The organism is Azotosporobacter soli, assembly GCF_030542965.1.
Lineage (GTDB): Bacteria > Bacillota > Negativicutes > SG130 > SG130 > Azotosporobacter > Azotosporobacter soli.
In genome coordinates this window covers 1-57,671 of sequence record NZ_JAUAOA010000016.1, presented here as the reverse complement: position 1 = coordinate 57,671, position 57,671 = coordinate 1, and the positions used below count along the sequence as shown (strand labels likewise).

Annotated in this window: 56 protein-coding genes and 2 riboswitches (1 of these 58 running past the window's edge); of the genes, 3 read left to right on the top strand and 53 right to left on the bottom strand. The window is 45.5% G+C overall.

Annotation, left to right across the window (positions count from 1 at the left end; translation table 11 throughout):
- The 42 genes from QTL79_RS13125 to QTL79_RS12920 all read right to left on the bottom strand — a co-directional run.
- On the bottom strand, positions 1-233 hold the start of the coding sequence (locus tag QTL79_RS13125; RefSeq protein WP_346355426.1) for a hypothetical protein. The gene continues 718 nt to the left of window position 1, outside the view; only the first 233 of its 951 coding nucleotides appear in the window; its start codon is at positions 231-233; its stop codon lies beyond the left edge, outside the window.
- A gap of 74 nt (positions 234-307) precedes the next feature.
- Positions 308-1,459, bottom strand: a complete 1,152-nt coding sequence (locus QTL79_RS13120) for a nucleotidyltransferase domain-containing protein (RefSeq protein WP_346355425.1) — start codon at positions 1,457-1,459, stop codon at positions 308-310.
- Positions 1,460-1,483: 24 nt separating this feature from the next.
- A complete protein-coding gene (locus QTL79_RS13115) occupies positions 1,484-2,635 on the bottom strand; it encodes a glycosyl hydrolase family 28-related protein (RefSeq protein WP_346355424.1) in 1,152 nt (383 codons plus the stop codon).
- A complete protein-coding gene (locus tag QTL79_RS13110; protein WP_346355423.1) occupies positions 2,632-3,231 on the bottom strand; it encodes a serine O-acetyltransferase in 600 nt (199 codons plus the stop codon). Before QTL79_RS13110 ends, QTL79_RS13115 begins: the two co-directional genes overlap by 4 nt.
- Positions 3,232-3,233: 2 nt before the next feature.
- Positions 3,234-3,854, bottom strand: coding sequence for a sugar transferase (locus tag QTL79_RS13105; protein ID WP_346355422.1), 621 nt, complete (start codon positions 3,852-3,854; stop codon positions 3,234-3,236).
- A gap of 14 nt (positions 3,855-3,868) precedes the next feature.
- Positions 3,869-4,651, bottom strand: a complete 783-nt coding sequence (locus QTL79_RS13100) for a glycosyltransferase family 2 protein (protein ID WP_346355421.1) — start codon at positions 4,649-4,651, stop codon at positions 3,869-3,871.
- A gap of 12 nt (positions 4,652-4,663) precedes the next feature.
- On the bottom strand, positions 4,664-5,461 hold the full coding sequence (locus tag QTL79_RS13095; protein ID WP_346355420.1) for a glycosyltransferase: 798 nt from the start codon (positions 5,459-5,461) through the stop codon (positions 4,664-4,666).
- Between the two features lie 24 nt (positions 5,462-5,485).
- Positions 5,486-6,772 carry a glycosyltransferase gene (locus QTL79_RS13090; protein ID WP_346355419.1) on the bottom strand — a complete coding sequence of 429 codons (1,287 nt, stop codon included), beginning with the start codon at positions 6,770-6,772 and terminating at the stop codon, positions 5,486-5,488.
- On the bottom strand, positions 6,769-8,031 hold the full coding sequence (locus QTL79_RS13085; protein WP_346355418.1) for a hypothetical protein: 1,263 nt from the start codon (positions 8,029-8,031) through the stop codon (positions 6,769-6,771). Before QTL79_RS13085 ends, QTL79_RS13090 begins: the two co-directional genes overlap by 4 nt.
- Positions 8,031-9,437, bottom strand: coding sequence for a polysaccharide deacetylase family protein (locus tag QTL79_RS13080; RefSeq protein ID WP_346355417.1), 1,407 nt, complete (start codon positions 9,435-9,437; stop codon positions 8,031-8,033). Before QTL79_RS13080 ends, QTL79_RS13085 begins: the two co-directional genes overlap by 1 nt.
- Before the next feature lie 38 nt (positions 9,438-9,475).
- A complete protein-coding gene (locus QTL79_RS13075; protein WP_346355416.1) occupies positions 9,476-10,489 on the bottom strand; it encodes a glycosyltransferase family 2 protein in 1,014 nt (337 codons plus the stop codon).
- Entirely contained in the window at positions 10,473-12,023 is a 1,551-nt protein-coding gene (locus QTL79_RS13070) for a lipopolysaccharide biosynthesis protein (RefSeq protein ID WP_346355415.1), read from the bottom strand. The genes QTL79_RS13075 and QTL79_RS13070 overlap by 17 nt, the downstream gene beginning before the upstream one ends.
- A gap of 37 nt (positions 12,024-12,060) precedes the next feature.
- On the bottom strand, positions 12,061-13,020 hold the full coding sequence (locus tag QTL79_RS13065; protein WP_346355414.1) for a GNAT family N-acetyltransferase: 960 nt from the start codon (positions 13,018-13,020) through the stop codon (positions 12,061-12,063).
- A 16-nt stretch (positions 13,021-13,036) separates the two neighbouring features.
- Positions 13,037-14,146, bottom strand: coding sequence for a polysaccharide pyruvyl transferase family protein (locus QTL79_RS13060; RefSeq protein ID WP_346355413.1), 1,110 nt, complete (start codon positions 14,144-14,146; stop codon positions 13,037-13,039).
- Between the two features lie 14 nt (positions 14,147-14,160).
- Positions 14,161-14,643, bottom strand: a complete 483-nt coding sequence (locus tag QTL79_RS13055; RefSeq protein WP_346355412.1) for an acyltransferase — start codon at positions 14,641-14,643, stop codon at positions 14,161-14,163.
- A 76-nt stretch (positions 14,644-14,719) separates the two neighbouring features.
- Positions 14,720-16,264 carry an oligosaccharide flippase family protein gene (locus QTL79_RS13050; protein WP_346355411.1) on the bottom strand — a complete coding sequence of 515 codons (1,545 nt, stop codon included), beginning with the start codon at positions 16,262-16,264 and terminating at the stop codon, positions 14,720-14,722.
- Positions 16,261-17,370: a DegT/DnrJ/EryC1/StrS family aminotransferase gene (locus tag QTL79_RS13045; RefSeq protein WP_346355410.1), complete on the bottom strand. Its 1,110-nt coding sequence runs from the start codon at positions 17,368-17,370 to the stop codon at positions 16,261-16,263. The genes QTL79_RS13050 and QTL79_RS13045 overlap by 4 nt, the downstream gene beginning before the upstream one ends.
- Positions 17,371-17,391: 21 nt before the next feature.
- Entirely contained in the window at positions 17,392-17,964 is a 573-nt protein-coding gene (locus QTL79_RS13040) for an acyltransferase (RefSeq protein WP_346355409.1), read from the bottom strand.
- Between the two features lie 16 nt (positions 17,965-17,980).
- A complete protein-coding gene (locus tag QTL79_RS13035) occupies positions 17,981-19,033 on the bottom strand; it encodes a Gfo/Idh/MocA family protein (protein WP_346355408.1) in 1,053 nt (350 codons plus the stop codon).
- A gap of 9 nt (positions 19,034-19,042) precedes the next feature.
- Positions 19,043-20,389: a nucleotide sugar dehydrogenase gene (locus QTL79_RS13030; RefSeq protein WP_346355441.1), complete on the bottom strand. Its 1,347-nt coding sequence runs from the start codon at positions 20,387-20,389 to the stop codon at positions 19,043-19,045.
- The gene (locus QTL79_RS13025) at positions 20,355-22,265 is read right to left on the bottom strand and encodes a polysaccharide biosynthesis protein (protein WP_346355407.1); all 1,911 of its coding nucleotides are present in this window, start codon (positions 22,263-22,265) and stop codon (positions 20,355-20,357) included. Before QTL79_RS13025 ends, QTL79_RS13030 begins: the two co-directional genes overlap by 35 nt.
- Before the next feature lie 38 nt (positions 22,266-22,303).
- Positions 22,304-23,014: a tyrosine-protein kinase family protein gene (locus QTL79_RS13020; RefSeq protein ID WP_346355406.1), complete on the bottom strand. Its 711-nt coding sequence runs from the start codon at positions 23,012-23,014 to the stop codon at positions 22,304-22,306.
- Complete coding sequence (locus QTL79_RS13015; RefSeq protein ID WP_346355405.1) at positions 23,011-24,456, bottom strand: GumC family protein; 1,446 nt, start codon at positions 24,454-24,456, stop codon at positions 23,011-23,013. The genes QTL79_RS13020 and QTL79_RS13015 overlap by 4 nt, the downstream gene beginning before the upstream one ends.
- A gap of 20 nt (positions 24,457-24,476) precedes the next feature.
- Positions 24,477-25,166 (bottom strand): polysaccharide biosynthesis/export family protein, encoded by a 690-nt coding sequence (locus QTL79_RS13010; RefSeq protein WP_346355404.1) that lies wholly within the window; start codon positions 25,164-25,166, stop codon positions 24,477-24,479.
- Between the two features lie 62 nt (positions 25,167-25,228).
- Positions 25,229-25,312, bottom strand: a riboswitch (cyclic di-GMP riboswitch).
- Between the two features lie 436 nt (positions 25,313-25,748).
- Complete coding sequence (locus QTL79_RS13005; protein ID WP_346355403.1) at positions 25,749-26,222, bottom strand: hypothetical protein; 474 nt, start codon at positions 26,220-26,222, stop codon at positions 25,749-25,751.
- Between the two features lie 74 nt (positions 26,223-26,296).
- On the bottom strand, positions 26,297-28,099 hold the full coding sequence (locus tag QTL79_RS13000; protein ID WP_346355402.1) for a PAS domain-containing sensor histidine kinase: 1,803 nt from the start codon (positions 28,097-28,099) through the stop codon (positions 26,297-26,299).
- A gap of 58 nt (positions 28,100-28,157) precedes the next feature.
- Positions 28,158-29,342 carry an HDOD domain-containing protein gene (locus tag QTL79_RS12995; RefSeq protein ID WP_346355401.1) on the bottom strand — a complete coding sequence of 395 codons (1,185 nt, stop codon included), beginning with the start codon at positions 29,340-29,342 and terminating at the stop codon, positions 28,158-28,160.
- A 436-nt stretch (positions 29,343-29,778) separates the two neighbouring features.
- Positions 29,779-30,474: a hypothetical protein gene (locus tag QTL79_RS12990; protein WP_346355400.1), complete on the bottom strand. Its 696-nt coding sequence runs from the start codon at positions 30,472-30,474 to the stop codon at positions 29,779-29,781.
- Between the two features lie 30 nt (positions 30,475-30,504).
- Complete coding sequence (locus QTL79_RS12985; RefSeq protein ID WP_346355399.1) at positions 30,505-31,569, bottom strand: hypothetical protein; 1,065 nt, start codon at positions 31,567-31,569, stop codon at positions 30,505-30,507.
- Positions 31,559-32,710, bottom strand: a complete 1,152-nt coding sequence (locus QTL79_RS12980; RefSeq protein ID WP_346355398.1) for a hypothetical protein — start codon at positions 32,708-32,710, stop codon at positions 31,559-31,561. The genes QTL79_RS12985 and QTL79_RS12980 overlap by 11 nt, the downstream gene beginning before the upstream one ends.
- A 265-nt stretch (positions 32,711-32,975) precedes the next feature.
- Entirely contained in the window at positions 32,976-33,749 is a 774-nt protein-coding gene (locus QTL79_RS12975; RefSeq protein WP_346355397.1) for a hypothetical protein, read from the bottom strand.
- 4 nt (positions 33,750-33,753) lie between these two features.
- Positions 33,754-34,974: a hypothetical protein gene (locus QTL79_RS12970; RefSeq protein ID WP_346355396.1), complete on the bottom strand. Its 1,221-nt coding sequence runs from the start codon at positions 34,972-34,974 to the stop codon at positions 33,754-33,756.
- Between the two features lie 472 nt (positions 34,975-35,446).
- On the bottom strand, positions 35,447-35,737 hold the full coding sequence (locus QTL79_RS12965; protein ID WP_346355395.1) for a DUF2325 domain-containing protein: 291 nt from the start codon (positions 35,735-35,737) through the stop codon (positions 35,447-35,449).
- A 181-nt stretch (positions 35,738-35,918) separates the two neighbouring features.
- Entirely contained in the window at positions 35,919-36,950 is a 1,032-nt protein-coding gene (gene hydE / locus QTL79_RS12960) for a [FeFe] hydrogenase H-cluster radical SAM maturase HydE (RefSeq protein WP_346355394.1), read from the bottom strand.
- 34 nt (positions 36,951-36,984) lie between these two features.
- Positions 36,985-37,323 (bottom strand): DUF2292 domain-containing protein, encoded by a 339-nt coding sequence (locus tag QTL79_RS12955; protein WP_346355393.1) that lies wholly within the window; start codon positions 37,321-37,323, stop codon positions 36,985-36,987.
- Positions 37,320-38,489, bottom strand: coding sequence for a trans-sulfuration enzyme family protein (locus QTL79_RS12950; RefSeq protein WP_346355392.1), 1,170 nt, complete (start codon positions 38,487-38,489; stop codon positions 37,320-37,322). Before QTL79_RS12950 ends, QTL79_RS12955 begins: the two co-directional genes overlap by 4 nt.
- 81 nt (positions 38,490-38,570) lie before the next feature.
- Positions 38,571-38,675, bottom strand: a riboswitch (SAM riboswitch).
- Between the two features lie 170 nt (positions 38,676-38,845).
- Positions 38,846-40,072, bottom strand: coding sequence for a MalY/PatB family protein (locus QTL79_RS12945; protein ID WP_346355391.1), 1,227 nt, complete (start codon positions 40,070-40,072; stop codon positions 38,846-38,848).
- A complete protein-coding gene (locus QTL79_RS12940) occupies positions 40,072-40,824 on the bottom strand; it encodes an amino acid ABC transporter ATP-binding protein (protein WP_346355390.1) in 753 nt (250 codons plus the stop codon). The genes QTL79_RS12945 and QTL79_RS12940 overlap by 1 nt, the downstream gene beginning before the upstream one ends.
- A gap of 2 nt (positions 40,825-40,826) precedes the next feature.
- Positions 40,827-41,537, bottom strand: coding sequence for an ABC transporter permease subunit (locus QTL79_RS12935; protein WP_346355389.1), 711 nt, complete (start codon positions 41,535-41,537; stop codon positions 40,827-40,829).
- Between the two features lie 27 nt (positions 41,538-41,564).
- Positions 41,565-42,263, bottom strand: coding sequence for an amino acid ABC transporter permease (locus tag QTL79_RS12930; protein ID WP_346355388.1), 699 nt, complete (start codon positions 42,261-42,263; stop codon positions 41,565-41,567).
- Between the two features lie 13 nt (positions 42,264-42,276).
- Positions 42,277-43,119, bottom strand: coding sequence for a transporter substrate-binding domain-containing protein (locus QTL79_RS12925; RefSeq protein WP_346355387.1), 843 nt, complete (start codon positions 43,117-43,119; stop codon positions 42,277-42,279).
- A 19-nt stretch (positions 43,120-43,138) separates the two neighbouring features.
- Positions 43,139-43,810, bottom strand: a complete 672-nt coding sequence (locus QTL79_RS12920) for a DUF1847 domain-containing protein (RefSeq protein WP_346355386.1) — start codon at positions 43,808-43,810, stop codon at positions 43,139-43,141.
- A 276-nt stretch (positions 43,811-44,086) separates the two neighbouring features.
- Here QTL79_RS12920 and QTL79_RS12915 point away from each other — a divergent pair, with 276 nt between their 5' ends.
- The gene (locus QTL79_RS12915) at positions 44,087-45,343 is read left to right on the top strand and encodes an anaerobic sulfatase maturase (RefSeq protein ID WP_346355385.1); all 1,257 of its coding nucleotides are present in this window, start codon (positions 44,087-44,089) and stop codon (positions 45,341-45,343) included.
- 50 nt (positions 45,344-45,393) lie between these two features.
- Here QTL79_RS12915 and QTL79_RS12910 read toward each other — a convergent pair whose 3' ends face one another.
- The 11 genes from QTL79_RS12910 to QTL79_RS12860 all read right to left on the bottom strand — a co-directional run bounded on the left by QTL79_RS12910 (position 45,394) and on the right by QTL79_RS12860 (position 55,556).
- Entirely contained in the window at positions 45,394-46,911 is a 1,518-nt protein-coding gene (locus QTL79_RS12910) for an arylsulfatase (RefSeq protein WP_346355384.1), read from the bottom strand.
- Positions 46,912-46,931: 20 nt separating this feature from the next.
- Positions 46,932-47,690 carry an acetolactate decarboxylase gene (gene budA / locus QTL79_RS12905; protein WP_346355383.1) on the bottom strand — a complete coding sequence of 253 codons (759 nt, stop codon included), beginning with the start codon at positions 47,688-47,690 and terminating at the stop codon, positions 46,932-46,934.
- A 117-nt stretch (positions 47,691-47,807) separates the two neighbouring features.
- The gene (locus QTL79_RS12900; RefSeq protein WP_346355382.1) at positions 47,808-48,683 is read right to left on the bottom strand and encodes a carcinine hydrolase/isopenicillin-N N-acyltransferase family protein; all 876 of its coding nucleotides are present in this window, start codon (positions 48,681-48,683) and stop codon (positions 47,808-47,810) included.
- Positions 48,684-48,712: 29 nt separating this feature from the next.
- Positions 48,713-49,291 carry a hypothetical protein gene (locus QTL79_RS12895; protein ID WP_346355381.1) on the bottom strand — a complete coding sequence of 193 codons (579 nt, stop codon included), beginning with the start codon at positions 49,289-49,291 and terminating at the stop codon, positions 48,713-48,715.
- Entirely contained in the window at positions 49,288-49,869 is a 582-nt protein-coding gene (locus tag QTL79_RS12890) for a hypothetical protein (protein WP_346355380.1), read from the bottom strand. The genes QTL79_RS12895 and QTL79_RS12890 overlap by 4 nt, the downstream gene beginning before the upstream one ends.
- 181 nt (positions 49,870-50,050) lie before the next feature.
- Positions 50,051-50,635, bottom strand: a complete 585-nt coding sequence (locus QTL79_RS12885) for a response regulator (protein WP_346355379.1) — start codon at positions 50,633-50,635, stop codon at positions 50,051-50,053.
- Between the two features lie 14 nt (positions 50,636-50,649).
- Positions 50,650-51,459 (bottom strand): L-2-amino-thiazoline-4-carboxylic acid hydrolase, encoded by an 810-nt coding sequence (locus tag QTL79_RS12880; protein WP_346355378.1) that lies wholly within the window; start codon positions 51,457-51,459, stop codon positions 50,650-50,652.
- 27 nt (positions 51,460-51,486) lie between these two features.
- Positions 51,487-53,097 (bottom strand): hypothetical protein, encoded by a 1,611-nt coding sequence (locus QTL79_RS12875; protein WP_346355377.1) that lies wholly within the window; start codon positions 53,095-53,097, stop codon positions 51,487-51,489.
- 236 nt (positions 53,098-53,333) lie between these two features.
- A complete protein-coding gene (locus QTL79_RS12870) occupies positions 53,334-54,518 on the bottom strand; it encodes a CaiB/BaiF CoA transferase family protein (protein ID WP_346355376.1) in 1,185 nt (394 codons plus the stop codon).
- Between the two features lie 205 nt (positions 54,519-54,723).
- Positions 54,724-55,179, bottom strand: a complete 456-nt coding sequence (locus QTL79_RS12865; RefSeq protein WP_346355375.1) for a HutP family protein — start codon at positions 55,177-55,179, stop codon at positions 54,724-54,726.
- A gap of 77 nt (positions 55,180-55,256) precedes the next feature.
- The gene (locus QTL79_RS12860; protein WP_346355374.1) at positions 55,257-55,556 is read right to left on the bottom strand and encodes a hypothetical protein; all 300 of its coding nucleotides are present in this window, start codon (positions 55,554-55,556) and stop codon (positions 55,257-55,259) included.
- Between the two features lie 261 nt (positions 55,557-55,817).
- Between QTL79_RS12860 and QTL79_RS12855 the strand changes: the two genes are divergently transcribed.
- Both QTL79_RS12855 and QTL79_RS12850 read left to right on the top strand, forming a co-directional pair.
- Complete coding sequence (locus tag QTL79_RS12855) at positions 55,818-56,282, top strand: Lrp/AsnC family transcriptional regulator (RefSeq protein WP_346355373.1); 465 nt, start codon at positions 55,818-55,820, stop codon at positions 56,280-56,282.
- Between the two features lie 25 nt (positions 56,283-56,307).
- A partial coding sequence (locus tag QTL79_RS12850; protein ID WP_346353263.1) for an amino acid permease occupies positions 56,308-57,671 on the top strand: 1,364 nt, incomplete at its 3' end.

Here is a 57,671-nt window from a genome sequence, read left to right as displayed (position 1 = left end):
CCGATCCCTTCTACGCAATATATGAATTCTCCCGATTGCGAATAGCAATAACTGCCTGTGTCCGGTATTTCAACCGCAAGTTTATCCGTTACATTTCCGATTTCGATTTTTACGTCTGTAACGCTGTTATCCGTCATGTTCAATTCAGGCAGCATCAATTCTGATTCAATACTGATTCCGTATACGGTGTAACGATATGTTTTACGTCCCGTCTCGTTAGCATAATCCTTCATAGTTGTTCTTCCTTTCTTGCTATTGCCGAACTTCATCTGCATTTTTCATCACATTTATACAATGCTGCCGAAACTTATCCGCTAATCTTAATGCTCAATTCTCGGCCAATACCCATGATTAGATTCACAACTTCATAATAACCATATTGGATTCTTTGTTTCCAGCTATGCAACATGCAAAATCGATATTTTTTATATAAAAAATATGTTTTACTCGGCGGCATAGGACCTAATTTAACCGGATTAAAATCGCTGATTTTCATAAGCTCCATAGCCTGTTGCGCTAATTTATAAGCAACCTTACTATTGCTGGCTTTCCGCTCAATTTTCTCTGGAAGAGTGATACCACAAATCTCGTGTACCAAGAGTAAAGATTGATTCACAATATGACTAACACCGATTTTATCGCTTAATCGGTACAACTCCCGCCAAGAAATTTCGCCTTTCTCCAGTATATAGGCGATGTCCAAGAGCCATTTTAAGCGAAACCATGCATGCCCTGCACCATGAAGAATCAAATGTAAAAACAAGACCTCTTTTTTCACCACTCGGATCATCTGACCCGCAAATATGATTTCTTCGATGCAACCTTCAATTTCTTCCCAGGGTATAACAGCTCCATGGGATCCCAAGCAAATGGTAAGATCAACCATGATTTTGCGCCGTGCATCAAAACATGCGACGCTCTGTGTCTGTTCGATCCATTCTGGCAAAGCGTCATGAATCAAGCAATACTGCTCTTTTTCCGCCTCATACCCCCTCTCCTCCAACACTTGTTTTGCCGCTTCCAGTTCGTCTTGCCTAACTAATATGTCAATGTCATTTGATGTGCGATGCGTTATATTCTGATACAGCATCTGGGCCAGTGGTATTCCTTTGACGACAATTGCACTGATGCCTCTCTCGGCCAAACCTCTAACCAACTCCGTCATTTCCATTGTCATTTGCATCGTTCTAATCTTGTTCATTCGATCGGCCTTCTGCAACTCCGCCACAACAGATACGGGGAACACCGGCAGATAACGTTCTTTGTATCTCCAATAAATCATCGGAAATAACTGATGCCGCATTACTAGCTTAAGAAACAGCGTCCAATCGATTTTTCCATTTGCAATCCCCGCCAATCTCCCTTTAGCATCCGCACTTACCTCCGGCCCTGAACAGATGAGAGCCAGCTCTAATTCTGGTGTTAAAAGCTTTTTTGTTTTCAGCCTCGCACGCGCCATACATACCTTCCTTTATTGAACTACTCACTGCCGAATATTTTTTCTTTCCACAACGCCAATGCTTGTCTTGTTAATTTCAATTGCATCGGCAATATTGCAAATCGTATTGTTTTCAACAGTGCTGTTACTGGCCGCTGCTGAAACATATATACCCGCTGTTCTTTTATTGTTCCCCGCTTCATCCACGCTAATCATGTTATTGACGACTTTACAGTTTCGGCCGTTCAAATCCACACCCAGTCGGGAATTATGCAACACAATCACATTATTATCAACCAAATTATCGCCAGCAAAAATCGATATAGCCGCCTGAAAATTGCGTTTTTGATCGGCTTCCGGATGAGCAGTCATCATATTGTGAATAATCTTTACGCCAGATGTCTGCACTTTGATAGCCCTTTTATAAAACCCGTTAAAATTGCAGTCTTGTATCTTCACATCCGAATGCCAACCATTTTCTCCCGTTATCTGTATACAGTCTCCATCCTCAAATCCGCGTATTTCCTCAAATCTACAATTCATAATTGTCATCGATGCCACATTCCAACTCCAAACTGCTCGATTGGCCCCGACACTGTCGCCCTGAACGCCATTTTCGGGACCGCTGATATCATGAAAATAACAGTCCTGGATTGCAATGTTGCTACCGCCTTTTATTAGGATCGCCCAAGAACCGGATTCTACACTGTCTCCATACGTATTTCTAATCTCACAGTTTTCAATTGTAATTCCATTGGCCTCCAGCATTTTTATTGCATTTTTTCGTTTCATATCTCCGTCAATGATCAGGTTGCGCAATGTTACATTATCCACAGCTATATGGAAAATTTCTTTGCCGACTGTCCTGCTTTTTATGACAGCTCCATCATCTCCGACTAGCTCAGCACCAGCACGCAACATGATTTCATCCACCATATAGGTTCCAGCCGGTATATGTAACCATTTATCGCTGGCTAACGAGTTCACAGCTGTTTGAAATGCCACCGTATCATCAGTTGTCCCATCCCCCTTTGCGCCAAAGCTCTCCATCTCTATCATCGTCTTATGTACATTTTCTTTAGCATTGTTATGCAACATTGGCTGAGAATCCCCTGTTTTTAATGCTATTAAATTAAAGTTGCAACCGCAAAAACTTACAAGCAAAATTAGTAACAATACTATTTTCCCATATCTCATGCGCTTGCAACCTGTAGCTTCGCTGCAGCAAGTGCATCAATTACATATTCTCCTGCGCCTCTTTCAGATATTTTTCGTGCCGGCATTCCGGCAATCGTTATATTCCGCTCAAAAAAAGACTTATTGACGACGGCATTTGCTCCGATTGCAATGCCGTCGGCAATTTTGATCGTACCAAACAGCTTTGCCCCCGGTCCAATGTAGACGTTGTCGCCGATCACTGGAGCCTGTGTAACATTCCCTGCTTGGCTGCCGATATTAACACAGCCATGAATACGACAGTTAGCGCCAACAACCGCCCCACTATTCACAATAACCGTGCCATAATGAACAATTGACAGCCCCGGTCCAAATACATTCAAAGGAATACTCAGACCTAAAAAAATCCCCAGATAATGACGTTTGAATTGAACATATTGATAGTATAATTGCCAAAACAATCCGCTCTTGCAATTTTTCAGGTATTCAGCCTTCCGCAAGAGTCTCTGAAATTTCCAAATTTCATCACCAAACCATCTAGGACTTATGCGCGTCTCTCCCAAAGCAATTCGATCTGCCGTTAAATAAAGTAAATAATCTTGTTTCGTCATTATCATTTTTATCCCCCTCCTTTTGTGCTGACATCCATTCCCTTGACTTTCCCAGCCGTTTTCATTTTCTTGACGCCAGTACCATGAACCACAGAATATACAGTCAGCCATATGATGTACAGATCGAAACTAAACGACTGACGCACCTTGTATTCGTTGTCCAGTTTGACTTTTTCCGCCAGTAGTATTTCATCTCTTCCATTTACCTGTGCCCATCCTGTCAAGCCGGGACGCAGCACATCTACTCCTCTTTCACTACGTTGGCAAACCAATTCTTTCTGACTGGGCAATGCCGGGCGTGGTCCGACAAGACTCATATCGCCCTTGATAATATTGAGCAATTGCGGCAATTCATCGATGCTGTATTTCCGCAGAAATGCGCCGCTTCTGGTAATATGCCGCTGCGCATCCGCCAACTGATCTGTAGCTACTTCCGGAGTTCCAACCCGCATAGTACGAAATTTGTACATGCAAAATAATTTACCCTTACAACCGACGCGCCGTTGCGCAAAAATAACCGGTCCACTTGAATCAAATTTTATGACCAGTGCCGTAATTGTAAGCAATGGAGCCAGTATAACTAAGGCACCGCAAGCCAATAACAAGTCAAATATTCGTTTAGCCTTCATATAAACTGCCTCCTTTATCTAGGCCGTACCCGGTAATTTCGCAGCAGCGATGTTATCGCATAACTACAAAAACAAATGGCCGCTTCAAAAAAATTCAATTCTTCATGCTGGCGGTGTATTTTCCAGACACCCATTGCCGATGTTAGCTTATTGCTTGAACGTGATCCTTTCAGCTTTCGGTATCGTGCTAAATCTTCTGGCAGCCCATAGGCACGATGACCGCATTTCAACAATCGCAACCACAACAGATAATCTTCATTTCTGGCCGACTTAAATTCAAAATCTCCGGTGAGACGGCGATCAATCATAACCGTTCCGCCGCCAATTAGCGTCTGATGCATTTCATCTTCATAGGTAACCTCTTCGACCGCTTCAATTAGATCACCTAACTTTTCTCCCGTTTCTGACATTACCCGATATGACGAGAACGAAATGGCAGCAAGTTGGCTTCGCATAAATTTTATCTGCCTGTCCAATTTTTCCGGCAAAATGGTGTCATCACTATCAAGAAATGAAATATACTGGCCTTTGGCATATTTAAGACCGATATTTCTTGCAGCTGCAGGTCCGCCGTTTTTCTCTGATTCAATCAATATAACGCGTTTGTCACACACACATATTTTCTTAACGATGTCAATCGTGGCATCTGTAGAGCAATCATCGACTATCAACATTTCCCACTTTTGATAAGTCTGGTCCAACACCGATTTGATGGTTTCCGTTATAAATTTTTCCGCATTATATGCTGGCGTAATGATGGAAACTAAATCGGATTGAAAATTCGCGTTGCTATTCATTTCAATCCCTCCTCACTTCACATTTTTAGCCTGACTAAACTGTCGCATTCCTCTCGTCATTGCCTTGCACGCATTTGTAAACGAGATCGACATTTTATATAAGTCGTGTCTTCTAACGGCAAATTGCAAAATCAACAGCCTTGCTAGTCCAGGAGATAATGCCGCAAAAAATGCGCCTTTATCAAAAAAGTATTTTTCATTAAATCCTTTGAACCAAGTTGACGTATCGTGGTAAACGTCCGCAATTTTGCTTGTGTCTGTATAAATAACAAGCCCCCTATCCAAGCACTCCGCAATGAACAGACTGTCCTCTCCGGCGCCATAAGCAGCCCCCCCGCCAAACAAAAGTGAAAAATAAACATTAGCTTTTAAGACCGCTTCTCGTCTGAACGCAATGTTAAACGTGCCGTATTTTAGACAATTATAAAATCTTACTCGACAATTTTTTTTGATTTTTATATTATCACGCTCCTTGTTAGCACTTGGCACATTAAACATGATCATATCCGCCTTTGGGTTTCGCTGAAAGGCAGCGCGGACGATTTCTTCATAATCATCAAGATACACCACATCATCATCTGCCATTACACAGATATCCGCCGTCGATCTCATCAACGCATTATTTCTACTTTTCCCTACACCCCGCTCAGCAAATGAATACATCTTAATGCAGGTATCCTTGTATCGCTCTTCCTGATAAGAATGTCCATCGCACTGGTTGATGATGATCGCATCTGTTTTAATATTCATTTTCTTTGCCAACGCCAAATTTTTTTGATGCATCGTTGCAACCAATACCTCAATCTTCATATTCACGCCTCCGCCTTCCCATCATCAGGCAAACTGCTCGCATTGCGCTTTATCTTCAGTAACTTCGTTAAACATTTTCACCATTTTTTCCGCCTGAACTTCTCGTGAAAACTGATTTACCGCATTCGAGATAGATTCCGGCGCCGTTAGCTTTGCAATCGATTCGATATATTGAATCATTTCAGGCACTGAATATAGCAGCTTGCCCTTTTGGGTAATATCTAAAATCCTTCCCATTTCCGAGTCAGCGCGTGCAATGCAAATGAGAGGCGGACGCAATGGCAGTAAAGTAAATAACTTTCCAGTTAGCGTCCCTTTTGACCACGGATCATCCATACACAAATCTTCAAAGATTACATTTGCCATCGCATGCTGAGCTTCGTGGTACACTGTCTGATAATCACATGAGGAAAGCATTACGACCCGATGATCAACGTGTATTTTTTTCCCAAATTCGTTAATCTCAATTTCTATATTGCTCGGCCCAAGCGACCGAATGACCAATGCAATATTCCCGACTTCCTTTAAAACCATCATCAACAATTTTACGCTATCAATCTGATGTTCATAAAAACGACCGGCATAATAAAGATATGGCATCTGCGGAATTTCTCGTATCGGAAGGTATTCTTTACAATCCTGCGGCCATTCGCCATGATCCCAGCCATTGTATATCACGTCGCACCGCTTGCCGTGCACGGAACTTAACAGACCTGCCAAAGACTCACTAACCGTTGTCAAGCGACTCGCCGTCGCCAACAACTTCCTCTCAATCCGTACATCGATAAATTGTGCAAACCGGCTTCGCGCCACAGGATGCAGCGCCGCTAAATCTCGGTAATCCGCAATCCATGGAACATTATAGAAGTTGGCGAAGTTTCGACCCAACCACAGCGCTGTCGCCGGATCAAATGTGGCTACTATCAAATCTATCTTTGGCAGCATCTGTTTTATCTCGTGACGCCTCTTCCATACATCTTTATACCAGGTGAACAAATATCTGTCGATCGCCTTTAAGCGAAAATTCAATTTTCTCAGTACGGCATGCGCCAAACGAGGCCAACCTTTAATTCCATTCGCCGCTTTTGAAATTTTACTGTGATCAATCTTTTCATTTATTTGAAAGTGATGACCTAGGCGTATAACCCGCTCTTCCGGTATTTCTTGCGGCAGCGAACCTTCACTGTTAGTCGTGATAACCCAAGGCGTCCAACCATTTTTCTCAAAATGATTTACCATATAACCGTAGCGCCTTGCAGCAATATTGTTGATCGGCGGAAAGTGATAGCTAATTATTAGTACATTTTTCATAACTCTTGCTCCCCTGTCTCGCTTCTAATTATTCCTGCTGCGGATACAATGCCCATCACTATTGCAAACCAATAGATGATGTTGTCATAGGCCCGTGCGAGAAACATATTCATGCCCCAAAAAACCATCATATACAACGCATACTTTGCCAACACCTCATTGCTCCGCGCCTGACGTATAGCCTGCAACAATCCCGCCGCATACGCAATTAATAAGGCGGCAAATCCAATTGCACCATACTCTTCTAAAATCGAGATAACAGAATGCGTATAATTTCCAGCCCGGCCTTCCTTTATCTCAAATCGATAAGCCCCCAAGAAATCAGATCGGATCAAAGCATCTGTATTTCTTTTCGCTAATGATTGCCTCGCTACATAAGACTCATCTTTTTCAGGCTCAATAACCACGCCCACCATTAGCTTAACCATCGGATTTGCCTCCAGATCCAAGACATCCGTTTTAGCAATAAGATTAGCTGAAAAAATTCCGCAGACCATCGTCATCAGTATGGTAGCCATAATAATTTCATTTTTGCTAAATTTCATCCGAGCAATTTTCACTAGCATTATTGCTGCAACAAAAAACAATAAGCTGGCCCTAGATCCTACGATATATAAAATATATACCGCCACACCGAAAATCATCACGCGTACAAGCAAAGAGCGATATAAGCACAACAACAACAATGTTAAGCAAACGTAACTGTCACCGATTGCCTGATAACCAACGTCAAACTCGGCTTCGCCGCTGTCACGTAAAAACTTGACCAAATGCCGTAATGAAAGCGACAAAACCCCTCCGCTTTCGCCGACCAATGACATTCCGTATATCGACAACGCGACATAGAGAACAGTGAGAAAAGCCCATAACCTTGCAATATTTTTTTTGTTGGCACAGATGATTTGCCATAATTGAGGTTGTCGAAAAAACAAAAACAGTATGAACGGATACACTGATCCAAAAAAAGTGTACCGTATAGCCGAAAATGTATTTACGCTCAATTCCAATTCAGAATATCCAAGCATGGAATAAAAAAATATATATCCATACAACAGTAAAAACGGCACTTCTGATCGGATGAACATACCATGGGCCTTAATACATATGATTACAATGGGAATGATGCAGAACAGACTTTGAGGAATCGACGGCATAACCCCCACTTTACCTAGAATATGTAGCGCCGGACTTAATCCGAAAATATACATAGCGAAAAACAACATCACCCGTTCTTGAAGCGATAGATTTGCACCTTCCATTAAAGCACCTCATTGTCAAACAAACTTTTATATACTGCAAGCTGCGTCTTTATTGACAGCCGGTCATTGTGCCATAATAAAACGAAGTCCCCATTATATTTCCTGACCGTTTCTTTCAGTTTGCTCATTTCATACTTTGCCTGTGCACAAGACAGCCCCATGTATTGTTTGTCCAGCGCGCTGCATTCCATGACCAACAGAGGCCGCTCACGAAGAGCGAGCATCCTGCGTTTTTTTAGATTGAATACCGGATATTCAAAACAGATGCCGCAACGAAAACCAATATGGTCAGCGTAGGATACTGAAGTATCATATGCCAGTCCAGCATCCTCATAATGCTGCCAGGTATCCGGCGACCATCGTAAATAATGCTGCCGTCCGCCGATCCTTCCCAGTTCTATGCCGACTCCCGCACAAGCTTGTTTCAAATACGCACACTCTTTTTTGATCTGCGTGCCATCTTGAAACGATTCATAGCTCGGATGAAGACCGATTTCATGTCCCCTCTCGCTAATCCGTTTCATCAAGGCTTGCATCAACGGATGGTTCAGAGGATAAAACGTATCATAACTGGCATGAGAATGACTTGTCATGAAATAAAAACAACTTTTTATCTCATTCGCTTCACTAATGTCCATAATCGTATCAAATGTGTAATTTTCATCAGCCAGATAATTCCCTTTTCTCACTTGGTACGTACGAGCTAAACGCCTTATAGCCATTCCCGGATCTTGGCGTTTCAAGACATCAGCCACTATGCTGCGTCCTGTCTGCGCCAAAGTTCGGAACGCATAAGAAAATGGAAAATCAACATCATGCGTCGCAACCATTTTGAACCGCCGGTTCTTCCGCTGCAAAGTCGGCCATATTTTTTTTATACACCACCACAGAATTTCCAAATATTCATTAATGATCGGCCTCGCCAAAAAACCTTCCTGAAAAGCCAATGACGATTTTGCCGCAAATCGGTGGTGTTCATCATAGTCTTGCCTGACCACTTCTTCATAACGAGTCAGCATTAAAAATGCTGCGCCGAAAACATCAATACCAAGTTGAATTTTCTCTTTCGACTCCATTACATAGCCATCGTGCCGCAATCGGTATCCGAAAATGACTGGCAACGTATCATCCACTACCAACTCCGCTATTTCTGGCTGCATAATTTCCCATTGCTCTAAAGGTTGCATGGGCAACGATAAATCCGTCATCCACTGCGTCGCAGGTGTCTGAAAAAAAACATCCGCTAAACGTATTTCCTTCTCCGCATCCTGTGAGCATGCAATAACAATGTCCGTTCTGTCTTCAATAGCGACTCGATAAGAGATTCCCCAAAACTCTCGAAATATGACATCATATATGTAAGCCCGTTCTTCGGGATAAGAAGCGTCACAACGGATGATCAACATGGCTTTCCCACCTCGGCATTTCACTTTTTCTCGTACGATCAGACGCTAATGACATTTGTCGATCCACCACGTATTTTTTGGATAACCGTTTTGCAGGCTGCATATAGGTTCATATTCAAACCCAATAAAATCAGATACCCCTTGCAGTGCAACGGCAGTTCTTTGTTCAACAGCCCCGCTGGCAGATACTCGCGTAAGCAGTCCTGTATTTCCTTAACGCAGACGTTGCTGTTGATGGAATCCGCTTTTTTCAAGTCATAGCATAGCATCAGGCTAATCTTGATAAAGTCGGCTGCATACGGAGCTGCTAACTGCGGATAATTCACTTTAATAAAACGCGCCCGCTCCCTTACCGCACAAAAGAAGTCATATCGCTTACTGATATTTAACGTTCCCGTAATGCCGTTCAAATGTCGCAGATAATAATATTGTATTTTTCTGACTTTTACGATGCGTTTTGCACACGCTAATAATTTAGGCACCGTATACCAATCTTCGTAAGTCTGCCCTTCTGGATATATAATGCCGTCAAACAGTTCTGCCTTGTACAGTTTGTCTCCTGATAAATTGGTGATCTTTATATTGTTCAGCAGTTCCAGTAGCGCTTCCTCACGGCTGTATACCTGTATTCCACCGTCACAATTGCTGTTCTCCGGCTCCGCACATTGTATTGAATCAGTTAACTTGACATTGCGATGGGTGCAATGGGCAATATCTGCATCATATTCGCGCATTGCTTCATGCAACGTCAAATACATGTCCGGCTCGACCCAGTCATCACCATCGACAAAACCAATATAGCGTCCGCATGCCATATCAACACCGACATTTCTTGCCGAACTCACGCCCCGATTTTCCTTGTGTATTACTCTGACTCTAGGATCTTTTCTTGCATATTCATCACAAATATCTCCACTATTATCCGGTGATCCGTCGTCAACCAGAATGATTTCAATATTAGTAAAGCTTTGCGCCAATATTGATTCAATGCACTTTCGCACATGCGCTTCTACTTTATATATGGGAACGATAACACTAATATCCGGATTCACGTTCACCACTCCTTTCTGCATCTTTTGTCTGTTTTGAAAGTGCTTTAACTTTACCGTACACATACTTGAATGCATCCGTTTTAAAAAAACAGATGCTGAACAGGAGATTAGGAATTAGCATGCAGCAAAAAAACTTTCCGAAAAAACCAGCCACGGTATCGTCAGGAAAATATGCACAAGCCTTCTCTGTTATAAACAATGCGCCAGTCAACGCTATTGTATAGATGCCATATTGAATATAGTGATGCCATACCGATTTTTTAAAGCCATATTTGAATAATACATATGGTTCAATCCAAAAACAGCTCAGCATCATTCCTGTGAATGTTCCCACTAAGACGCCAATAATCCCAAACATTTTTCCTAATATAATGGATGCTGTTACATTGATTAATGACTCCACCAGACCTTTATACCGATCATTCCAAAACAGCCCCAGAGAATCCTTGAACATAATTACCACAGCTCGCATGCTCAGCAGATAATAATTAAGCAAAATCATTCCTAGAATACTTCCGTCTAACACGTATTCTTTGCCCAGCCACAGCGTAATGAATGGACTGAGCAGCAAACAAAGTGCGATCAAGCAAACGCCGTTAACCCAAAAATTCACCAGAAAACTGGCTTCAAATACCTGATGCGATTTCCCCTGACTTTCCATCGCATTCAAATGTCCAATGCTGGCGCTTAGCGAAGAATTCAGCACGCCAGCAAACTGCGTGACGATTCCCAAAATCATTGTATAATTCGCATAGATTCCGACCCAATAAATTCCGGAAAACATCGTAATTAAAATATTATCCGTATAATAGAGAACCGTGGTGGCAACCTTATGCATCGACATAGCGCGGATATTTTTGTATATAACCGCCTTATCTAAGACGCCGCTAGCTTTACCAATAAACGGATAAACCCGCTCAACATATTTAGTCACCAGATAACTATTGAAAAAAGTACAGCTAATTTGTACGCATAAATATAAAATAAAATCATGCGTCATATACAAGATCAGTATTTGCAAACTGTTTTGAAGCAGATTAAAGCAGATTGCATACTTGGTTATGACATATCGCTTTTGCTCAGCAATTAACAGTATGCTGTTATGCGCAAAAAAGTAAGTTATTACTGAATTCACCAAGAACAGCAGATAAACCAACTGCAAATTGACGATGTTCGCTTGATCTTTTATCAAGCTCTCCAGCAGCGGCAGTATGCCAAGCCCCACCACCGCGACGGTTATACCGACCCGGCGATAAATTGTAGCGAGTAGTGCAATCAGCGCAGAAATCTTTGCCTTGTCGTTTTCTGCCACCGGCTTATATAGGTTGTACAGAATCGCATTGCCGACCCCCATCTCAGCCAACGCCAATAGCGAAAGGATATTTGCGAACAAACCGTTTACTCCTAAATAAATCACGCCCAATTGATGGATAAATACGGTTCGTCCAGCGAACCCGATCGCCATGTTCAGCGCTTGAGCGCCGAAGCCATAGGCCATGTTGCGCATAGAATTTCCGGTTCGCGTATCTTTCATAGCCAGCCAATCACAGTCCCCTTTACCCGTCTGTACTTCACCCTTTCAGCATTGATATGGCCAGCTCGCGCAACGATTGACATACTCTGAATCTACGACTGTTCTTGCTGATGGCAAAGTATGGTCTTTGCACCGCGCCGAATTGCCGAAACGAGTTTTCAACCCCTTCAATCATGCTGCCTTCAAAATCAAATTTTGCGGTTTTATCGCTGACAAACCGGATTGCCTCGCGAACCAATAAACTGGCAGCACCACTATTTCGATACTCGGAATCAATTGTACTAATTAAATTGTAGGCACTATTTGAGTCCCATATTATGAACAGCGCTGCATGCAAATGATTGTCCGCATCCACCGCATAAATCGTCTTTCCGGCATTGTTTTGGTAGCAGGCTTGATACATCCTTTCGAACACTTCGCGCGAGTAGCTGATTGTCTCACCTTGCTTCGCTAAGGTCATCTTATGATTTTCATAAAATGCATCGGCACCCAAGTCAAACTTTACGCTGACCAGGCTTTCCGCCCGTTTGATATTCTTACGTTTCGCATGCTCAAAGTTGGCAAAAACGGCTTCTAAATCTGATAAGTCATCAATTACATATGTATATTTTGTGGTCTGCTTATAGCCACGCCAGTAAAACGGCAACCAGTTGGTAATAGAATAGTGAAACTGTTGCCAAAAAAAATCGACGGAAGGAAATCGGTTAATTAATTCATCTATAAGCTCTTTTTCATAGGGCAACCGCTTCGCATATTTTTGTCCGTCCGGATATTTTAGCCAAATTCCCAGCGTTTGCGTTAACGTCGGCATATACACCCACTGCATGCCGTACTTTTTCCGTACGTTATACGGCCAGCTAGCAACCACTTCGCCGCCTTTCTCAACTAACAAAACCTCCCAGCCCTCCATGCCACAGACCGCATCCAACCACCAGCTCTGTGAAAAAATCGGTATGCTTGGATTTTTTTCGCAAAGCATCCTGTATTTATCTTTCATTTGAATCAAGCTCACCTCAATTTTCGTTTATGTACTTTTCAAATGCAGTAAAATGCTTGTGCGAATCAGCTACTTGCCGGGTGACATCCTGCGCATTTTCAGTAAAATCGACAATCATTTCTTGCGGTATAATGTCTCCCACTTCACTGAGCAATGAATAGTTGCCGGCAAACTTCATATCCTCAAGAACATGTTTCATCTTTTCATCATAAATGATCGGGTAAGTCGGTTTTTTCAGTACCATCCCCAAAATCATTGCATGGAATCGTGTCGCAATGATATATTCCATGCTTGCCAAACTCTGTAAGACCGCATCTAAATCGCCGCGATAATAATGACTAAAACTCTGCTTGCGCAACGTCGGAGAAATCAACTCCACAATCCTCTCGATTGCTTCTTCATCGCCTTCTGCCTTGCAAAATGAATAAAAATAAATATCATATCCCTTCCTGATAAACACTTCCGCAATTTCAGCCATCTTAGCATCATATTGCTTCGCATATTGCACAATCTCTTTGCGTGCCGGCAACTCCAGATTAATAACTGAAATCCCGACAGCTTTTATAACTTCAGGCTGCGGTAGTCCGGCAATGCCAAATACGATGTCGCTGCCGTGCCTGGTATTTTTCATTTCCTTAAACAACTGATAGGAATACTCATCTCTAAAACAAACATCAGTGTAGTTTTGAAATAACCTCCGATAGCTGGACAAATATTCTTTGCTTTCAAACGGACCAAAATTGCAGCCCATGACAAAATTCGGTTTTCCTTCAATTAATTGCGCATATCTATTCTGTAGTGCATTGCGCCAGAAATTGCCTTGTATAAATATCGATCCGCCAATATATACATAGGCATCCAGTTTGAATAATTTTCCCAGCAACTGATCATCATTAACGTTGTTAATCCCTAACATTCTTAGCACGCGCAACATGCGTCTGGGCCATAGATAATCATAGCAGCGTAGATTTCTACAACCTTTAAAGACAGCTTTCGTATCTTTGTCGGCAAACAAATAAAAGGTTATATCCGGATATCGTTCGCACAAAATTTTAATAAACAAATCATCGCCTAAGTTGACCTTGGTATACGCAAAAATCCGTACTCGTTTTTTCTTCCTATCCATCCCTATCGCTCCATCTATCCTTTAGTTTTCGAATCAGCATCCAATTCTTCGCATTTTACCAACCCCTGTTCCCGCTTGCACTTCAAGTAAAAATCCCCTCTATTCGCACACTCCTGATAGCGCTCCATATCTCTTACCCCAACGACCTTCGCCGGATTTCCGCCTACTATACTACCTGGCGGACAAGACTTAGTAACAACCGCACCCGTTGCAACAATGCTTCCCTCACCAATTGTCACTCCCGGCATAATGATTGCCCGCATACCAATCCATACGCATCGTTCGATCGTCACCGGACGCAATAGCTCTACCTCATCATACGGAATCATACGAGCGCTCTTGTAATTATGTAGCGACGTAAGAATTAGAACTTCCGGCGCAACAATAGAATGAGCCTCGATGTTCAAGCCTCCACGGCCGCTCAAATAAACATCCGGTCCAATATAAACCGATTCTCCAATTCTTACTCTTTCCGGATAATCGATTTTCACTGTCATATCGCATTCTACCAATGCCCCTAATGCTTGAAGTCGTTTGAAAAGCTTGCGTTGCCGATATCTGCGCATGTACATTTTAAACACGGCCAGCACCACACTTTATTCTTAATACTCTCTCAGTGATTTCTATCTGTTCCTCTTTGCTCAGTAAAAAATAGTAAGCAGCCACCAAATAAGCAGCCGATACCAACATGCCTATTCCGATCAAGCGATACCAAGATGCAATTTCCACGATACTGGCTACATACCAACATCCGCCGCCTACTAAAGCAGCAGCTAACAAGATCGGCGCAACTTCCCTCAAAAAAACACCGCGCTTTTGATTTAGAATATGTGCAGCATATAACGGCGTAAACAGTAAATTCTTCAACGTAAGAACGATCGCTCCGGCTGCGGCAACACCATAGATCCCCCAGCCGGCCACCCCAGCTAAAAATATCGCCAAACAAAGGTTAATCGCGCCAGCCATGATTTGAACGCAACCCGGCACACGGACATTTTTAGTTGCAGTTGAAATGTTATGTAGCGGCAGATACGCAAGGTTCAAAGCCAAATGAAACGTCATGAGCGACATCAAGCTTGCCAGATCAGTGTATTCTGTACCAAGCCACAAAGTTAGAATTGATGAAGACAAGCCGCAAACCATGCCAACCGGCAATGCCATCAACAAGCCGAGAAATTTGACGGCCCTCCTGGTATATGCAATTAGACCCGAAATATCATCGGCTACATAGCAATATAAAATCGTCGGCCCGAACACTCCAGCAACCGTTGTAGCAAGACCTCGTAAAAGCGTCGACCACTGCATCACCGCAGCATACCGGCCGACAGATTCTGAATCAAACATTTTGTTGATTACCAGCAAATCAATGCCCAGGAACAATATCGAACCCAGCATGCTAATTGCCACCCAACTTCCCATGGAGAAAAGTTCTCGTAGTTGGCTAATCCGAAACCATGAAAAAGAAATTTGCAAATCCGGGACCAATTTCCGCCACAACTGTATCGCTCCGCCAAAGGAAACGCAGGCTGCAGCCGCAATTCCGGCGCCTACTTGCCAAATAGCCGGTTGCAGAAGATTAAAGAGAATAACGACTAATCCAATGCGAATGAGAATTTCTGCCGCTGACAACAGGTTTCTTAACTCAAACCGATTCCGACAATAAGTCGCCACCTCGAACGGCGTCTTAATCGTATTTAACAGAAATGCAGCTATCGCAAACGTGAAAATCCAACGTGCCTGTATTTCCAATCCAGCTGGAACACTGATGAGTGTTTGCGGCTGCATCACTACAAACAATCCGGGGAATATCAGCACAACGACCAACCCCAGACTACCGTAAAGCGAAGTATTGAATATTATATTAGCTTTTTGTTGATCGCCTTGTTCAAGAGCAATCGTCAAATACCGGCCAACTGCCGCATTTACCGTCAACGTCGCTACGCTCATATATCCGGTTACCGTCGTAATCAGCGAAATCATGCCATAGCCGGAAATCCCCAACCGGCTGATTAAATATGGCGCAAACCAAATTCCTATGCAAATTGTCAGTGCAAAATATGCAATGCTTGAAATCAAGTTCAAGCTGAATTTCCCCTGGCGCTTGACCGGACTGTTCACTCAATGTCCTCCAGCGAAACCAATTCTCTAATTTTTTTCACTGTAGTCAACTGATCTCGTTCCGTAAGGTATGGGCTCATCGGCAAACTCATTACCTTCTTTGCGATAGTCTCCGCAATTGGATATGCCCCCTCCCCCTGATTCAAATAGGCAAATACCGGTTGCAAGTGAAGTGGAATCGGATAATGCACAGCAGTAGGAATTCCTGCGGTCTGCAACCGTTCTTGCAATTCCTCTCGGTTATCAACAAGCACCGTATACTGCGCATATACGCTGCTGCAATCCGCTTCAATATGAGGCGTCACAACAAGATCATGCAACAGCTCAGTATAATTTTGAGCAATTTTAGCTCTTCTCTCAATCTCATCTTCAAACACTTCCAATTTGGCAAGCAGTATGGCCGCTTGCAGCGTATCCATTCGACCATTTACGCCTATAAGGGAATGGTGATAGCGGCGTTCCTGCCCATGCAGACGAATTTGCTTCATCCTCTGAGCAATCGCATCATCATTTGTAAAACAGGCACCGCCATCTCCATAACACCCTAACGGCTTAGACGGAAAAAAGCTGGTACAGCCGATTGTTGAAATACCACAAGACTTCTGCCCCCGATATATTGCACCAAAGCTTTGCGCGCCATCTTCGATGACAGGGAGAGAGTACCCTGCAGCAATCTGATTAATCGCCGCCAGATCCGCGCACTGTCCATACAGGCTAACGGGCATAATCGCTTTCGTCAGTGGAGTGATTGCCTCTTCAAGCAACGCTGGATTCATATTGTATGTCTTTGGATCAATGTCAACAAACACCGGTTTTGCGCCCAGTAGAGCAATCATTTCCGCTGTAGCAATAAAGGTAAACGGCGTTGTAATCACTTCATCACCCATACCAATTCCCAACGCCATCATCGCAATTAACAGCGCATCTGTTCCATTCGCTACAGTTACAGCATGTTTTACGCCTACATAATTGGCCAGTTTTTCTTCCAACTCTCTTACTTCCGGCCCCATTATATATTGGCCATGCGTCAAAACCTTCTGAATTCGCTCATAAATGTCTTCTCGTATTCGCTCTTGCTGTGCTTGCAAGTCAATAAAAGGAATCATCACAGCCACCTTCTCTTACCTTTATTTGTTGCCTATATATGTTTTGCACCGTTCGCATTTTAGACAAGGTGCCGCTGTCTCTTTACCGACAATGACATCTCCACAGGCACAGGCCCATCCATGTACTTCTGCCGGATTCCCATATACAACGGCATAGTCCGGCACATCTTTCGTCACCACCGCACCAGCACCGACAAATGCATTTCTGCCGACCGTTGTCCCACAGATTATCGTTGCATTAGCCCCAATACTGGCCCCTTGCCGTATGCGTGTTTCTAAATAATCGTCTGAAGTGTTTCGTGGATAGGCGCAGCGCGGCGTTTTAACATTGGTAAACACCATGCTTGGACCGCAAAAAACATCATCTTCTAAGATTACACCTTCATACACGCTGACATTGTTTTGTATCTTCACGTTATTGCCGACCGTTACATTGCCGGCAATGAATACATTTTGTCCAATTCGGCATTTTTTGCCTATTTTCACATCGCTAGAAATATGACAAAAATGCCAAATTTGTGTTCCTTCACCAATTTCCGTCGGTTCATCAATATAGGACGATTCATGCGCAAACCAATTTTTATCCCGAGTCATGCTTATGCCGCCTTTCTTATCGAGAGATTCCAATTGTAAATTCTTCCTGCAACGGGATTTTTATTTCTTTTTTATACTTTACTGAATGATAAATCGCCAATATGATCTCCAACGCTTTACGCCCTTCCTCACCATTTATAGCTGGCTCCCGATCAGAAATGACTGCATCCATAAAATCGGCAATCAAATCCGCATGCCCAAAACCGTACACATTGGGCGGCTCCGCTCCTTGATTTGCTAGCACTGCAGCCTCATCTTCATCGGCAAAGCGCCAGGCTTCGACTTTATTGACGGCAATGCCTCCTAAGACCACCGTGCCGTCAGAACCGAATATGTTGAGCGTCTCTTCTAAATTGGTCGGAAAAACAGTCGTGGTTGCTTCGATGAGTCCTAACGCACCGCTCTTAAACTTTAAAACAGCCGTTGCAACATCTTCCCCCTCTATTTTTCTGAGATTGGTGGCCGCATAAGCAAATACGGATTCCACCTCACCCATCATCCATTGCAATAAGTCAATATTATGAATGGATTGGTTCATAAGGCAACCGCCGTCGTTTGCCCACGTTCCGCGCCAAGGCGCCTGTGAATAATACTGGTCATTCCTGTTCCAACGTACAACTGCTGAACCATGCGTCAACTTTCCGAATTTTCCTTGCTCGTAAACTTGGCGGAGTCGTGTAATCGTTTTATTGAAGCGATTTTGATGCGCAACGCCCACCTTGACTCCAGCTCGTTTGGCAGCCTTGATCACACTGTCAGCCTCAACCAACGACATGGCCATTGGCTTTTCAATGATGACATGCTTGCCAGATCGTATCGCATCCAAGGCGATTTGCGCATGCAGTCCGCTTGGTGTGCAAACATTAACAACCTGAATTTTCGGTTCTTTCAACATCTCTTTGTAATCCAGATACCCCTGACACTGATATTTCCCCACGGCAGCTTGAAGAGCTCGCTTATCAATATCAGCCGCTGCAATTAAATCCGCACCCGGCAAAGCTTTGATTGATTCAAAATGATTCTTTGAAATACGGCCGCAGCCAATCAGTCCAAATCCTATTTCCCCCATACCGTCCTCCTATATTTTTGAAATTTTTTCTTTATAGGCCGCATCCACTGACTTACATGCGTTACGGGCATCAACAATCAGTCGGGCATGCATTGCTATGAAATTGTAATCAATACCGCTATGCTCTGTCGTTATTAAGACGCAATCAGCTTGCGTTAACACTGCTTTGTCCAGCGAAACACTATCCATCTCCCAGGTATATGGAGCATGCACCAACAACTTAGGTATAAAAGGATCGTAGTATGTCACATCCACCTTTTCCTTCAGCAGCAGATCCATAACCTTGATAGCAGGCGACTCGCGATAATCATCAATATCCTTCTTATAAGCTACACCTATCAATAAAACTTTCGCTCCATTTAACGCCTTTTTTTCTTTACTGAGGACTTGGCTCACTTTACTGACCACGTGGTATGACGCCTGTATATTTATTTCACCGGCCAGTTCGATGAATCGCGTGTGAAAATCATATTCTCGTGCTTTCCATGTCAGATAAAACGGATCAATCGGAATACAATGCCCGCCCACACCCGGCCCTGGATAAAAAGTTTGAATACCGAATGGCTTGGTCGCTGCAGCATCGACTACATCCCATACATCAATACCCATTCTGTCGCACAACAACATCATTTCATTCACTAATGCAATATTTACCGCTCGGTAGGTATTCTCAAAGACTTTTGTCATCTCTGCAATTGCCGTTGATGCGACCGGAACCACATTGCTGATTGTCTGTTCATAAAAAGAAGTAGCAACATGCAAGCAGTTAGTCGTTATGCCGCCCACCACTTTTGAAGTATTCTGCGTAGTAAAGCGCAAATTCCCCGGATCAACTCGTTCTGGCGAAAAGGCAAGGAAAAAATCCATGCCGACTTCCCAACCGCTCGCCGCCAATCGCGGCAAAATAATTTCTTCAGTAGTACCTGGATATGTCGTACTCTCCAAAGTGACCAGCTGTCCTTGCTTCCAATATTTCGCTATCTCATTTGTAACATTGATAATGTAGGAAACATCAGGGTCACGCGTAATCGTAAGCGGCGTCGGAACACAGATTACTACCACATCTACGCTAGCCAACTGAGCAAAATCGGTTGTCGCCGTCATTTTTTTTTCATCGATTATTCTTTTCAGATCCTCATCCTTAACGTCTTTAATGTAGTTGTTTCCATTGTTTACTTGTGCGACGCGTTTTTCATTTCGATCAAAGCCGATGACCGTAAAGCCTACTTTTGCTTTTTCAACGGCTAACGGCAAACCGACGTAGCCCAAACCTACAACACCTACGATTGCCTCTTTATTCACTATTTTTTTTTGTAAAGTCTTAAGATACGCCTTTGATTTCACGATATTTTCCATTTGATTCACGTTGCTTCTCCTCTACTGTCTTGAGCGAATTTTTACCCGATTCTTCATTGGCAGTCCAGCGATATGAGGGCACTAATTTTGTTACCGCATCAATGATCGTCTGTTTATCCATGCTATTTTTCAATTCCGCCAATACGCCCATCAATTTCTTCGCTTCAATCTCTTTTAAGTTTGCGACAAATATTTTTTTATGTTTACTAGCCTTCGTTCCCTCATCCTCAGTAAGCAACTCTTCAAACATTTTTTCGCCTGGCCGCAATCCGGTAAACTTGATCTCAATATCGGCATACGGAGTAAGCCCAGACAGTTTGATTAAATCACAGGCCATATCAACAATTTTGATCGGCTCACCCATATCGAGCACAAACACTTCTCCACCGTTTGCCATCGCACCAGCCTGTAGAACCAACTGACTTGCCTCCGGAATCGTCATAAAATACCTACAAACATCCGGATGCGTAATTGTAACCGGCCCCCCTTTGGCAATCTGTCTTTTGAATAGCGGCACGACGCTACCGCGACTGCCCAGTACATTGCCAAAACGTACTGCCACGAATTTAGTCGCACTCATCTGATTCATATCTTGAATAATTAATTCCGCAATTCGTTTCGTCGCCCCCATCACACTGGTAGGATTGATAGCTTTATCCGTCGAAATCATAACGAAAATTTCTGCACCAAATTTATCTGCCGCCTCCGCTACCGTTTTCGTGCCAAAGATATTATTGCGAACCGCCTCTACCGGCTGCGCTTCCATGAGCGGCACATGTTTATGGGCCGCTGCATGAAAGATAACTTGCGGCTTATATTCATCAAACACCTCATTGAGCCTTGCTGCATCCCGAACATCCGCAATAACTGTTTTGAGCAGAAGTTCCGGTTTTTTTTCACACAACTCCGTGTGAATTTCATAAATACTGTTTTCCCCTTTTCCAAGCAGCATCAAACTAGCTGGAGCCATCTTGGCAATTTGCCGACAAAGCTCCGATCCGATTGAACCGCCAGCACCCGTAACCAATACCCGTTTTCCTTTTAGCACCTGGGAAATTTGCAGTAAATCTAATTTCACCGGATCACGCCGCAGTAAATCTTCCAGATCAACTTCACGCAATTGCTGTGCACTCTCTGCCCCTTCAATGAGTTCATAAATTCCCGGGATGGTTTTGACCAAACACAGCTTACTCTTACACGCCAGAATGATGTCACGAATCACGTCGCTCGGGGCTGATGGCATTGCAATAATGACCTCTTCCACATTATGTTGTTTAATAATTTCCGTCAAAGCAAATCGATTCCCCAACACCTTTACGCCAGCCAACACCTGATTCAATTTATATGTGGAATCATCCACAAAGCCGATCACTTTTTTCTCCTCATATTGTCTCAGTTGGATTTCCTTGGCAATCATAACTCCCGTATCGCCTGCTCCAATAATCAGCACTCTGGTCGGCAAGCCAATCTTACTATCCTTGTGCAGAACAAAGCGATATACCATGCGGATAGCCAGACGGTTGGCACAGATAAATCCCAATGTGAACAGCCAACTTATGATTGGCAGGCTGCGCGGCAAAACTACACTACCCGCGATCATACCCAGCCCGAGCATTAGCGAACTTGTTGTTACTGAAACAACGATCCTCATCAATTCACTGACTCCAGCATAGCGCCATAAGCGGTTATACAAACCAAATAAATGGAATGTCAATAAACTGACCACAATTATAGTCGGTTCAGCATTGAATAAATTCATATAAAACGGACTGTCCATTACCCCATCCAGCCTGCAAAGCAATGCAAAAAACGAAGCTATTACAACACTTGCTGCATCATTCAGCATTAGAAAAAAAGCCAAGATCTTGCGTCGCATAGTTACCCTCTCCTTTTCGCACACCCTCTGTTATCTCACTATTGTCCACAATTTTCCTGCTTTAGTTCCTCAACATGATAAATAAAATCCTGTTCATTTTTCACATCGTTCAACACCGCACCAATAATGTTTGCCCGTGCGCCTTTCAGTAACTCTACCGCTTTTTGGGCTACCGTTGTCCGTATGCCATGCGCATCTAACACCATCACTACTCCATCTACTTTCGAAGCTAGTATGCAAGCATCCGAGATTACTTTATGCGCTGAAAATGTCAGCGGCGAACTGTTTATCACTACAAAATCGGCCGTTTCTCTCAATTGCCTGATTATTTTCTTTGTCATTTCATCTGACAATAGGCTTACTGGATTACCTTGATACTTTTCCCCGTTAGTCAACAATTTCAGATTGTAAATTCCCGACGGGCGCAAAACAGCTGTCAATTCTTTTTCGCCATGTATGGCTGCAACAAGTTCACCGGCTTGCAGACCAAAACCAAAAATCTTATGTATAACCGGTTGGCGTAAATCCGCATCAACGAGTACGACACTCCTGCCGCTTCGGGCCAAAAACGCAGCCATGTTTGCAGCAACAATGGCAGCTCCTTCGCCATCACCAATCCCTGTTACTAAAATCGTTTTACACGCCCCGTCTTCTTGCACCTCTAAAATGCAATTCTTAAGCGCCCAAAACGCCTCCCCCAACGGTGACTGTTCACGATCATTAACCATATATCTTTTTGCTACAGTCACATTTGCCGCCTCCTCGTCTTTTTCGTCGTAAGCTTCTTCAAAAGTCTGCGCCATAAAGATTCTTTCTTGTTTTCTTGACTTGGAATACTTCCAATAACACGCAGCCCCAAATGTCTTTGCACATCTTCGGGATTATCAATTGTTTTGCAACAATAATCCAACATGAATGCCCAGATCACGCCGCCGCACAATCCCATCACCATAGCAACCACCAGATTCAAAATGACTCTCGGGCGCGCTGGTCTGGTCGGCATGCCAGCGCGGTCAACTACCTGCACATTCGTAGGTTGCGTCAACTCATCAATGCGAGCATCTTCATATCTCTTGGCCAGCGCATTGTACGCGTCTTCCGCCACCTTATAGTCGCGCATCAGTCTTGCCATTTCCTGTTCCTTATCCGGCAACGCTTTCAATTCCTTATCCTGCTCTGAATTCGTCTGCTCCAGCGCGTTTCGCTTAGCATTGGCAACTGCAATATCCGCTTCCGCCTGCAGCTTTGTCTGCAAGAGATTTTGAAACACCGGATTGCTGGACGGAATTTCCGCCTTTGCCACATGTGCGATTTCTTCATTTAACTTTTGCCGTGTCTCCGTAATAATCGCTTTTGTCGCCGTTACCTTAGGATGTTCCTCTCTGAACACCTTTAACAAACTAACCAATTCAACTTCCTGCTCCGCTAAGCGAGTTCGGTAAAGCTGTATTTGTTGGCTATCTGCCATAAATTCGGCCTGTGGACCAGCCATCTGTTTTTTCGTGCTAACCAACTTCGCTTGGGCTTGCTCTAGATTAAGCGAATTCTCCAATGCCAATTTCTTCAAATCTGCCTGCATATCGATCAAACTTTTTGTTTGATCACTGACGGCAACCACATCATGTTCTTTTTTATACTTGATCATTGTTTTTTCTATTTTTTCCAAGTTTCGCTTACTTTCTTCCATCCGCTCTCCAATAAAAGTCCTAGCATCCTTGCCTTCAGAGCGGACAATTTCCGTCAAACGCATGATAAATTCTTCTAGTAATATATTGGTCATGTTCTGTGCCATTTCCGGCGACTCGGCCAATACGCTTAGCTGCAAAATCTGCGTACCATTGACCAATCGTGTATTGATTGTCCTGACCACCTCTTCATATGATGGTTTTACATCACGATCGCGATAATAACGTTCAATCACCGCCTCCACCACTGTCCGGCTCTTGATAATTTCAACATAAGTGAAAATTTGCTGCCGCAACAAATCATCCGGCGCCATTGTAATCACATTTTCATTAGGACCGCGATAATATTTCACACGCAAACTTACTGTAGATTCATATAACGTAGCAGAAAACATATTAATCAATATTGCAATTGAAACTGTCAACAGTATCGAGTAATAAATCACCCTGCGTCGTCGTTTCAATATCGCCAGCATATCTTTCAATTCAAATTGTTCACTATCCACGAACTCAACCTCCGACCTCTCTAATAATGCCTGATTTCATATGAGGTATTGATAAACGGTACAATATCTCTAATAAAATCAATTTTTCCATTGCTGCTCAAATACACAATATCGCCCTCGTTCAACACCAAATTTTTGCTGGTATCGCCCTTTTCAAGCACATCCAGTAAGTTTACCTTCGTCGGTTCAACCTGCATGTTCTTACGAATAATAGATATCTTTTTCTTGGCCGCGCCATCCGTCCAACCACCTGCCATGGCTATCGCATCTACTAAACTGATATTTTTCCCTAGTTCAAATGCTCCCGGATGGTTTACCTGCCCCAACACGTAGATTCTAGTCATATGGACTTTCACTAAATTCACACTTACATTTGGCGGCTCTACAAGATACCGATTCAACCGTTCAACAATAAACGCTGAAACCTCACTCGGAGACATTCCATCCACATTTACTTCGCCAACCAATGGAATCGAAACCATTCCATCCGGACGAACCGTAACCTCCTGCAACGTCAACCCACCGAACCCCAAGCCACTGGACGTACTACTGCGACTTGGCGTCCCAAAAACTCCGCTAATATCGGCCGAACTCACGATATCGACACTAATAACATCACCTGGCCGTAAAACATAATTTTCCGCTGATACTTTTGCTGGTAAAATTACTAAGACTACTGCGATAACCATAACTATCATCAGACTTTTCACGAATATCCTCCTGCCTATACATATCTTGTTTTCTAAAAGCAATAAAAAAGCCATCTAAAATAAATTTAGATGGCCGGTTACGCTACTTGCTCCTATTAGTTCAAGCGTCCAAATAAAAACTAATATTCATTGCATCCATATTCATCTGTCCTTTTTTCCGCCCTGTTAGTTACTAAGTATAGCAGAATAAGTACCCATATTTTCTTAAGACTTCCTTATTTTTTCCAGTCATGTTTATGACGCAAACTACTTGAAAACTCGCCTTTCCTGACACTTTAAATGTCAATATAGCCATTACCTCACAAACGTATCGCCCTACATAAATGTCATTCGGCACGTCGAAAAATCAAGCTATTAGTCCTTCACAAAACACGATATCTTCCTCTCATAGCTCCATTCATTTATTTTATTTTCTTTGCTTTTTCTCTTTTTCACTTCATCTTTTTTCGTTTATGGGCATTCTTCTTTTTTGTATTCTCGCCGCATTTTCGAAGCTGTTCCATCGTAATTTTGAACTTTTTCTGCACACAAAAAGGATCAACGGATAAAATCCATTGACCCTTTTCTAAATGAAGCAATTGTTTATTTTTGTTTTTGTTTCTCATAGTAAGCAACTATTTTTCGCGCCTGTTTCTCCGAAAAATGCAGATACAGCCTTAGCAGTAAAAACAAGGAGAAGAAACCGACAGCGAAGCCCGCCAACGCTAAATACCATACGCCAAGCAACGCCGGCGCACCGAGGATGACGCCGAAGAGAAAGGCTAGCTGCCATTGCCACTTCGTCAATTGCGCCGCTTCCAGCTCGCTCAATTCTTCTTTGGGCGGATTCGCTAAAAAATCAGGCGTCTTTACTTGTTTGAAGAGGCTCTGCCAGTTCATTTGCGGATTGATCGTCTGCAGCAGCCAGCGGTAGCCGACAAAACCAGCCAGGTAAAATACGATCAGCGGCCACTTATACGTAAGCAACTGCATCACCGCTAAAAACAGTGTTGTAAAAGACAGTATCTTGATGAAAAACTCCAAACGAAAGCGCAAATATCGAAACAGAACGGACACCTCATTTCACTTATTCTTAAATCATTCCTATACTGTAGAATTCCACAAAACAAGAAAAAAACCTCTTCTTCACTTCAGTTACTTGTTATAGGAAGTTCAATTACAAACGTCGTTCCGTTCTGCTCGGTACTGTTAAAATAAAGGTTTCCCTTATGACGATTAACAATGATGTCATAAGAGAGACTCAAGCCAATTCCAGTCCCCTGACCCACTGGTTTCGTTGTAAAGAACGGCTCAAAAATACGCGCCCTTATTTTTTCTGGAATTGCCGGTCCATTATTGCTAATGCTGCAACGTACATATTTTTCATCATATTCGCTAGTCACGCAAATTTTCCCGTCCTTTATTTCAGCACTCTTGATTGCCTGCGCCGCATTGACCACTATGTTGAGTATCACTTGATTAATCTGCCCGCCCAAAGCAAGCACTGCGGGAACTTCCATTAACTTCAGTTCTACTGTTGCAACATATTTCGTTTCATTGCGGGCAATCATCAATGTGGTTCGCACACCTTCGTTCAAATCGTATTCGTCCACCTTACCATCACTGTCCACGCGCGAAAAAGCTCGTAGCGCCGTAATAATTTCACTAGCCCTGGCAATCCCTTCCTTTGCGTCACGGCAAATTTCCTCAAAGTCCGTCAAGATAAATCCCACACTTTTTTCCTGCTCAAATGCAGCTACTTCGCAACTCATTTTTTGCAATTCTTCTACTCCGGACTGCTCGCTTAGCATCCGTAGCCTTTTGTATTTTTCAAATGCCTGCGACAGCACGCCGACATATTCATCCATCGTTTGAAAATTACTCTTAACGAAACCCATCGGATTATTCAATTCATGCGCTACGCCAGCTGCCAGTTGCCCGATGCCTGCCATTTTCTCGCTTAACACGATTTGTTCCTGCGCTTGCGTCAATCGTTTAATATTTTCCGACAGTTCCCAGGTCCGTTCGACCACCTTGCGTTCCAGTTCCTGTTTGGTTTGCTGTAATTCCTCTTCGACCTTCTTTCGTTCACTGATATCATGCCAGACAAACAGCACACATTCTTCTCCATCCATTTCAATGACTTCACTGGAATGCAAGCCCACTCGTCTTTCACCGCTTATGGTCACCCACACCGCTTCCTGATCATGAACACGCCCGTCTCTAGTCAGCTTTTTATACGATATCTCTCTGTCTTCATTATCCATCCACAGATTAAACTCGCTGGAAGAATGTCCGATGACATCTTTTTTTTCATAGCCAAAGATTCTCAAAAAAGTCTCATTCACCTCTAGGTATCGGCGGTCAACGCGCCGAACAATCCCGATCGCATCAGCGCAATAATCAAAAGCCTTATGAAACTTTTCCTCTGACTTAGCAAGATCATTCGCCATTTTTTTTGCAACATCTACTTCATGCTGCAACTGCAAATTTATGCTCTGAATATGCTGCGTTCGCTCCTCGACGATTTTTTCCAACTTCTCATTTATGTCGCGCAACCGGTTCTCGGCCTGTTTTCGTTCGGTAATATCCAAGATAATACCGACCAGTCCTTCTAATTCTTTATTTTCATTGTAATAGAGCGATTTATAGAACGCCACTTCATGCAACGAACCGTCTGCATAACGCAACGCAGCTTCATAGCGTTGCTCTCCTCCGTCGGTAAACAAATCCAAATCCTTCGCATGATAAATCTGCGCCTGAGTAATATCAAACAACTCTGCCACCGTTTTGCCAATCAATTCATCACGTTTTCGTCCTGTATATATTTCAAAAGCTCGGTTGCAACCACGATAGCGAAAATCGCGATCTTTGTAAAAAATTGGACTTGGAATCGAGTCAATCAACGTTTGCCAAAAACGCAATTGCTCCTCCAGTATTTTGGCTGATTTCATGCCCTCCCCTCCTTTTCTTTTTTTATTTAGCCATACCTTTTCTCACTGCTCTGGTCTACTATTTTTTCTCAGCAAGAATTTTTTCGACAACCTGTTCGCAATCTTTTTCTTCGATTTGCAGCTTCGCAAAGACATTCTCTTCCAAGGATGCAACGCAACCATGCCGAAGCGATTGCCAGGAATAATGATCGGCAATGTGGAGCAGGCATAATCCTTCTCGATTTATAATTGATTCTTGCATTGGTTCATGGTAAAACAAGGCCGCTTCGACAAATGAATACGGTAAATTCCACCAGTTCAAAAGATAGCCGCCCATCTCCTGGTGCGAAAATCCATACCGATCTTTTTCCAGCTCCATCAATGTCTTTGCGTTTTTTTCGGCCTCTTCAATCATTTCAATATACGATGCGCCAAATTGATTGAGCAAGGCGATTTTCCCAATATCATGTACGATTCCCACGCTGCTATAATCATCCTTCAACTTCTTTCTCAGCAAAGTTTTTGATAATTCAAGCATGATACGATTTGATAGCACCGCATGGTCCCAAAGGGATTGTACAAAGCCAGCCAATTTTTTATCACTTTTCATGTCGTTAAAAACAGAGCAACTTAAAACGACATTTTTCGTTACCGTCAGGCCGAGGAAAGATATCGCCTGTTGTACTGAATTTGTCTGTATTCCATATAAAGCGGAATTTGCCATCCGCAGCATTCGCAATGCAATCACTTGATCCTGTTCAATCTTTGCCGCAATCTCTTTAATATCGGCCTCTTTGTCCATTAAACTGCATAATTCATGGTATAGCGTCGGTAAAGTCGGCAGTTTTTCCATTTTTTCAATCCGCTCTAAGAGATTTCGGTTTTCCAATGTTTTTTTAAAATGAAAAATTTGTTCCAGCGTTGCACGTAACTTATCATTATCCCACGGTTTTAGCATATACAGTTTTGCCGTTCCAGCCAAGACAGCTTGAAATGTTTCCTTCTCATCGGAATAGCCGCTTAAAATAAGCCGCGTAACGTTTGGATACCGTTCTTTTACTTCGCTTAAAAATTGTTGGCCATTCATTACTGGCATACGCATGTCGCTGATAACCAAGTCCACAGGATTCCGCTCCAGTATTTCAAGCCCTTCCTGTCCGCTGCTCGCCAAGTGAATTTGATATTCACTATCGCGAAAAATGCGAAGCAACGCCCGTAAAATTGCCTGTTCATCATCAACGAATAAAAGACTGCCCTTTGTCATGCCACCAACCTCCCTTGGGCTTTTCTCCTTTAGTAACACTTCTTTCCCTTCTCAAATTTCACCTCCATTTTATTCCAATTTTTTTTCTAATTTAATCCTACCTTTACAACATCGCTTGCACAATATTTTCCCTTCGATGCTGAATGAAGAAGGTGAATCATTTTTCTCAGCAGCAAGTCCTGCACGCATTACCTATAACAACATTAGCCAGCGAGCAAAATATCCACAGCTCCAAATCTTCTTTTCTATTCCATTATTTATTAGATAGCCCTCCCTTCCTTTTCCATATTCTTTTACCGAAAATCCATTTTATTGCGCCGCTTTATAATGACAAAAACTGCTTCAGCCAGATGAAATCAATCTGGTTGAAACAGCTTTTCCGACGACTTTCCTTCATGAAATTGTTCTTTTTACTGCAAGGTATTACTTTCAAACATTACAATAACTCAATACGCAAATTTTCATGCGCGTAAAACTCCATGACCCATGAATCAAAATCATCGTCTTTTATTGTTACGATATAATACAGACTGCGCATCGGTAAGTAAATCTGCAAATAATCCATGGATGCCACCGGAATAATTTGTTGCATGCCCATTTTTTTATTCATCACGATAATTTTTCCAGTTCGCACAACTTGCAAATAGGTTTCAAACCAAATAAATTCATTTCGTTTGATCGTATATGTGCTTTCCGTATTCTCCTGCAGATCAAATTGTCTGCTTTCGGACAAATAATAAGAACGCGATGTTTTAAATTCTTTGACCATTGCCGGCATTCCATAACCGGCGTGCTGACGAAGCTTATTGATGTTCGCAAAAAAATAATAAGACCCGCTCTTCAAGCGTTTGAATACCGCTTTTCCATTTAGATCGGTTGTCACACGCTCTTTTTCCCTGCCGGTACCATCACTTACTATCGCTGCAAGGCTGACGTCACTGATTGGTTCTCCATCCTCGTCCTGCAACGTTACAGTTAATGTCGGCAACACCACTTCCTGCGCAACAGCGGGCGCTTGAGGAATTTCAGCCGCAAAGGCGCGCTGCGTTAACAAGCCGACGCCAAATAACGCGAAAGCAAATATGCAGAACAAGCAAATAACCCATTTGTTTCTTTTTTTAATTGCCATCATATCCCCCCTCCACTTTACGCTTTGTATCCGTCAAAAGCCTTCCGGCAAGATACGCAGCGAAACGGTCAGCACGCCGACTTTATGCGTTAATTGGGTTGTTTGTTGACTGAACAATTGCTTTAACAATGGTATGTTCATCAGAATCGGAATGCCATTGACCGATTTCGTTTCCGTATCGCCGGCAAACACACCCACTACATAGACATTGGAGTCGGCTTTGACATAGCCCATCGAAGTCAGCGTCTTCGTGGAAAATTCCTTCGCTGATGAAGATCCAACCTGAACCGTTCCTGTTACTAACGCCATTTGCATATAAATATCCAACCTAATCACGCTTTGCGCCGGATTGTTGGGATCGTATTTAACAATCGTCGGCTTGATTTTTACATCGCTGCTGATCGTTTGAGACGTCAACGTTGAATTGCCATTACTATCTGTTGTTTGCAGCGGTACGATCGTTTGACTTAAGAGTTCGCCCTGCACGCCGTTCGGCGTATAGAGGTTACTGCCCATGATTACGCGGCTTTTGGACAACGATCGCGTCAGTTGCGCATTCACACCGTAGTAGCCGCCAGAAGCCTGCGCCAGTCCATATGTGACTGAATCCGTTCTCACCGTAGGATTGAAAGTCACTACCCGATTTAGCGCGCTTACGCCATATGTGATGTTACTGGTCAGAGCAGACCAGTCCAGTCCTGTCGTATGGTTGTCAGCCATATCCAATTCTCTCAGGTAAGCTGAAATTATTAGGCGGTATGGTTTACCGCCTTCCGCCAGCACGCCTTGCAGTTTGGCTGCCGCCACCCGCAAGCTTCCTTCATCCGAACCGGAAAGCAATACCATTGACGGCGCTCCGACCGGTTGGAGGAGCGTCATCGTCATATTGGAAAACTCCGGCATTTGCTGCAAGTACGGCAGCAAACCGCCAACCGCCTGCTCATTGCCGTGAACGACAGGCAGCATGACCGTTCCGTTTTCAACCACAATTTCGTCCGGCGATATCTCTTGTCCCTCAGCCCTTGCAGTAGACAGATTGAAAAGCAAAAGAAACATCAGTAGCGCAAGCAACAGGCTTTTATACCCTCTAATAATCATAGCCTGCCTCCTTATCGAGCGGTAAAATCCGTACGGCAAGCGTCAGTATGGAAGCCATATGCTGCAAACTACGGCTTTCCGTGGCAAAAATGTTTTTTAACAACGGAATGTTCATCAATATCGGAATGCCGCTGTTTGTTTTCGTCCAAGTATCGCTTGCAAACAGGCCGCCAATCACCTTTTCATTATTCGCTTTGATATAGTGCGTCGCAGTCAGGGTTTGCGTCGTATACTCCGAAGCCGATGACCCGCCGCTAAATATGACCGTATCGGTCGGTATGCTAAGTTGTATCACAAAATCGATCCGCACAATGCTCTCTTCCGGCTTTTCCGCATTGAATTGCACAATTGTCGGCGTTATCGTCAGATCGCTGCTGATCGTTTGCGTATTAAAGGTGACCTGCTTGTTACTCCCTGTCAAAGGAACCGGCATTGAATCATCATTTTTTATCTGCACCGTCGCTCCGTTCACAACGGTGACCTCACTGCCAACCACTACCTTACCCTTGGAAAAAGTTTTCGTCAGATTTCCTACCACATTTGCCGTTGAGCCGCTCGGCATCGCCACCGTATATCCGGTATCCGTCCGCGTACTGGGATTGTGGCCTACTTTTGTTATTGTCGTCGCATTCGGCGAGGTAAGGCCGACTTGAATTCCATTGGAAAACCACGACATTCCAACTTCATCATCATTGCTGATTGATATTTCGCGCAAATAAGCCGCTACGACTAAGCGATGCGGCTTTCCGGTTTTGCTCATAATTGTTTTTAATTTTTGTACTGCGTAGCGCAAACTTTCATCATCTTGTCCGCTTAGTAAGATTTTAGGCTTTGCTCCAACCGGCGAATACAACGTCATTTTAATTCCCTGAAAGTTGGGGTCTTGAGCAAGCGAGGCCAAAAGCGCCTGCACCATCGCGTCATTGCCAGGCATAATCGGATAAATAGCCACACCATTAACAATGCGATATTCAGCGACTTCAGCGGCAAGCGATTCTGACGGCGTTACCGGAGCATTCACAATATCCGCCTCGCCTTCCGCCAGGCACGGTACAGCACCATAACTCCAGTACAATATCAGGCTCAAAAAAACGCTCCGCTTCACAACTAATCCCATTTTTTTCAGCAACGCCAGCTTCATAGAACCTCCTGCTTTGCCAATAAATTGCCTTTCATCGGATCTTCGCATCGTGCTAAAACAATATTCCTGAGCATACTCACCGAATACACTGTCAGAAATTTCAGTATTATATTTACAACATTTCCACGTTTTTTCTTAAACCCCTTTTTCCTTGTCGCCTTTTCTTCTCTTATGTCTTGTTCATTACAACAGAAATTAGTAAAAACGAGGAGAACCACAGCAAAACCAATGTTTCGCCACGATTCTCCTCATCTTTATCAGCCTGCTAATTTACATACTTGACCAGAAACGTGATATTGGTCCGATCGCCAGCCACCAAAAATACTTCAAACGGTTTGCCGCTGGAATCGGTGTAGCCGTTCAAATATACCAGCCCGCGATTGATCACGCCGTTATTCACGAGATAGGAAGCATACTGATTTGTGCCGACGTCACGCAGCGACATCGTCACCAGATCCGCATGCGCAACCTCCAATGCATTATAATTGTTGCCCCAATCCACATGCAGATTAAAGGAATGGCTGCCCACGCTCATTGTCAAGTCACAGGCGGCGCCTGAATCACTCAGCGATTTCCACCATTGATTATCACCTTGAGCAGTACCTGCCGGCCCAGGATTGTCATTATTATCGTCGGAACCGATATAGCCGCTGGGGTTTTTACTGGTGCTTCCAACCAAGTCAAAGGCATATGCATAGCTCATACTCTGATTATTCGAGCGTACCAGAGACACATTGTTAACGAGATTAGGAGCTTTGAAACAACCGGTTGCCGCCGTAATTTTTAGCGTCTCTCCCGTCAAATTTACAATGTTCATATGCGGTATCGCCTTTATCATTTCCGTCTTATATCCTAGCGGCCCTGTATTCCAGCCGCGATAGATCAAGACCGCACCTTTATTATAATTGTCGGAAGCCGCTCCATTATACAAATGATTATAGAGACTGTCATCCAGCGAAAGCAGCGCTTGCGCATTAATTGGCATCAAGCATACGAACGCCACCGTCAAGCTGAGTACGATCGCATTGATTCTTTTCATTTTTCTAACCTCCTATATACGCTGTCTTCACGCCGATAATCTTGACCGGAGTTGCCGGGACATTCTTAATCACCGCCGGCGTCGTTGCCGTCGAGGCGGCGGGCTGCGTCGCGCTGCCCGCATAATACATCAGTTGCAGCAGGTTTAAGTTTTGCAAATTCACTGTTCCGCTGTATTGCGACATTCCTGCCGCCAAATTGTAAATCCATCCGTCAAGCACTGCGATCGTGCATTCATTGATGTCATTGTCTCCAGCCGCCTGCACATTTTTAATGTAAATGTTATATGCCGGCGCCGTAAAATAGCGAACCGTGTTATCCGCAGCCGTAAGCGTAACCACAAGCTGCTTCGTCGATGCCAACGTATTGATCTGGTTGTTCACCGTCGAATCGCCAAGATAAACGCCCGCGTTGGCTGACGCAAAGAAGGCTGTTGCTTGTGCGTAATTTTTAGTAACTTGATTTGTGAATTTAGAAGTCTGCGTTGTCGTTTGCGCGGTGGTAAGTTTTGTTGCAGAATTCAAGGAAGGCGTCACTGGATTTGTTTTAGAGGCATCTGCAATCGATTTCACCAGATCTACGCCCGAAGAGATAATCTCCTCGACATCTCCGTCTTCACAGGCAATAATGATCCCAGCCGCATCTTTGATGCTGGAGAAGGCAAAATCAAAAACTTTACCCCATAGAATGTTTTTCTTTGACGAATACTCATAGCCTAGTTGAATGTACGCACCATTTAAAATTGAGCTTGGATTGTTTACTGTATTTAAGGTCAAGCGTTGCCCCTGGCTGAAATGCCCAGAATAAGTAGAATAGGAATTGTTTTCGTTTGAAGCAGGTATTAATGGGCAAAGATTAATCATGCCTTCCCAATACGCGTTGCCTTTCGCTATCGCATACGACTTGTTTGCCTTATGCGTTAAAAGAGTATCTAATTTGATTGGCGTCGCTGCAAAGACATTTTGTTGATTATTCAATGCATTGCCGCTTGTCGAAAAGCCAGTGGAATATAGATTTGCATATTTGTTATTTGCAAAAGTGGAGTCATTCGCAACAGCGATTGAAAGTTGCTCACCGGTTAGATTGATGATTCTGGTAAAATACATCCCATCCCGGGGATCCAGCAACACCGATCCTGATCCGGAAGCAGCAACCGCCTGCGTTGCTCCATACTGCATCACCAACAGTAAGGTTAAAACCATCATCAGCCATGTTGTTCTTTTCATTGAAATACCCCTTTCATACTTTAATTCGAGCAAACCGAGCCTATTTGGGGTGATTATAACGAACCACGCATTTTTGACGAAACATTCGGTCATTTAGTCTTGCAATCCCCCCCCCTTCTCTGTCCTATCAGCATCTAACCTTCCACTTTCAACACCGATTTTCAGAATATTACCTGCTTTACACTATCCCGTTCTACATCGCTCTCGTTTTACCTTTTATTACCAGCCTTATTTTTCGATTAAGTTTTATTATTTAAAAGCATCATAAAAAGCGAGTAGGCTATGAATCATTTTGCCTACTCGCTTTCTATGTTTTTATCTGCTGTTTTAAAATTGCTTTTCTCTCCATCGCTTTCTTTGCTAAAGCAAAGTCTGCTTTCTTCATCGGTTATTCAGCAAAACAAGGCTAAACAGCCAGGTCATTGAAATTGCCAACGGCAAAAGTTGGTTTTCCCGCATCTTGCATCCCTCCTCATTGCATAAAGTTAGTTGCGTTTAATTTTGCCACCAGGCTGCAGCAGGAATTGGGCGTGAATAAAACCGGAATCCCTTGGGCTTTCGCCTGATCTTTAATATGTTTTGCCGTCATATGATTGATATAGTCGACAATCACCACCACTAAAGAGGTTGCTGCGGGAATATGCAGTTTTCTCATTTCCGCTTTTTTCCGCCCGCTGACATGATTTATCGTCTGCATGCCAAAACTGTCCAAACACTTTACCAAACTCTCCAACCGATCGCCGCCAACAAGCATCACTGACATAGTTCCCGCCCCTTTCTTTTCATTGTTACGATAAACAAAGGCCGGGTCGAACAGCATGCACTGTCCGAAACCCGGCCTTTGGATGTCCAATCGGCAAGTTTCCCCTTTTGCCCCATTGCAATTAAAACTTTTCAAAGTTTCTATTTTATTGATTTTAACACACATCGACCACTACTGCAAGTCATTTGTTCTTTTTGTTGCGAAAACCAAAGTCCGTTGCGACATGGCGGCCGATGCCGTTAATCTTTCCGGTAATGCAGCCGCGGCAATGAGCAGGCGTGTCGTTCAAACAAATTTTCCCGGGATAAAGCAGGTACATTTTACGATATTCCCCTTCAGTCACATTCGGCATCACTACATTGGCGCCGCTTTGCAGCGCAAGGATGCGACCTTGCGGATGCAACGCTTCCATGGCCGTTGTCGCCGGAATATTGGCCTCCGGCAACAGCAAGCGAGTCAACGCCATCACCTTGCGACTGAGTGCAAAAGCGCCGTTTTCAGCCTGAGCCAGCGGCGTGTCCGGATTGGCGATAAAAGGTCCGATGCCAACCATATCGGCGTCTAATTTCGCAAACAATAAGATATCATCCGCAATGGACTCCAGCGATTGTCCGGGCAGCCCGACCAGGCAACCTGTCCCAAGTTCAAAACCAAGCTCCTTTAAATCCAGCAGACAACGATAGCGATTATCCCAGCTTTGTCCCGGATCAAGTTTTTCATACAGTTCCCTGTCTGATGTCTCAATGCGCAGCAAATATCGATCTGCACCAGCCGCTTTGTAGGCGGCGTAATCCGCTCGACTCTTTTCGCCCAAACTTAGCGTCACGGCCAGTTCCATTTCTTTTAGCTGCCGGATAATTGTCGTCATGGTATCCACGTCGTAAGAGTCGTCTTCGCCTGACTGCAGTACGACAGTCTTATAGCCGTATTGCACCGCCTTTGCCGCGAAATCGATGATCTCTTGCGAAGTTAAACGATAGCGGCGGATTTTTTTATTATCACGCCGCAAACCACAGTACAGACAATTCTGCTTGCAAATATTAGAAAACTCAATCAAACCGCGCAGATGAACGCCGTCGCCGACGAAGCTCCGGCGTACCCGATCCGCTGAAGCAAATAGAGCTTCATCATAATTTTCTTCCGACAACAGCTCGACGATTTCTTCCTTCGTTAGCTGATGCGTCTGTTCCGCTTTTTCAAGTAAGCGCAGCATACCGTTCCTCCTTTTCTCGCCTCACTATTTAAACTCAGATTCCCTCGCCGTCAAGGCCGCACGCGCCTGCCCAGCGTCGTTTTTCCGTTTTCTCGATCTGATTGACGCGACCGTTGACGATTTTCACAAGAATTTGCCCATAACGCATGCCGGTCATTTCCTGGCAAATGTGTTCACGAACCCGCTCCAAGACTGTCGCATTTATTTTTTCCGCTTGCACGGTTTTATTTTGCACGGCTTGCACCTGAAATTTTTCCGTACGTTCCAGTTGAACCACTTTTCCGTCTTGAACAATGATGGTCAGCACCCCAAAGCGAATCTGACGAACCGATTCTTCGACAATGGCGTTGACAAATGCAGTTCCGGCACTCATATCTTTCCCCGCCCCGCTTCCTGCTCAGCATTTCCAATCGCAGCCTGCGCCAAATCGGCGATCAAATCGCGCGCATCTTCGATTCCGACCGATAAACGAAGTAAGTTTTGCGTGACCCCCAGTCGCTCTCTGACCTCTGGCGGAACATCGGCATGTGTCTGCACCGCCGGCAGCGTAATTAGCGTTTCGACGCCGCCAAGGCTCTCTGCAAAACGCAAGAGTCGAACCTTTTTTAAGATATGCGCCGCCAATTCGGGCGAAGTCACGCGAAAGGAAATCATTCCGCCATAACCGCTCGACTGACGATCCTGAACTTCTTTGCCTGGATGCTTATCAAGCCCCGGATAATAAACCTGTTCAACCCACGTTTGCTGTGTGAGCCAGACTGCCAATAATTTCGCATTTTCCTCGTGCCGCCGCATGCGCAGCGCCAACGTTTTTAAACTACGAATCAGCAGCCAGCTGTCATTCGGACTAAGCACCGCACCGGCGGCATTTTGCACAAAGCGAACTCTTTCTGCAATCTCCGGCGTACGTGCAACCACCAACCCGGCGATTAAATCATTATGCCCGGCCAAATACTTGGATGCGCTGTGAATCACAATATCCGCGCCTAGCGTTAACGGGCGTTGAAAGTAAGGCGTCAAGAATGTGTTGTCGATAATTAACATACTATCATTTTCTTTCGCCAATTCCGCCAGTTTTTCAATATCGGCTATATTCATTAGCGGATTGGATGGCGTTTCCACAAAGATTGCCTTTGTTTCCGCTCGAATCGCTTGTTTGACGGCGGCTAAATCACTGCCGTCGACAAAAGTGATTTGCAAGCCAAATGAGGCAAACACTTTTTCCAGCACGCGGTATGTCCCGCCGTAACAGTCTTCGCTGACCACCAAGTGATCTCCTGCGCGATACAGCATCACTACCGCCGTAATCGCGGCCATGCCGGAAGAAAATGCAAAGCCTGCATATCCTTCTTCCAACGCAGCTATGCCTTCTTCTAAAATTTGCCGCGTCGGATTATGGCTGCGCGTATAATCATAGCCTGTACTCTGGCCTAACGCAGGATGACAAAAGGTCGCAGTCTGATAAATGGGTGTACTTACCGCCCCGGTTCTTACATCACTACAAGTCCCGACTTGCGCCGCTTTCGAATCAAAATACATAACAATCATTCCTTTCTTCTTAAACAGATATAAAAAAGACCCCTTTCCGAGGAAAGGAGTCCGCATTGCGAAAACGCCTTTCTCTCATCTGTCAGAGCGTTTTTGCTCTGCTGGAATTAGCACCACTGCATTGCTGCCGGTTGCCGGGTGTCATCGGGCCAGTCCCTCGACCACTCTTGATAAGAGAAGATCCATATTTACTTGTCCGTTATCTTACCATCTCACAAATCGATTTGTCAACTCATTTCGCCATCACGCATTACAAATCAGATAAAATTCAAGCCATTCTCCATCATATTGTTACCTTTACGTTTTACATTTTGCTTGACCTGAGGCTCCCCCGCCATCCTAGCCGCCTATTCTTTTCCCCTTTTTTTAAGAGCCTGTTCGATTCGCTCCAGCGCTTCGTGCAAAATACGACGGGACGTTGCAATATTAAGACGGACAAACCCCTCTCCCTGTCGCCCAAAACTCCGGCCCGAATTCAAACCCACTTTAGCCTCCTGCACCATAAAACGATCCAATTCACGGCTGTCGGAAAAGTACTTATTAAAATCAAGCCAGATCAGATACGTACCTTCCGGTTTCACCATCGTGACTTCCGGCAAGCGGTCTTGTAAGAACTGTGCGGCATATTCGGCATTAGCAGCCAGATAGGGCAATAATGCATCGAGCCACTCGCCGCCTTGCCGGTACGCGACCTCGGTAGCCAATACGCTGAACAAATTATTGCGCCGCAGATGAATACGCCCGATCCAATTGTCCAGTTGCTTGCGCTTTTGCGGGCAGGGAACGACGACATACGAAAGATTCAGTCCTGCCACATTAAACGTCTTGCTTGCCGCCATGAACGTGACAATGTTGTCTGATGCACCGCCTTCAATCGATGCCAGCGGAATATGGCGTTGCCCCCGGTAAACGATATCGCTGTGAATTTCGTCAGCCAATACCGTTACCTGATAACGCCTGGCCAGCTCTTTAAGCGTCGCCAATTCTTCGCGGCTCCAGACGCGTCCGGTCGGGTTATGCGGGCTGCAAAGCAGCAACAAGGTATTGTTCGGATCGGCCATTTTTTCTTCCAGATCGGCAAAATCAATTTCATAGCGACCGTTTTGCAATCGCAGCGGATTTTCCACGACCGCACGGCCGTTGTCTTTCACCAGTTCAAAAAACGGCGGATAGACCGGCGGCTGAATGATTACGCCTTCGCCTTCTTTGCTAAACGAATAGACTGCCAGCGTCAATGCCGGAACGACACCGGGCGTCAGCAACAGCCATTCGCGCTGAATCTGCCAAGCATGACGCCGTCGGTTCCACTCGATGATTGCCTCATATAACGACTCTTCCTGCGTATTATACGCATAAATCGGATGTGCGGCTCGTTCTTGAAGGGCTTCGGCCACTGCCGGCGGCGAAGAAAAATCCATATCGGCAATCCACAGCGGCAGCACCTCTTCGCCAAACACATCCTGAACGCCATCCCACTTGCGACTGCCGGTTCCCCTACGCTCCACTACATTGTCAAAGTCAAAAGCCATTTTCATCACCTGTTTCTCCATATATTTATCTTTTAGCTTCTGCATCAGATAACATAATCCTCCATCGGCAACAATCGCCGTAAAAACTGTTGCGTCCTTTCTTGTTGCGGACGGTTTAGAATTTCCTGCGGCGGCCCCTGCTCAACGATCACTCCGCCGTCAATAAAAATGACCCGATCGGCAATTTCTTTTGCAAAAGCAATCTCATGCGTAACCACGATCATTGTCTGTCCCGCTTTGGCCACTTGCTTCATCACGCCCAGTACCTCGCCCACCCATTCAGGATCCAGCGCTGAAGTCGGTTCGTCAAACAAAATCACCTCCGGATCGAGCGCCAATGCACGAGCAATCGCAACGCGCTGTTGCTGTCCCCCGGACAGTTGCTGCGGATATGCCCCCTCTTTTCCTTTAAGCCCAACGTCGGCGAGCAATTGCCTCGCCCGCTCCTGCGCCGTTTTTTTCGGCACGTTTTGCACTACGATCATGCCTTCGGTAATATTCTCCAACGCCGTTTTATTGCGAAACAAGTTGTATGATTGAAAAACCATGCCTGTTTTACGTCGCATCGCCACCATATTTTGACGCGTCGCCAAGCCGCAATCCACAGCCAAATCGCCTATTTCAATCCGCCCGGCATCCGCCTGTTCCAGAAAATTGATGCAGCGCAAAAAAGTCGTTTTCCCCGATCCGCTTGGTCCGATGATCACCACCACTTCACCTTTTGAAACGGATAAATCAATTCCTTTTAGCACATTATGTTCGGCAAACTTTTTTTCTATTCCTGTTATTTGGATCATTTTTATCCACTCCATCCAGATGCGCGCAGCTTATTTTCGCCAAAGGCAATTACCTGCTCCACCAAAAAGCATAATAACCAGTACAATAGCGCCGCTGCTAGGTATGCCTCTAAAAATTTATAGTTTCCATTTGCTTCAAACTGCGTGCCATTTAATAGCTCAACAACGGAAATCAGTGATGCCACCGCCGAGCCTTTAATTAAACCGATAAAATTGCTGCCGATCAAAGGCAATGCGACCGGCATCGCCTGCGGCACGATGATGCGCAGCAACAGTTGACGATTGTTCATGCCGACAGCCCTTGCAGCTTCATACTGACCGGCCGGAACCGCCAGCAACGCCGAGCGAATCACTTCCGACAAGTAGACGGCGGCATGAATCGACAAGCCAGCTACTGCCACCCAGGTATAAGAAATATCCTTGGCAGAAAAACCGCCAAGCCCAAACTCTTTCAAACTTTCTGCGCCAATGTTCACCGCCAAGTACAAAATCGTAAGCTGCAGCAATAATGGAACACCGCGTAAAAAGGTAACCGCAAGCGCAGCCAATGAGTGGAGCAGCGGCACTTTCAGCAGACGAATCACAGCAATGACGCCGCCTACACTTAAGCCCAACAACAATGGTATGACGGACAAAAGCAATACTATCGGAATAAACCGAATGCCAATACCGATTTCATAAACGAAAAATGCCGAATCAAACTGAAATCCCACTGTTTCTCCTCCTCTTCCTTTGTATTATCATTGCGGTTTAATCTGCTCGATGCCTAACGTGATTTGCAATTTGGCAAACATTCGTTCCAGCAGAAAGCTTAACGCGAAAAAAATGACAGCTGCCGCCGTATAAGCTTCCAGCGAACGGTAGGTGTTGCTGCTAATCGCCTTAATAACCCCGACGATATCGATTACGCCCAGCGTATAAGCAAGTGACGTATCTTTCAACAACGAAATGATGTTGTTGCCTAATGACGGCAACGAAATCCGCAGCGCCTGCGGAACAATAATCCGGCTAAAGGCCTGACGGCGCGTCATGCCTACAGCATAAGCCGCTTCAAGCTGACCACCGTCTATCCCTTTTACTGCCGCACGGATGATTTCCGATAAAAAGGCAGCGCTGTTCATGCTATAGGCGATCATCACAAACCAAAGACTGTCCAGGCGATTGATATGAATGCCCCCTGCTTCGGCCAGCAGCGGCAAGCCGATATATACGATATAAAGCAGCACCAACAGCGGAATCCCTCGAATAAAAGATACATAGGCTGCAGCAGCTGGCGCAGCAAACGGCAACCGATAGATGCGCGCCGCCGCCAGCAGGATGCCCCCGATCAGACCAACAATAAACGCAACCGCAACAATCGCCAGCGTAATATGAATGCGGCTAAGCAGCGTTGGAAAACTAGTGAAAAACAAGCCAACGCTAAATAAATTTTCCAGCATACGTTACCTCGCTTTAAATTTTCGAAACATAATCGCCGCCAAGCCATTTTTTTGACAGTTCCAGTAATGTACCATCATCCTTCAGCGACTGCAATGCACGATCCACATCCTGCTTCAGCTGCGTCCCTGTCGCGTCATTCTTACGGTACAAATAATACGCGCTCGAACGGCTGATCGGTTCACCGACCACTTTGATTTTAGCTCCGTAAGTCGTTTTATATGCATCCACATTGCGTTGAATATTTACAAACGCATCGGTTTTGCCTGACGCTAAATTTTGCAACGTAATCGTCGGATCCGATGCTTCCAAAATCAGTTTAAGCCGATTGCCGTTTTCTTTATTCCATTTGTCCGTCACTGCCGTTTTATTGGCCGACGCTTTGCCGACTTCCACCGTACCGTTCAAATTGGCCAAATCGTTTAGCGACTGAATATCCGTCCGTTCTTCTTTGACGACAAGTTGCAAATCATAGGTTGTTATGCCAACATCGCCAAATAAAAACTTGTTTTTGCGATCCGGATTGATTTCGAATTGATGTGCGGCCAAATCAATTTTTCCGGTTTCCAAGCTGACTAAAATTGCATTAAAATCAAAATTTTTAAATTCAAATTCATATTGCGGCAACCGTTCATTGATTTTTTTTAACACTTCTACTTCAAATCCGGTTAAATTATTTTTTTCATCCAGATAGCAATACGGTTTATATTCACTGCCGGTGCCGATGATAATTTTCTTTTTCGTCCCACTGCCTGCATCCGCTGAATTTGATGAACTGCAGCCCGCCGCAGCAAACAGCATTGTCGTCAACAGCGCCCCAAGAGCCAATTTATGTAGCCATTTTTCTTTTCTCATCATCTTTATCCCGCCTTTTATTTTATGACTCTTGCAATAAACGTTTGTAGTACGATTGCGCATTATACAATGCACCTACGGGATTATGCGCCATCACGCGATCCTTAACCACCAGAGTTGTCACCAGCGCCTCGGAATGTTTGAGAAACAGCGAATCATGACCAACGCACAATCCAATCACAACATTTAAATCGGTTTCTTGCTGATTTAACAATTGCGCCTGCAGAATCGGGTTGCACATCGCCTCATGCTTTCCTGGCCGCAGTTTATCCTGTTCAGCCAAGCCAATCTCGGTTTTATCGACCGCACCGACTTTACAAATGGCGCTATACGATTCCAAGCCTTTCGCACTGAGGATCGCAGCAAAAATTTTAGCTTCCTGGATCAACCCGGCGCACGTTGCAATGCCGATTTTTTTTGCACCAATCCCTTTCGCGAACTCAACAATTTCTTCGACTCTAGTCAGTTTACCGTAAAAACGCCCTTCAATCTGTGCGGAAACACGCGCCACTAGCGCATCCTGATGCTCGCCGCGCAAATAATCGGTGACGCCGCTAATCATTTCATCCATCCCATGTTCGCCTCGACTTTGCGTAGTCAAGCAAAACGCCGGAAATGTCGCATCCAGATTCCGGCAATTATACACCCCGCAATCGGTACAACTTTTGCTTTTTATTGCTTGTTGTTTTTTCATTTTCACTCATCCCTTCTTTAGAAAAAATATAAACAAAAAAGGCTAAGGAACGTCTCTCCATGCAGAGAGCTGAACCTTAGCCTTCAGTTTACTGATCGGCTGGAATGCTATGTCATTTTAGATAATGAGCATATTCTACACTAAAAAACTATACGATGCAAGAATTAAATCTTCACTCCTTATTATCGCTCCATCGCAGGAACGCTTTTCCACGCTGCAGGAGAAGCAAGACATTAACGCGAAAACATTTCATAGCGATATGAAGGGAGATCCTTTATGAAAAGTTCAATGCCGATTCACGTTCTTGCAAAACCATCGGGTGCAGCCTGCAACCTTGACTGCGCCTATTGTTTCTTTCTTTCAAAGTCTCAACTCTATCCTGGCGCTCCGGCCATGATGAGCGATAAGGTAGTAGAAGAATACATCCGTCAGTTATGCAATTCCAACCAAAAAAGTGTTACGCTCTCCTGGCAAGGCGGTGAACCGACATTGGTGGGCCTCGATTTTTACCGGCGCGCAGTTTCCTTTGCGGCTAAATACCGCCGTCCCGGTCAAACGATCCAACACACGTTCCAAACCAACGGCCTATTGCTGGACGATGCCTGGTGCACTTTTTTCAAGGAACATCACTTTCTGGTCGGCCTCAGCATCGACGGACCGCAAAGCATGCATGACGCCTACCGGGTAGACAGAAACGGCGTTGGTTCCTTTAAGCAGGTAATGCATGCCTTATCATTGCTACGCAAGCATCGAATCGATTTCAATCTGCTTTGCTCGGTTCACGCTGCCAATGTCGATCATCCTGCCGCCGTTTATCATTTTTTGCGTGACGAGTTGCAAGCGCAATACATTCAATTCATCCCTATTGTGGAACGGGTCAACGCCGACCAATTGCATCTTGCCAACCGCGGCTGGAAAAATGACGCCCTCCAGCCCAGGCCACTCTATACGCAAAGCGGCGACCAGGTTACCGAACGCTCCGTCGACGCCGATCGCTACGGCCGCTTTCTGATTGCCGTTTATGACGAGTGGGTACGTAACGATGTCGGCGCCGTCTTCGTACAAACATTTGACGTGGCGCTTGGCAGCTGGCTTGGTCAGCACAATTTGTGCATCTTTTCGCCAACCTGCGGCAACGCTGTGGTCTTAGAGAAAAAGGGCGATCTTTATTCCTGCGATCATTATGTGGAACCCGACTATCGTTTAGGTTCCATTTGCGAGACAGAAATCAGCACACTGGCCGCTTCAAAAAAACAGCGCCGCTTCGGCTTGCAAAAATCAGACGGTCTGCCGAATTATTGCCGCCAATGCGACGTCCTGTTTGCCTGCCATGGCGAGTGTCCCCGCAATCGCTTTCGCACAACACCCACTGGCGAAGCCAATCTTAACTATCTTTGCGCAGGCTATCAGGCGTTTTTCCGCCACATCCGACCGACGATGGATTGCATGGCCGCACTTTTGCGCCAAAATCGTTACGCCGATGAAATCATGCAGCTGCTTGCACCAAAAACAAAGCATAACGATCCGCTTTAAAAGAAAGACTGTCTCACCGGCCTTCGAAAGCCGCTTGAGACAGTCTTTTTTTATTTTGCCGCAGCGCAGCGCGAAATCATGCTGACGCATTCGGTAACCAGGCCAAGTTGGGTGTATTCTTTTACCTTTATCTCACTTGGACGCGGCGGAACATAGGGGTCCGGCGTGCCCGGCTTGATCGGCGGCTCCAATGCCAACGTCTTAAAAAACGCCGTCGAAGCCGCCAGCATCGGGTGCAAGACCCAGCCATGCGGAAAATCCACCGTATGTTCCTCGCGCGGATCCCATTCTAGGTTATACAGGTTCGGCACATTGTACGGCGTCCAGGTTGACAAAAATTCATCCTGCTTAAAAAAATGCGCTTTCCATTGCCGCCACTTTATTGCCTGCAAACGCTCATTTTGAAAGCATAAGACCGTATCGCGTCCCGACTCTTCTGCTTCGCCAAGCAGAAAAGGCCGCATATCCATCCCGTCAATTTGCCGATCATCCGGTACTTTTGCGCCCGCCGCACAAAGCAGTGTTGTAAAGGTATCGACTGCATGCACCAATTCATTACTGACTTTGCCGGCCGGAATTTTGTTTGGCCAGCGAATAAGACAGGGCGCTCGGTTTGAACCTTCAAGCGAAGTCAGATATCCGCCGCGCCATGGACCAGAAAAACCGTTCCACTGGCTACCGAGCGGATCAGGATCCATTGCTGGCATCCGATATGTCGTATCCGGTCCGTTGTCTGACGTCCATACTACAATCGTGTCTTCCTCCAGCCCCAACTCATCGAGCGTATCGAGAATCCGGCCGGTAAAATCGTCCATCTGCACCAATAAGTCGGCCATAGCGCCGCGTTTCGTCCGTCCGGCATATTCCGGGTCGGGAATCGTCGGGATATGTACCTGAGTGTATGGTAAATAGAGATAAAAAGGCTTCTCCTCGTCTTTGGCACGCTTGATAAAATCAATCGCCCACTCGGTAATTTTTCGATCAAAGCCGGCACGAAACTCCGCATCATACGTAGCAATCGCTTCGGCTTCGCCGCCGCGTTGTTTCGCATAAATTGATTGATATTCAAGTTTTACCTTTTCTTCCGTATAAGGAGCGGACGTCACTTCTCCATTTGGAAAATAAGACTGCATCGTCCAGAGAACTTCATCGGCTGTACGCGGACTCCAAATCGCTTCATCAAAACCAAATTCAACCGGACTGCGATTTTCCACGTCGCTGCCGAGATGCCATTTGCCATACATCCCAGTCCTGTAACCTGCATCCGAAAGCGCCTGCGCAATCGTCACTTCCCAGCGCGTCAGGCCATCGGCGCCGCCCATAAATTGCACAACCTGCGTTCCGGAACGAATTGGATGCCGTCCGGTCAATACCGCCGAACGGCTTGGCGTGCATTGCGCTTCCACATTGAAATTAAGGAGGCGCAACCCCTCTGCGGCAAGGCCGTCAATGCGCGGCGTAGGCGCGCCGCGCAGCACACCGCCGCCGTAACACCCCAGTTCGCCCCAGCCTAAATTGTCCATGAAAACGAAAATGATGTTTGGTTTTTTTCCTTCCGTACTATTCATAAGCTATCCTCCAATGCCGTTTATGACTTGTATGAATCTTTTTGCAATAACGGAACGGTCTGATACGGAGCAAATTCTATTTCCAGTTTGCTTTTTTCATCCAAGAGCAACCTTCCCTCACGCATCTGAAGTTCCAGCACATGACCGCCTTTTTGCTTATCATCCGACAAAAAGTGCAAATGATAGCCGCTGGCATTCGCATTGCCAAGATAAGACGGCAGCCAGAATCCGACCAGCGTTCCCTGCACATTTTTGTACTGAAATACGCTTTGCTCCTTTACGGCGTTCGACAAAAGCGGGTAAGGTTTCTCATAAGGCCCGACGCTGCGCACCGTGAGCGCAGCAAAGGTTCCCTTAACAACAACCGCATAGGGCAAATCGCTGCGGCTGCGCAAGTTGTCGATCTGAAGTTTTAACGCAGCATAGTCTGTCGCCTCCGCCAGTTTCACCTCATTTCCATTTTTCCGCAACTGCGTGACCGCGTAAAATGGGCTTTGCGCCGCATCGCCTTCAAGCGTAACCGTACCGTTTTTAGCGGCCTTATACACTTGCCCGTCCAAAATAATCATTTCGCCATCCAAACCGGCGAATGTTCCAAGCCCCGTATCGCCTTTTTGCTTAATCTGTTTTACGCTGGCCACGCCGCTATAATTCCCGGCCAGCAGCGCTTCTATCGTCGAACCTTGATAAATAGCCGCCGTATCGATTTCTTTCGCACTTGCCAATCCGCCAAAAGAAAATAGTAAGACTAAGCTTACCAACCACAATATTTTTTTCATTTTCACGACTCCTTTTCTCAAGCAAGCTTTTTCCGTAACGTCTCTATTGCTGTCGATAAAAAATGGTTCTGTTGCTCGACAACAAAACCATTTTTTCATTTTGCATTGCATCTTAAATTAGTGCAACAGTTCCAATGCCTTGCCGGACATCGCTTCGCTCAGAGTAAACTGCGCTTCTTTAACGCCTTCATTCGGATTGGTCAGTCTTACCCAAATCAACGGCTCTTGACCGTTACTGCGATGCTGAACAATGAACGACGCATAGGTTCTCATTTCCCTTTGTTCATACCAGACAACCGGATCTTGCGCAAACCGTTTCATATCCGCTAAAGTGAAAATGGATTTTGACTCGATTTGTTCTCTTGCTTTTAGCAAACGTTTGCGTTCATAAAGAGCCAAAGAATTGTCTACTCCCGGCTGCAGTTTCGGATTCAAATCTTGCATCGATGCTTCCTGGTATTCATTGGCGTGAATCATCGCCCCATTCACCATTTCTTTAACAGCCACGCGCCCGCTTGTCCCTACTTCAATATAGGCGACCTTATTTTGATCGGCTACGATTAAAAAGACCGGCTGTGTTTGCCACTCGTTCTTTGTCAACGCCAGTATCACCTCATCCGTCGTGCGATAATGTCCCAGTATCCAGTCGGCATCAAAGCTCTTGGCCAACGGCGGCACTTCTCCCCGCGGCGTGTTCGGCGGCGTCGACAATTCAAGCAATACCAGCCCTGCTTCATTAATGCCGCCGTGATTCGCACTGCCTTCCAAATTGCCGAACAGGACAAAGTAAGAAAGATCCCGATTGCTCTTCATCAGCTTCAGCGACGTAATATCGCCCGGCATCCAGTCGCGATTTTTCACCACTAATGTTCCGCCGCCTGCAACGCTGTCACCGGAAGCCATCCATGAGGTACAAGCCTGAACGGGAAGCACGGTCGCCGCCAGCATAATAAACGTCAAACAGATCATCCATATTCCATTCATCTTTCGCATTCTCTCCCTCCTGTTTCTTGTTTCACCGGTCATGCATCTACACTGTCGGTTCTCATCATTTCTTTCGGCGCTTTTGATAAATGTGTTGTGTACAGAATCGCAAGAATCATTGCTCCGTCATCGATAATCTCCGACATATACCCCGGCATTTCCGGATACAACTGACGCACAAACGCATCGATTAGACCAATGCTAAAACTAACGCCCCAAGCGCCGCTGATCTTATAGTTTTTGTGAATGAAGCCAGGCGAATCCCAATACTGCATCGCCACCTTCTGTTTGGCATAGACAAGCGTAAACGGCTTTCCCTGTACGATCGACGCCCAAGTTAACGCTGCCAATGTGCCGCTGGAAAAAAGGCCGAGATGTTTCATATACCAAATATTTGTTAAGCCCACGACCATGATCAGGCTAAGCAAAAAGAATAAGCCGCTGCCCCAGGCAATGATGCCTTTGTCTAACCCTTTAATTGCACGATAGGCGCAAATGAGCGCCGCTACAACAATAGCTCCCTTCAGTAACAGCAACTCATTCTGCACCGGCAACTGCAGCAACAGCTTGAACGCGACCCAAGGCGAAAAAGCCAGGATCATTGACCAAAAGCTCATACCATTTCCTCCTCGCTTTTAGGCGGCGCGGCATTTTCCTTTTTTGTGTAACGCGCCGTAAAAGTAGCCGCAGCCACCAACGCCGTAGTGTCGATCACTTCAAAGACCACTCCGGCAGACGGAAAAAATGTCAATTTTAAGACGGCATCGATAAAACTAATCAAAAAAGCGCAGCCCCATACCCCAGTCAGAATATTGTTTTTCCGAATAAAGGCAGGCGCAGTCCATTGTTCCGGCGCCACTCTCATTTTTGCATATTCAAGTGTGAACGGATTTTTCAGGATAATCGAGCCCCAGGTAAAGGTCGCAAGTGTGCCATGCGACAATACTCCCAGGTGTTTTACTACCCACATATTATTCATGATCGGCACCGTCAGCAAAGCAAAACCAAAGAACAACAATCCGCCCCACATCAGCGCTCCTCTGTGCAGACCAATCCAAGCCTGATAAGCACAGATAGCGGCCGCCACGACAATTCCGACCTTGACCATTTCAATAGGCGGCAAAATGGGTAAACTAATGAGAATTTTAAACGAAACCCACGGCGCAAACGCAATTATCATTGACCAAAACCCCACGTCCTCGCCCTCCTTTTTCCATTTTAATACAGTCCGTATTTACAGGATATCATTTTCTTTTACAATATACACTAGCCAAAAGTATAGTTTGCAGCTATTTTACATCCTTTTCAAACTCGTACTTTACTTTACCTGGATAAAACAAATCCTGCGCAAGCAAGCTGTTCACGCAGGATTTGTTTTACTTTTTTTGCTTTGCCTTTTCATAGTCAGCATCAAGCTCCGCTTGCTGAATCAATGCGGCAGGCAGCGGCCCGATTCTCATGCACTTATTGGGACAAACAAAGTCAACCGTATGAATAGCATTCACTTCGATCATCTGTTGATCGCACTTATGGCATTTTGCCAGCCAATAATCGGGCATCTCTTCTTCCTTTGCAATACCGAAGGCCCGATAGAAGGCATTTTTAAAAATTGTCGCTTTAAATGGTTTGCTGATAAAAGCTTCAATGCCCAATTCAATCAGCTCATCCACCACTTCATTGGCATTACTGCCGCTGCACATGATAACTTTCGCACCGGACTGTGTGTTTTTCACCTCGCGCAATACGGCAACTCCATCGATACCAGACATCACAATATCCAGAACGAACAGATCGAACTTCGTTTTCTTCATCTTGTCAATTGCTTCTTCGCCGCTGCCTGCTTGCTCGATCTGTGGATTGGCTATGCCCAACTCGTGCAGTGTTTTATGAATCAGACCGCGTGAAAAGCTCGAATCATCAACGATGAGAACCTTCGCCTTCTTATAATCGCCACTTTCCATATTTTCCATGCCCCCTATTGTTTCTGCATCAACTTCAGCTCTGATTCCCAGTCCTGCAGGACCGGACGGTCTTTCTTATAGCGGAAATTGCAAATTCCATCGCCTCGCGCAATCGTCTTCGAACGGACAAGGCCGCTGCCGATCGCACGGCTTTTAATAAAATCGTTGCTGCAGACATAAGGCGCCAATTCCGGTGTTCCCTGTGCCTGCAAATATTTGACCACGCCGCATTCCGTATAGTCAATGCCGTAATCAAACGTATTGCCGTCGCCCTCAAGATAGTTGGCCACCCAATTTTGCGGATATTGGCGTTCCTGCGTCCATAACGCCCACTGGCGCAAATTTTCTTGTTCCTGCGTCGAAAACAAAGCTTCCCCGCTGGCTCGCGCTTCATCCTTCGGCGTTGACGCCCAGGTATATTCATTCAATTGATAGATCATTTTGCCGACAAACTCCGCCGTCTTACCGCGCGCGCGAAGCGGCCGATACAATGCCGCATACCAGGCCGCTACCGGAATAAACTCGACGTCCCAGTTTTTCGCTCCGCCGACCTCCGGCATTCCCGGCAGCCAATTTATAAAAGAAGTCTCCGCCTGTATTATGATTTTTTCCGTTTCCGCTTCACCAAATTCCGGCTTCAACATCTGTCGCACACCGGCTAAGACGCCGCGAAACGCCCCTACTAAATCTTTTTTGTGCATAAGATAATAATTTTCTTGCGCCGCTGCTGCACTAACACAAGAAAAACCCTTCAGGAACATACTACACGACAAACATGCCATCGCCGAACATTTTATAAACTCACGCCGATTCATTGCCGCCATTTTCATTTCACTCCTTGCTTTAGCATTTTATTTTTTCTGCAGCTGTGCCGTGAGAATCCCATTAAACGCCGCCGAAAATTGCGCGGACGTCATACCATATACCTTTGTGAAGGCCGCTTCCGCATCCCCCAAGTCCTTGACGGCTTTAAGCCATGTATAAATCGATTCAACACCGTAACTTTCCATTAGATGCAAGGCCGCCAGCTCTGCCATATTATTAACGACCGACGAACCATATTTTCCAACGGCAGCGCTCCAGGCTTGCGGCGTTTGCAATTCTCTCAGTTCCGGCAAAACCTCGGCTTTGCGCAAAGCATTCAAACACGCCGCCTTATCTTTTTCGAGATTAGAAACGCCGCTTGTCTCGACGATTTGCGCCGCAACGCCCGCTGCACTGCCCGCATTCAGCCAATTCATCTTAGCCAGCGTTTGCTGTGCTGCAGTCTGTGCCTGAAAACGCTGCACCATCGTAAGGGCTGTAATAAAAAGGCGCTGCTTTCGCGTAGTAAGGGTGCCCAAATCCAATACCGTAGTACTGCCGGCCCACGACCAAAAACTATTTTTCGCCTTTTGCCCGGCATCCAACGGATTTAACCCAAATTCCTTCGCCAATGCACCAGCGTAAGCATTCTTGTCGGGCGTCAGCACGATACGCTGCGACGAGCGCAAATCCGCCCCCCATTTCTCTTTGAAAAACCGACGGCTCAAGGACGCGCCGTTTTCGATATCAGCTGCCGCGTCCGGCAAAACGCCCGCCTGCACAATGACTTCCACCTGCGCTTCATTATGCGTGGTATTTATGAACCAAGCTTCAAAGTCTGATAAAAACTGGTTTATTGACACGTCAAAAGCCTGTTCAAACGCTTTATCCCCATCGCTCAACGTTCCTACCAAACGAAAATATTCGGCAATCGCTTCATACCCTTTATTACCAGGCTGTTGTTTAAGCAAGTAGAAGACCATCAAATCCGACATTTGATAAGGATATTTTTTTTGTTCCATCATTGTCGCCCATTTGTCAAGATTCGAGTGGAGCAGCTCTGCGGCTACGGCATGGTTTGGCGCATTGCGTAACGTGTTGATCCGGTCCAATTTCCATTTCTCCATGCTCTGGTAACCGCTTCTCTCGGCAATACGTGCGCCGATTAAGTCGGCCGTTCCTTCTTTTAACCAGTTCATCGCTTTGCCATTTTTTCCATTCGCCAACTGCGCCTGAAGCTGATGGAACAGTTCATGTCCGGCATCAGATGCACGCCCTTGCGCCGAACGCATGATCGTAGAACCTCCATTCAGCGCTACGACTTGAAAGCGGTCGCTCGACATGCCGCCGGTCAAAGCAGCTTCACGCGCCGCCTTATCCGGTTTCATTTTGAATTCCCGCTGCAAAACTGCGGCATAATTTTCACGACTGGGACAAACAATCAAAGTAACATCGCGCGTAAGCTCCAGTTTCATATCTTCCTGCAACACTTGGTTGAACAAAAGCGCCGTTTTTTGCACATCGGCAAGCATCGCGGCATCGGCTCCATTCTCGGGCAAAACGCGAATTGCCCCTAATGCAATCGCTGGACTGGCAAACAGAAGAAAAGCCGCCATAGCAAAACGCACTATACTCTTACGCAACACAGACTGTCTCACTCCTGCTGCCCCCTTTCCTTTTTTCAGCGCCACAGGCAAATGAAACATCGCCGCATCCGCTCATTACGTTTTTACTATATTCTGTTTGCCTTCAGTAAACTCCTTTCCTTTTTCTCTGCCGCATTATTTTGCACGCATAAGAAAAGTATGGCGCAAGCTGCATTCCTGAAGAGGATGCGGCTTGCGCTTACAATCACTACTAATAAAAACACACGATAATCAGCAGGCAGCTTTCTTTAGTGCCCTGACGCCTGCGGCCATAGCATTGCCTCTTCCTGCGCTTTCTCCTTAACTTCCGCCAGTATATCCTTAGTGTGTTCGCCTAAACGAGGTGCAGCGGCTGCGATTTTCCCCGGCGTTTTTGACAATTTCACCGGAATTCCCGGCATTTTCACAACTCCGGCGCTTGGATGCTCCAATTCCACAATCATTTCACGCGCTTTGATCTGCGGATCAGCCATCATCTTTTCGATATCGTTGATCGGCGCACATGGCAGTTCTGCCCCTTCCAGAAGGCATAACCACTCTTTTACCGTCTTTTTGACAAAGACTCCGTTCAGCAGCGCCATCAGCTGCGCCGCGTTTGCCGTGCGTTGCCCATTGTCGCTGAAGCGCGGATCATCAAGCCATTCATCGTGCCCGATAATTTGGCAGAGTTTACGCCAAAGACGCTCATTTCCTGCCCCGACAATCAGTTGTCCGTCGGCTGCCGTGAAAGCTGCAAAGGGTGTTATGGAAGGATGACGGTTGCCGAGAGGTTTCGGACTGCTGCCGGATATCGCATAGCGCGCCACGGCATTCTCCAGCATCGCAACCTGACAGTCGAGCATTGCGACATCCACTTTTTGTCCTTCTTGTGTCCTCTCGCGGTGGAAAAGCGCCAGCATCACGCCATACGCGGTAAACATGCCTGCCGCCAAGTCTCCAATCGACGCACCGACGCGCGTCGCTTCGCCGCCCTCAGCTCCGGTTATACTCATGATACCGCCCATCGCCTGAACGATGATATCATACGCAGGTTTCTGCCGGTACGGACCGCTATCGCCAAAACCGGAACAGGCAGCGTAAATGATTTTCGGATTCACTTCCTTCAATGTTTCATAGCCAAGACCGAATTTTTCCATTGTACCCGGCCGATAGTTTTCAACAACGACGTCGGCATTTTTCACCAGCTCTTTAAAAACACCCTTGTCTTCTTCCTTCTTCAGGTCAAGAACGATCGATCTCTTATTGCGATTAAGACTCATAAAATATGCACTTTCTCTGCCGATAAACGGCCCAAAGCTGCGCGAATCGTCTCCGCCGTTCGGCGGCTCTATTTTTACCACATCAGCGCCAAAATCAGCCAGCATCATCGTGCAATACGGCCCCGCTAACACCCTGCTCAAATCTAAAATACGAATTCCCTTTAATGCATTCATCGTAAATCGCTCCTTTTTATTTGACTTCAAGCCAACTGCAGCAACAGGGAAAGCACGCCTCTCTCTCGTCCTCAATCCCTCATTATGCCTTGACCAGTTCGCTGCCAAAACAAGAAACGTTCCTGTTCATTTTCCGCCCTGAGAAAACAAAAAAGACAAACGGAAATATTCTTCCATCTGTCTCTCATACACCCATTTTTCTCTTTTATGCATCGGTTCCCAAATGCATGATTCCCATTCCAGCCCGCTCGTGGTTTGTCATGGGATGGATCGCCGATTCACCAAATAAGGCCACCGCAATCCAATTTGCATCCCTGACGATAGCAATTTTTACAGCTACGCTCGTACTGCTCGCCATATTTACCATCATGCCCCGCTTCGCTTCTTCAATCGCATGCAAGAGCGCATGATAATTCGTCGGCGATTTGGTGACGAGCCCGCCATTCAGCGCTGCGCCGATAATTGCCCGCGTGCTTTTGGCCTGAAATTCATCCTGGCCGGAGCCGCCCACTTCGGTCACAACATAGCGGTATTCCATGTCGGCTAACATAGCCTTGACGCCTTCTTCATCCGCGATCGTCCGCGTCAGCGCCAGAAGCATTGCAGCCGTTCCCACACTGCGGATACTGGAGCGCATCAATGGCTCATTCATCTGTTTCATCAGACTCGAATCCTCATTCTCTCATCCATTATGTTATCACACATCGAATTTTCCGTCAATTCCAACGCTTCACAACACTATAACGACTCGCAGAATTGAACCGTAACCGTTCCGTTTGCGTTCTGCTGCCAGACAACATAAATATATTGATCATCAAATCGTTCTCCGGGATCGTCGCCCGTCTTCCAGTTGGCCTCGAATTCCGCTTTATCTGCTTCGTCAATCAGCCAACCGCTTAGGTTTTGCACCAGCAGTTCGCCCAAATCGGCTTCATTTCCTTCACTGTCGTCGAGAAAAAAACATTTTCCCTGTTTCCCTGCTTGTTCTTTTACGAGCACAAGAAACTTGTTGAATTTCATTTCTTCACTTGATGCCATATTTCATGTACCGCCTTCCCTTATTTTCATACCACCTATCTTATCATTATCCAGCTAGTGCGGCAATTCACTTCTATCCTTTCTATATTTTTATAGATTACATTTTATTTCTTTAATTACTTTTTCATTATCTACATGCGTTACCCATAGCTTATTTTCTATTTAAATTCTTTAAATTATTGACAAAACGTAATTAAATATCGTATATTTGCATAAACGCAAAATTTTATTTTTGCAACTTTGTAAAGGAGGCTTGTTGTTATGTCACTTGATCAGTACGATCGAGCGATTCTAAACGCTTTACAAAAAGACTCATCCATCTCGAATCTTGATCTTTCCAAATTGATCGGTTTATCTACATCCGCCTGCCTGGCCAGAACAAAAAACCTGAGAGAAACAGGCGTCATCAAGCAGTTTACCACTGTCATTGACGAAAAAAAAATCGGTTTGGATATGATTGCCTTTATCATGGTCGTACTGTCGCCGTTAAAACGCGATGTCGTTGATTTTTTCCTTGAGCAAATCAACAGCATTCCGCAAGTTCTTGAATGCTACACCATTGCCGGTAGTCGCGATTATTTATTAAAAGTCGCCACTAAAGATATGCAAAGCTACAAGGACTTCATCCTCGACTCTTTAATGGTAATTCCAGGCGTCAGCCGGATCGAAGCCAATATCGTGATTAATACCGATAAACGTACGCTTTCCTTGCCAATTGAAGAGTAAACCAAGAAAAGAGAGGTAAGAACAAATGGAAGAGAAACAACTTACCAGGGGTCTTAAAGCGCGTCATATTGAACTGATCGCTTTGGGCGGCACAATCGGCGTAGGTCTATTCATGGGTTCGGCAAGCACCATCAAGTGGGCAGGACCGTCGGTTCTTCTCGCCTATGCGTTAGCCGGCATGGTTATGTTCTTCGTTATGCGGATCATGGGCGAAATGCTGTTCCTCGAACCGGTCACCGGTTCCTTCGCCACCTATGCGCATAAATACATTCATCCGTTGGTCGGTTATCTGACCGCCTGGTGTTACTGGTTCCTCTGGGTCACCGTCGGCATGGCCGAGGTCACCGCAATCGGCATTTATTGTAATTATTGGTTTCCGGACGTCGCACAGTGGATTCCTGCACTCGCAGGCGTTGCGATCGTCGCTGCGGCCAACATGGCAGCAGTTAAATACTACGGCGAATTCGAATTCTGGTTTGCACTCATTAAAGTAGCGGCCATCATCACAATGCTGGTCATCGGCGTTGGCATCATCGCTTTCGGTATCGGCAACGGCGGCGTGCCGATGGGCATCGGCAACCTCTTTAATCACGGCGGTTTCTTCCCGGGCGGTCTCGAAGGCTTCCTCTTCGCACTCTGTTTAGTTACCGCGGCGTACCAAGGCGTTGAACTCGTCGGCATCACGGCCGGCGAAGCCGAAGATCCGAAAAACACGCTGCGCAAAGCAACGAAAAACATCATCTGGCGTATCCTGATTTTCTACATCGGCGCGATCTTCGTTATCCTGTCCATCTATCCCTGGAATCAAATCGGCACCATCGGCAGCCCGTTCGTTATGACCTTTGCCAAAGTCGGCATCGTAGCCGCTGCCGGCATCATCAACTTCGTTGTTTTAACCGCGGCCATGTCCGGCTGTAACAGCGGCATCTACAGCGCGGGCCGCATGCTCTACACGCTGGCGCAAAACGGCCAGGCGCCGAAATTCTTCGGCAAAGTATCCGAAAGCGGCGTACCGTCGAACAGCATCATGACCACAATCGGCTGTCTGCTGCTTGGCGTATTCTTCAACTTTATCGCACCGGATTCCAAACTGTTCATCTATATCTACAGCGCCAGCATCCTGCCTGGCATGATTCCCTGGTTTGTCTTGGCGATTGCGCAACTGAGCTTCCGCAAGAAATGGGCGGCTGAAATGCCGAATCATCCTTTCAAATCGCCGTTCTATCCGATCAGCAACTATTTCACGATTGTGTTCCTCTGCTGCGTACTGGTCGGCATGTGGTTCAACTCCGATACGCAGGTATCGCTGATCGTCGGCGCAGTGTTCTGCGCGATCGTCATTGCCAGCTATTACATCTTTGGCATGGGCAAACGTCAGACGCTGCATGA

What these genes read in the sequence shown, in the direction of transcription:
- QTL79_RS13120 (WP_346355425.1), bottom strand. Translation starts at nt 1,459, where the DNA reads ATGGCGCGTGCGAGGCTGAAAACAAAAAAGCTTTTAACACCAGAATTA.
- QTL79_RS13115 (WP_346355424.1), bottom strand. Translation starts at nt 2,635, where the DNA reads ATGAGATATGGGAAAATAGTATTGTTACTAATTTTGCTTGTAAGTTTT.
- QTL79_RS13110 (WP_346355423.1), bottom strand. Translation starts at nt 3,231, where the DNA reads ATGATAATGACGAAACAAGATTATTTACTTTATTTAACGGCAGATCGA.
- QTL79_RS13105 (WP_346355422.1), bottom strand. Translation starts at nt 3,854, where the DNA reads ATGAAGGCTAAACGAATATTTGACTTGTTATTGGCTTGCGGTGCCTTA.
- QTL79_RS13100 (WP_346355421.1), bottom strand. Translation starts at nt 4,651, where the DNA reads ATGAATAGCAACGCGAATTTTCAATCCGATTTAGTTTCCATCATTACG.
- QTL79_RS13095 (WP_346355420.1), bottom strand. Translation starts at nt 5,461, where the DNA reads ATGAAGATTGAGGTATTGGTTGCAACGATGCATCAAAAAAATTTGGCG.
- QTL79_RS13090 (WP_346355419.1), bottom strand. Translation starts at nt 6,772, where the DNA reads ATGAAAAATGTACTAATAATTAGCTATCACTTTCCGCCGATCAACAAT.
- QTL79_RS13085 (WP_346355418.1), bottom strand. Translation starts at nt 8,031, where the DNA reads ATGGAAGGTGCAAATCTATCGCTTCAAGAACGGGTGATGTTGTTTTTC.
- QTL79_RS13080 (WP_346355417.1), bottom strand. Translation starts at nt 9,437, where the DNA reads ATGTTGATCATCCGTTGTGACGCTTCTTATCCCGAAGAACGGGCTTAC.
- QTL79_RS13070 (WP_346355415.1), bottom strand. Translation starts at nt 12,023, where the DNA reads ATGAAAGATACGCGAACCGGAAATTCTATGCGCAACATGGCCTATGGC.
- QTL79_RS13065 (WP_346355414.1), bottom strand. Translation starts at nt 13,020, where the DNA reads ATGAAAGATAAATACAGGATGCTTTGCGAAAAAAATCCAAGCATACCG.
- QTL79_RS13060 (WP_346355413.1), bottom strand. Translation starts at nt 14,146, where the DNA reads ATGGATAGGAAGAAAAAACGAGTACGGATTTTTGCGTATACCAAGGTC.
- QTL79_RS13055 (WP_346355412.1), bottom strand. Translation starts at nt 14,643, where the DNA reads ATGACAGTGAAAATCGATTATCCGGAAAGAGTAAGAATTGGAGAATCG.
- QTL79_RS13045 (WP_346355410.1), bottom strand. Translation starts at nt 17,370, where the DNA reads ATGATTCCTTTTATTGACTTGCAAGCACAGCAAGAGCGAATACGAGAA.
- QTL79_RS13040 (WP_346355409.1), bottom strand. Translation starts at nt 17,964, where the DNA reads ATGACTCGGGATAAAAATTGGTTTGCGCATGAATCGTCCTATATTGAT.
- QTL79_RS13035 (WP_346355408.1), bottom strand. Translation starts at nt 19,033, where the DNA reads ATGGGGGAAATAGGATTTGGACTGATTGGCTGCGGCCGTATTTCAAAG.
- QTL79_RS13030 (WP_346355441.1), bottom strand. Translation starts at nt 20,389, where the DNA reads ATGGAAAATATCGTGAAATCAAAGGCGTATCTTAAGACTTTACAAAAA.
- QTL79_RS13025 (WP_346355407.1), bottom strand. Translation starts at nt 22,265, where the DNA reads ATGCGACGCAAGATCTTGGCTTTTTTTCTAATGCTGAATGATGCAGCA.
- QTL79_RS13000 (WP_346355402.1), bottom strand. Translation starts at nt 28,099, where the DNA reads ATGAAATCAGCCAAAATACTGGAGGAGCAATTGCGTTTTTGGCAAACG.
- QTL79_RS12995 (WP_346355401.1), bottom strand. Translation starts at nt 29,342, where the DNA reads ATGACAAAGGGCAGTCTTTTATTCGTTGATGATGAACAGGCAATTTTA.
- QTL79_RS12990 (WP_346355400.1), bottom strand. Translation starts at nt 30,474, where the DNA reads ATGATGGCAATTAAAAAAAGAAACAAATGGGTTATTTGCTTGTTCTGC.
- QTL79_RS12985 (WP_346355399.1), bottom strand. Translation starts at nt 31,569, where the DNA reads ATGATTATTAGAGGGTATAAAAGCCTGTTGCTTGCGCTACTGATGTTT.
- QTL79_RS12980 (WP_346355398.1), bottom strand. Translation starts at nt 32,710, where the DNA reads ATGAAGCTGGCGTTGCTGAAAAAAATGGGATTAGTTGTGAAGCGGAGC.
- QTL79_RS12975 (WP_346355397.1), bottom strand. Translation starts at nt 33,749, where the DNA reads ATGAAAAGAATCAATGCGATCGTACTCAGCTTGACGGTGGCGTTCGTA.
- QTL79_RS12970 (WP_346355396.1), bottom strand. Translation starts at nt 34,974, where the DNA reads ATGAAAAGAACAACATGGCTGATGATGGTTTTAACCTTACTGTTGGTG.
- QTL79_RS12965 (WP_346355395.1), bottom strand. Translation starts at nt 35,737, where the DNA reads ATGTCAGTGATGCTTGTTGGCGGCGATCGGTTGGAGAGTTTGGTAAAG.
- hydE (WP_346355394.1), bottom strand. Translation starts at nt 36,950, where the DNA reads ATGCTGCGCTTACTTGAAAAAGCGGAACAGACGCATCAGCTAACGAAG.
- QTL79_RS12955 (WP_346355393.1), bottom strand. Translation starts at nt 37,323, where the DNA reads ATGAGTGCCGGAACTGCATTTGTCAACGCCATTGTCGAAGAATCGGTT.
- QTL79_RS12950 (WP_346355392.1), bottom strand. Translation starts at nt 38,489, where the DNA reads ATGTATTTTGATTCGAAAGCGGCGCAAGTCGGGACTTGTAGTGATGTA.
- QTL79_RS12945 (WP_346355391.1), bottom strand. Translation starts at nt 40,072, where the DNA reads ATGCAGAAGCTAAAAGATAAATATATGGAGAAACAGGTGATGAAAATG.
- QTL79_RS12940 (WP_346355390.1), bottom strand. Translation starts at nt 40,824, where the DNA reads ATGATCCAAATAACAGGAATAGAAAAAAAGTTTGCCGAACATAATGTG.
- QTL79_RS12930 (WP_346355388.1), bottom strand. Translation starts at nt 42,263, where the DNA reads ATGCTGGAAAATTTATTTAGCGTTGGCTTGTTTTTCACTAGTTTTCCA.
- QTL79_RS12925 (WP_346355387.1), bottom strand. Translation starts at nt 43,119, where the DNA reads ATGATGAGAAAAGAAAAATGGCTACATAAATTGGCTCTTGGGGCGCTG.
- QTL79_RS12920 (WP_346355386.1), bottom strand. Translation starts at nt 43,810, where the DNA reads ATGAAAAAACAACAAGCAATAAAAAGCAAAAGTTGTACCGATTGCGGG.
- QTL79_RS12915 (WP_346355385.1), top strand. Translation starts at nt 44,087, where the DNA reads ATGAAAAGTTCAATGCCGATTCACGTTCTTGCAAAACCATCGGGTGCA.
- QTL79_RS12910 (WP_346355384.1), bottom strand. Translation starts at nt 46,911, where the DNA reads ATGAATAGTACGGAAGGAAAAAAACCAAACATCATTTTCGTTTTCATG.
- budA (WP_346355383.1), bottom strand. Translation starts at nt 47,690, where the DNA reads ATGAAAAAAATATTGTGGTTGGTAAGCTTAGTCTTACTATTTTCTTTT.
- QTL79_RS12900 (WP_346355382.1), bottom strand. Translation starts at nt 48,683, where the DNA reads ATGCGAAAGATGAATGGAATATGGATGATCTGTTTGACGTTTATTATG.
- QTL79_RS12895 (WP_346355381.1), bottom strand. Translation starts at nt 49,291, where the DNA reads ATGAGCTTTTGGTCAATGATCCTGGCTTTTTCGCCTTGGGTCGCGTTC.
- QTL79_RS12885 (WP_346355379.1), bottom strand. Translation starts at nt 50,635, where the DNA reads ATGGAAAGTGGCGATTATAAGAAGGCGAAGGTTCTCATCGTTGATGAT.
- QTL79_RS12880 (WP_346355378.1), bottom strand. Translation starts at nt 51,459, where the DNA reads ATGGCGGCAATGAATCGGCGTGAGTTTATAAAATGTTCGGCGATGGCA.
- QTL79_RS12870 (WP_346355376.1), bottom strand. Translation starts at nt 54,518, where the DNA reads ATGAATGCATTAAAGGGAATTCGTATTTTAGATTTGAGCAGGGTGTTA.
- QTL79_RS12865 (WP_346355375.1), bottom strand. Translation starts at nt 55,179, where the DNA reads ATGAAACAGATGAATGAGCCATTGATGCGCTCCAGTATCCGCAGTGTG.
- QTL79_RS12860 (WP_346355374.1), bottom strand. Translation starts at nt 55,556, where the DNA reads ATGGCATCAAGTGAAGAAATGAAATTCAACAAGTTTCTTGTGCTCGTA.
- QTL79_RS12855 (WP_346355373.1), top strand. Translation starts at nt 55,818, where the DNA reads ATGTCACTTGATCAGTACGATCGAGCGATTCTAAACGCTTTACAAAAA.